Below are 54,103 nucleotides of genomic sequence, written 5' to 3'. Positions count from 1 at the left end.
AATATGCGAGTGTGCTGGAATAGGCAGACAGGCACGTTTGAGGGGCGTGTGTCTTTGACGTACGGGTTCAAGTCCCGTCACTCGCACCATTTTGAGGCAGTTTTTAACTGCCTCTTTTGTTTTGCCAACTTTTCCTAAAATGCCCGAAAATGGCTTAAACACTGGGGTTTCGGCACCTTGGTAAGTGAAGCTCAGAACCCTTGAGAAAAGATAAAATCAGTTGAAAAACAGCCAATTTTACAGTCAACTGCAGTCATGACTGCATTATAAAACCACTTTTTCTTTGAAGAACGGCAAAAACTTTAAGGTCAGCGAGTAAGTATGCACAGAAAGTTGATGGAATATAATTAATCCGCAAGGAAGCCTTGCGAATCAGGTGAAGTAAATATCATTTTTCAATCAGGGAATACCGCTGCAATATCAGCGCAGTAATTTCTTTGCCGCGCACCTTCATGTTGACGGTTTTGAGGATGGATTGCAGGAGCGTTTCGGTGACAGTCGGCAGACTGTTTTTATACTCGGGATGGCTGGTGATGAAGTCATTGAATAAACGAATCAGAATATCATTTTTCGTCGGCGCTTTCGGATATCCTCTCGCGATCAGAGCCATGTTGTGGTCAAACAGCGGCGCTAAACCGAAAAGCTCTCCGCTTTGCGTGTCGCGGAGCAATCCAAAGTTCGCCGTGTGTCTGTCAGGATTGGCGGTGATGGTGTCGAGAAAAATCATCTTGACATAATCCTCTGCCGCCTGCGGACACATCTCCGTCAGTTTATCAAAAACGTCCTCGTAGTCCTCGTTATCACCCATAAAAGTGAAGGCGGGCTCAAAATTTACATTGGCGCCGTCGGTGAAATCGATCGACTTGACACACTTGTCGCCGCGTTCATAGACAGCCATATCCATGCCGAGCTCTTTGCCGAGATGATAAATAAAAAGCTCCGAGAACATCTCGTCGTGGTTGGCGGCTTTATATATCCACCACTTGCCGTCAACCAGCTTCCAACACTTTTCGTAGCTTCCGATATTCGTCAGCTCCGGCGTTTTGCTGTGCTTTGAATTGGCGGCGCGGTTGAAGCTCTGATAGCTTCCTTTGAGGGCAAGACCGGAAAAGTAGTCGTCAGTGAAGCGCACGTCAGCATAAGTCAAGCTGCTGTCGAGAGGTTTGATCCAATAGTTATCGGTGATGGTAGCCGCGTTGACATGAAGAACGGTGCTGATATCATCCTTCTCTTTTAACCGGAGCGCTTTTTTCAACAAGCGGGAATTCGCGCGGTGAGAATCAATGGCGCGGGTTTCAAGCCAGTACTCGGCATTGGCAACACGTTTCAGATACAAAGGCAGCAAACGCTCGTCGAGTACGTCCAGCGTATGGTTCTCCCACTTTGCAACAACAGTATTGCCGGAAAGAATCAAAAAACGATGCTCTGCCATGAAATCAGCTCCCTTCTATGATAGTATCTTAACACAGATTATCATGATTGTAAACTATCATTTCATATTCACGCTTGACAGCTGCTTGGCGTGGTATTCAACCGGGCGACACACCGCAAGGATATTTATATGATCAAACAGAAAACGACCCCGACCGCGGTATTGCGGGCGGGGTCATCATCTTTGCTCAGAATCAATCTGCATTGTTATTCCTCCAATGCTTCAAAAAACTCATTTTCTTTGTCATATTCATACGGTAAGCCTGCGTATACCGCCCGCGGCATAGCCGAAGCGTCGACTTTCGCGGTGGAATCGGGCTTTGTCAATTCGTATTTTTCCAGTATTGCCAGTATTTCGGCGTCGGAAAGATTCATGAGCAGATCAATAGCGTATCTCTTGATTGCAGTCATATTATCACTCCTTATCCGTTATTTACGGTCATGTTGTCAGATGAACAAGCACTCCGCGTCTGCTGCATCCTCAGGCAGCTCGTATGTCTCGCTTACGACCGTTGTGTTAACGAGACTGTCATGCTGTGTTATCTTTTTACTTTCGATGGCTGCCTTTGCGGCTGCTGCTGCGGTTGCCGCTGTTGCGGCGGTGATTGCGATAAATAATAGCTTTAACATAATTCCGGTCTCCTTTTCTTTGTGTATTCAGTGTTTCTCTGACTGTGACATTATTATAACAGACGGAGTATAACAAGACCATAACAAATACTTAGGATTCTCAAAAAAATTTTGTTTTGATATTTTTTTGGTTGCCTGATAAGCGCGACGCTTGTGAAATTAACGGAGAATTTGCAGGAAAAGTAAAAAGTCATGCAAAATATCGGCGAAAACACGAATTAAATTAGCTGATCCTGAGAAAATCTGCAAGCTGAGAAAACTATGCTGCAATATCTCTTGACAAACCCTGAGAATGGGTGTATACTGACAGCATGGCATGGCAAGGGCGCCGGGAGCTAAGGCTCCTTGCGCCTTTTTTGTATTAGTTGTTATTATTGTTAGTTTTTCGGAGGTACATTTTTTATGTGCGGAATTGTTGGTTATGTCGGTCCCCGCGACTGTACGGACGTTCTGGTATCGGCGCTTACAAAGCTTGAATACCGCGGCTACGACTCTGCGGGAATCGCTGTTTTTGAAAACGGAAAAATCGAGGTTGCCAAGACAAAGGGCAGGCTTTCCGACCTCGTCGACAAGATGGAGAAGGAGGGCAAGCCTCACGGTCACGCCGGCATCGGTCACACACGCTGGGCTACTCACGGAGAGCCGTCGGACGTAAACTCGCACCCGCATTCGGGCAGACGTGTCACGATCGTTCACAACGGCATTATCGAGAACTACAAGCAGCTCAAGCAGTTTTTGATCGAAAACGAGCGCACCGAGTTCCTTTCCGATACCGATACCGAGGTTGTGGCTCAGCTCCTTGATTTTTACTATGACGGCAATCCTGTCCGCTGTATCCGCAAGGTGCTGCATGAGCTGCGCGGCTCGTTTGCTCTCGGAATAGTTTTTGCCGACCGCCCTGATACCGTGTACGCGGTTCGCTGCGAAAGTCCGCTTATTGTCGGTCAGGGCGTAGGCGAGGTCTTTGTCGCCTCAGACGTTCCCGCTATAATAAAGTATACAAAGGATTACTATCTTCTGGAGTACGGCGAGATCGCCGTACTTAAAAACGGCTCGGTTCACTTCTGCAGTCTGCACGGCAGAATGATAGAAAAGGAGCTGCATACCGCCGACTGGGACGAGGACAGTGCCGAAAAGGGCGGATATCCTCACTTTATGATCAAGGAGATCCACGAGCAGCCCACGGCGGTAAAGACAACTGTTACTCCCCGGATCGAGAACGGGCTTCCCGATTTGTCGGAGTGCGGAATCACGCCCGATGACCTCAAAAATGTCAACAACATATTCATCGTCGCCTGCGGAACCGCAATGCACGCGGGAATGGTTGGCAAGTATGTCATAGAAAAGCTCGCGCGGGTTTCCGTGACCGTGGATATCGCGAGCGAATTCCGTTACCGCGACCCGCTGCTCGGCAAGGACGATCTGGTCGTGATCATCAGTCAATCGGGCGAGACGGCGGACTCTAAGGCGGTGCTGAGCCTTGCAAAGGAAATGGGCGCAAGGACGCTCGCCGTAGTCAACGTCAAGGGAAGCTCCATAGCGCGCGAAGCCGATATGGTTATTTACACCCACGCCGGCCCCGAAATCGCCGTCGCTTCCACAAAGGCATATATGGTTCAGCTCGCGGTTATGTATTTGTTGGCGTTTGAAATGGCGTTCGCCCGCGGCAGAATCAGCGAGGACAAATGCAGACAGCTTACCTCTGAGCTTATAGCGATGCCCGAGGTTATTGAGGAGACGATTCAAAAGACGCTTGACGTTTGCCAGTATATCTCCACAAAGCTTATCACCGCGGACAGCCTTCTTTACATCGGACGCGGACTTGACTACGCGCTCTCGATGGAGGGCTCGCTCAAGCTCAAGGAGATTTCATATATTCATTCCGAGAGCTACGCGGCAGGCGAGCTCAAGCACGGTACGATTTCGCTGATAACGGAGGGAATGCCCGTTATCGCCGTAGCTACGCAGAATACACTTCTCGAAAAGACGGTTTCAAACATAAAGGAAGTCAAGGCGCGCGGCGCAATGACTATCGTTATCTGCGACGAGCAGGCTGATATTGACCGCGAGGCGACGGATTATCTGCTCCGGGTTCCGCGGATAAGCGAAATGCTCATGCCCATGGTAGCGACGGTACCGATGCAGCTTCTCGCGTATTATACTTCTGTCAACAAGGGCAACGACGTTGACAAGCCGAGAAATCTCGCGAAGTCCGTCACCGTTGAATAATCAGCTATTATCCCATATTCTTTCATATCTTACGCGGCGGCGCGTTTTTCCTCCGGGAGAAGCGCGCCGTTTCGTTTTAAAACAATAAGCAGGCTCGTTTGAGCCTGCTTGAATCATGCGGTTTTGAGATAGTCGAGAAAAATTTGCGGCGGAACCGGTTTTGAGAAGAAAAATCCCTGTTCGTAGTCGCAGCCCATCTCGGCGAGCCGTATTTTCATTTCCTCGGTTTCAACGCCCTCGACAACAATTTTCATATCCGCGTTTCTGAACATGCGGATAAGGTCGGGCAGAATCCTTGATTCCCCGCTGAAGTAGGAGTGGACGACGGACATGTCGAGTTTAACAACGTGAATAGGCAGCTTGAGCAGCTGTGCGATATTCGAGTTGCCGGTGCCGAAATCGTCGAGCGACAGCTCGGCTCCGCTTGCCTGAAGCTGGGTCATTTGTTTCAGGATCGCCTGATGGTCGTCGATGAAGGATTCCGTTATTTCGAAGTCAAACATTTTCATCGGTACGCCGTGGTTAAACGCGATACCCGACAAGTCGGCGGCAAGATCCTCGTCAAGACACTGGGCGGGAGAGAGATTGATGTTGATAAATTCAATGCCGTGTTTTTCGACCTTTTCGCTTGTGACGAATCTGCAAACATGGTCGAAAATCTGTCTGCCGAGCTCAGTTATATCTCCGTTGTGTTCTGCGACGCGTATGAATTCATTCGGCGGAATGAAACCCAGCCGTTCGTCATTCAGGCGTGCGAGAGCCTCCGCGCCGACAACGCGTTTGTTTTCCGTTGAGTAAATCGGCTGAAAATACACTTCAACACGCCGCTGTTCGAGAGCTCTTTTCAGCGCGGTCTCAATATCTCTTTCACGCTGCAGATTGCTGAGCGTCGTTTCGGTTATCGTGAAATTTCCGCGCTGGTTCTCGATATAGCTTTTCGACGCCGAAAAGCGCAGCAAATCGTCGATGCGCTCAAGCTCCTTTTTGAGGATTGTGAAGGGGATAAGCATTACCGTGAACGTCAGCGGAACAGGCTCTTCGCTTGTTTTCAGCTGCCGCTCAAACTGCCGCTTCCATTTGCGTGCGGTCAGTTCGGGCGCGTCAGAGGTTTCGCGGCTCAGCACGATAAAGTTACCGCTGCCGATATAGAAGATATACGACTTTGCGGCAACGCCCATGAGCCGTTTGGTGACAAGCTCCATTTGTCTGCGGATCTGATTGGCGCCGTACAGATGCTTTGCGGTTTCAAGGTTATGAGCGCTTATCATGATCGCGTTTACGGGAATGTTCTTTTCTATGTAGTCGTCACAGATCCTGATGAACGCGTATTTGTTGAAAAGACCGATACGCCGCTCGTAGAACAGGTCTGGGTTTTCGGACGACAGGTAGATAATCATAATAACAATTATGCTGAAATAGCTCGTTACAAGCGTGTTGATAAACAGCTTGCGGAAGATAATGCCGAGCAGAAGCACTGTGTTGCAGGCGACAAGACCTGTGCGGTTGCGGGTGTTGAGCCGTTTCCAGCTGACGATCACCGCAAAGAAGGTCGCGCCGATGTAGAAGTAGGTGCTGACATAAATCGTCTGGTACATCGCGCAGTTGTGGTAGCCGGTCGCGGGGTCGATCGTGAATATTGCCGCAGTCCACGGCGTGGAGAGTGTCAGAATCACGGCGAATGACATGGGAATGAGGGTGAGGATACGGAACCACCGTCCGAGTCTCTGGAACGCTCTGCAAACCTCAGCAGCGTAAGCAAACAGCGCCCAGCCCCTGATTATGAAGGGGAGAAAATACAGGATATTTATAGCGTACATAACCCAAAGCGGAAAGTCATTCCATACCTCATTCATCTCGCAGGATACGATATCTGCTGTGGTCATGACAAAATTAGAAATCATCACAGCAAGAAAGCAGTAACTTTGACGAATGGGAAGGTTGCGCCTGAAGCAGTAAAAAAGCACCAGAAGGAGCTGTACCGGAACCGACGCGAGCGCAAAATCATAGTTGTAATTACTTAGCCAATGGAACATTTCCTCACCTCCTTTTTTTATACTCTGATGTATAATAATAATACACGAAAATCAACTGAAATTCCACAAATAATGTGGAATTAGTTTGTGAATACTTGCCTAAAATAAAAGAGTCCGCATATTCGAAAAAAACTCTTTTCAATGCGGCGCCGATATGGTATAATCATTTCAAATAGATTTTCAGGAGGAAAAGATATGCAAGGAAATGTAAGACCCGAAACAATGGAAAGAATAACCACACCGGAGCTTGCTCAGGCGTTTATCGACGAGCAGATCAAAGAGCTCAGGGAGCAGATCGGAGACAAAAAGGTGCTTCTGGCTCTCTCGGGCGGCGTTGACAGCTCTGTTGTCGCGGCTCTGCTCATCAAGGCTGTCGGACAGCAGCTTGTGTGCGTGCACGTAAACCACGGCCTGCTCAGAAAGGGCGAGCCCGAGCAGGTTGTTGAGGTATTCCGCAACCAGATGAACGCTAATCTGATTTATGTCGACGCGGTTGACCGCTTCCTTGACAAGCTTGCAGGAGTTGCCGAGCCTGAGCGCAAGAGAAAAATCATAGGCGCCGAGTTTATCCGCGTGTTTGAGGAGGAGGCAAGAAAGCTCGACGGCATCGAGTTTTTGGCGCAGGGCACAATTTATCCCGATATTCTCGAGAGCGACGGAGTAAAGGCGCATCACAACGTCGGCGGCCTGCCCGAGGATCTGCAGTTCGAGCTTGTTGAGCCCGTAAAGCTGCTCTTTAAGGATGAGGTCAGAGTTGTCGGCAAGGCTCTCGGTCTGCCCGACAACATGGTATTCCGTCAGCCGTTCCCGGGTCCCGGACTGGGCGTGCGCTGTCTCGGAGCAATCACCCGCGACAGACTTGAGGCTGTAAGGGAGTCGGACGCGATCCTCCGTGAGGAATTTGCGAAAAACGGTCTCGAGGGCAAGGTATGGCAGTATTTCACCGCCGTGCCCGATTTCAAGTCGGTAGGCGTAAAGGACGGCAAGCGCACCTTCGCTTATCCGGTGATCATCCGCGCCGTCAACACAAAGGACGCGATGACCGCGACCGTAGAAAACGTTCCGTTTGAGCTTTTGCAGCACATCACCGCGCGCATCACATCTGAGGTTGAAAACGTTAACCGCGTGCTCTACGACCTGACCCCGAAGCCCTCCGGAACAATCGAGTGGGAATAATTTCCCGCAGCAAAATCAACTGATAAACCCCTCCCGTTTGAACGCATGGTCCATTCGGGAGGGGTTATTGTTTCTGTCATTCAATAAATTCCTTCAGCGCTCTGCTCAGCCTTGCCACAGGAAGTCCTACCACGTTGAAGTAATCGCCCCGGATTCCCTTTATCAGCAGCGAGCCCTTGCCCTGTATACCGTAAGCGCCTGCCTTGTCCGACGGCTCTCCCGTGGCTATGTACTCCTTGATTTCTTCGTTTGAAAGAGGATAGAATTCAACCTCCGTGACCTCAGAAAAACTGAGCTTTTTGCCGCCCTTGTATATCGCGCAGCCCGTGATGACGCGGTGTGTTTTTCCCGACAGCAGCCTTAGCATCTCGAACGCCGACTTTTCTCCGTGCGGCTTGCCGAGCATTTGGTTGCCGATAAATACTCCCGTGTCGCAGCCGATCACAATGTCGTCCGGGTGCTGTTCGCTGACAAACGACGCTTTCTGGTCCGCAAGGTGTTCGGGAACGCTTTCGAGCGTAATGCTCTTGTCAATGCTTTCGTCGATTCCGGCGGGTACAACAAGAAAATCCTCACAAATGAGCTTGAGCAGCTCCTGCCTGCGCGGTGAGGCTGAAGCGAGTATGAGCATAAAATCAGTCCTTTTTTGAATACTGCTTATATTTTACAACGATTTATCAAAAAAGTAAAGGAGAAAACTGACTTATGTTGGAAAATGTGCCGCGGATTATTCCATATTCACTTGACTTTTTGGATAAAAATGAAGTATAATGACTATGTATTAAAATTTTTTGTGAAAGGTGGATGCGCTGTGAAAAAATGTATTTCCATTTTGATGTCCCTGATTCTCGCGTTATCTTCGGTAGCGCTGTTTGCGACAAGCGCGTCGGCGGTTGAGGAATCCCTGACTGTCAACGCGACTTCAAATATTACCCAATTGTTCCCGGGTTCATCCATGAAAATCAGTCCCGATGCGGAAAAGGTTACGGTGACATATTGGTATAATGTGCAGGATTACGCTCTGCTCAACTGTGAGTTTGTTCTGAAGTACGACGAGGAGTATCTTGAGTACGATACGACCGCAGGAGTCAATGAGAAACCGGGAAATAACGGAAATGTTGCACTTTTCATAAAACCCGCGATTGACGATAACGGCGATGTGAGAGGCGTGATTTATAATACAAATCCCACGTCCTACGAGGGCGGCGCGATAAAGGCAAACTACACCGACCTGAACGGCTCGAACGATTGCGAGGGCAAGACGGCGTTTGTTTCCGTGACCTTCAAGGTGTTAAAGAATAGTGGAGAGACCACCGTTAATCTTGACCTGAGAACTCTGGGCTTCCTCGAGTCTGACGGTAATAACATGAAGCCGCATTACCTTGTTTTTCAGAATCAGCTTAAAGAAGATCACCCGGTATATATAACCGACAAGAGCTATTCGGTTGCCTACGAGGGAGATTATGATGAAAACATTGTGCCGAAGGCTAAGGATGAAAATCTGAGAATCGGCATGAATCTTTCTCTTTCGGTAAATCTGACCACGTCTTTTTTCCTGACCGCGGAGTCTGTAGGTGAAATGACAGACCCCACCCTGAATATCAATTATTCCGATAGCTTCAGCACGGTGAATAAGGATTTGACGGGTACCAAGGTAACGATAAACAATGTTGAATATTACAGATTCATTTATGAGGGCATCAACCCTCAGCGTATGCATGATGAGTATACGCTGACCGTTACCGCTTCCGAAAACGGAATAATCCACTATAATACAGATACGAAAAGCGTCAGGAATTATATTTATACTGCGCTGCAAAATCCCCAAAACAGCAAATGGTACAGGATTTTTACCGACCTTCTGTTTTACGGCTCCAATTGCCAGATCTATAAAGGATATTACGCTGACGACCTCATAAAGAGCGGGCTTGAAGAAGAACCGTATGCATGCAATACTGACCTGCGGGCAATTGTAACTGAGGAGAATACCAAGATCAGCAATGATGAAGTAAGCGCTAAAAACTATTATCTGAGGACGGTCAATGACGGAGAGTTCAGCGATGTCGCTACTCCTCAGGCAGAGTACAAGGGAGTTCAGCTTGTACTTGGAAATATCATCACGATGAGATACTACTTCAACATTGACGATCCTGCCGGAAAGAGCGTAAGGGTTGTCCGTTATGCAAATAATAACGGTGAAAAGGGAACCAAGCTTAAAACTACATACATTCCCGCAAATAAGTTTGAGAAATACAGCGATGAATATTATATTTCATTCAAGGAACTGTCTGCTCATCAGATGAGAGATTTTGTGTATTTTACCGTTGTTGACAGTGAGAAAAATCCGATAAGTAATACAACAAGGTTCAGCGTTGAGTCGGAGTTGGCGATCAGAAGAGATTATTATAAAAACTCTACTTTGAGCGAAGCCCAGCGTACTGCTACAAAGAAGCTTATCGACCTAGAAAAGACGATGATTCTTTACGGCGACGCTGTTATTGAGTATTTGAACAACACAAACTAAAAGATTAAGGACGGCTCATTGCCGTCCTTTTTTGTGTTAATTCATCTGTTCGTTTAGGTATTTTTTCAATGCTGCAAAGGTGCTGCTGCTTATGACGTGCTCAATTTTGCAGGCGTCATTTGCGGCGGTTTCCTCATCAACACCGAGCTTTGTGAAAAATTCGGTGAGGACGGTGTGGCGCTCGTAGGTGCGCACAGCGACCTCAAGACCCGCTTCGGTGAGGTGCAGACCTCCGTCGTGTGCAACGGTGATGTAGCCGCCGTCGCGGAGAATGCCGACAGCGCGGCTGACGCTGGGCTTTGAGTAGCCCATCTCCTCGCAAACGTCGATAGAACGCACAAACCCGGTGCGCTGACTGAGAATATATATGGTTTCAAGATACATTTCGCCCGATTCTTTCAGCTGCATCAAATCACTCCTAATTGTTATGTAATTATAATATCATAAAAATGAAATTTTTTCAATGCTTTTTTGTATTTGTGGAAGTATAAAGAAATGTGATTGGTACGAACGAGTCTTATTAACTCATTTTGCGTAAATGTGCTGTATCAGCGGCTATGAATCAATTGGAAGAGAAATGTGATTGGTACGAGTCTGATGAACCCCTCCCGCGAAAACGAAACACAAAAAATTCATAAAACCTTTAGTACGCGAAACAAAAAACTTGATTTTTTGAGAGAATAGGAGTAGAATAGGGGAAGTGTAATTTTTGGAAGATGAAGGAAGTGTCATGATGTTAACACTTGACAAGATTTATCACGCATCATACGTATTGAAGGACGTAATCCGTCAGACGCACATTGTAAAGGCTTCGGCTATCACCGACGACTGCGAGGTTTACCTCAAGCCCGAGAATTTGCAGATCACGGGTTCGTTCAAGGTCAGAGGCTCGGGCTACAAGATTTCCCAGCTCTCAGAGGAGGAAAAGGAGAGAGGCGTTATCGCCTGCTCGGCGGGTAACCACGCTCAGGGCGTTGCGCTTGCCGCGACAAAGTACGGTATCAAGTCGCTCATTTGTCTGCCCGACGGCGCTCCGATTTCAAAGGTCGAGGCTACCAAGGGCTACGGCGCTGAGGTCTGCATGGTCAAGGGCGTGTATGACGACGCGTACAACGAGGCTCTCCGTCTGCGCGACGAGAAGAACCTGACATTTATTCACCCGTTCGATGACGAGAACGTTATCGCCGGTCAGGGTACTATCGGTCTGGAGATACTCAACGAGATGCCCAACGTCGACGCGGTTGTCGCGGCGATAGGCGGCGGCGGTCTGCTCTCGGGAGTCGCGCTCGCGATAAAGAGTCTGAATCCAAATATCAAGGTCTACGGCGTACAGGCTGAGGGCGCACCCTCGATGTACGAGTCCGTTAAGCAGGGCAAGATCGTGTCGCTCGATAAGGTATCCACGATTGCTGACGGCATTCAGGTCAAGGAGCCCGGCGAGCATACGTTTGAATATATCAGCAAGTACGTCGACGATATTGTGACCGTTTCCGACGACGAGATCGCGTCGGCGATTCTCAAGCTGATCGAAACACAGAAGATGATCGCCGAGGGCGCAGGTGCTGCTCCTCTTGCGGCGGTTATGTATAACAAGCTCCCCGTCAAGGGCAAGAAGGTCGTCTGCATCGTTTCAGGCGGCAATATCGACGTGACGATTCTCAACAGAGTCATCAAGCGCGGTCTGATCATGAGCGGCAGACAGCAGACGCTCTGCATTCAGCTCCAGGATAAGCCCGGTCAGCTGCTTGCTGTATCAAAGATCATCGCCGACCACGGCGCGAACGTCATCTCCGTTCACCACGAAAGAGCCGGCGAGGGTACGGACGTAACTGCGGCTTATCTGAGAATTATTCTCGAGACAAGAAACTTTGAGCATGTTAACGAGATTTCCAAGGCGCTCAAGAGCGCCGGCTTCAAGCTCGTTTGATTTATAGGAGGTATTTATCATGGATTATGTTTATACAAAGAACGCTCCCGACGCGATCGGTCCCTATTCACAGGCGGTAAAGGTCAACGGACTTGTGTTCACCTCGGGTCAGATCGCTATCAATCCCGCTACAGGCGCGGTTGAGGCTGAGACTATCGAGGCTCAGACCGAGCAGGTCTGCACCAACCTCAAGAATGTTCTCGAGGCGGCTGGCTCCTCGCTCGACAAGGCGGTCAAGACGGTATGCTTCCTCGCGGATATCAATGACTTCGCGGCGTTCAACGCGGTTTACGGTAAATATTTTACCTCAAAGCCCGCGCGTTCCTGCGTAGCTGTTAAGACCCTGCCCAAAAATGTATTGGTAGAGGTCGAGGTAATCGCGGAGATTTAATTCTGAAAAAGAACAAAAGGCAGGCGAGAGCCTGCTTTTTTTGTGCTTTGATTCAGCCCGCAGTAACCTTCCGCCGGAAAAATCATATGATGAATTATCAGTGATTACGGTTGGTGTTGTGTTATGCAGAATAAAATATTAAGCTTCGGAATAATCGGCGGCGATAAAAGGCAGTTGTTTTTGGCGGATTCGCTTGTCAAGGACGGGTACCGCGTCATGCTCGGAGGGTTCGACAATCTGCAAAGCTTCGGCGGCATCTCGATCGCCGACGTCAGAACGGCGCTGAGCTACAGCGACGCCGTGCTTTTGCCGCTTCCTCCTGTGAGGGCTGACGGAAGTCTGAACGCTCCGTTCGCGCAGAGCACCTTGTATTTTGACGAGGAGGAGCAGGAGCTGCTCAAGCAAAAGCCGGTGTTTACCTCGATGAAAGAGAAACTGATCCGCGCTTACCCGTCGCTCAAGGGCGCGAAGATTTTTGACTACTCCGCAAGGGACGACTTCTCGGTGCTAAACGCTGTTCCTACAGCCGAGGGCGCTGTAGAGTGCGCAATGAGCGCCTACGAGGGAACAATAGCAGGCTCGTCCTGTCTGGTGACGGGCTTCGGCAGGATAGGAAAAATCCTATCCCGTATGCTGAAGGCTCTCGGAGCAAGCGTGACGGTCAGCGCGAGAAGCTCGACCGACAGAGCGTTTATCCGGGCGCTGGGCTATGACTTTGTCAATACGGAGGAGCTGTCTGAGATACGCGGTTACAATATCGTGTTCAACACGGTGCCGAAGATAATATTTGACAGGGAGCTGCTGCAAAACACCGGCCGCGATACACTGCTGATAGATCTGGCGTCCCTGCCCGGAGGAGTGGATTTCGACGCGGCGGCAGCGCTGAGGATAGACGCTCAGAGGGCGCTTTCGCTGCCCGGAAAATGCGCTCCGAAAACGGCGGGAGAAATAATAAAAACAACAGTATACAGAATGATTGAGGAGGTTAACCGGTGACAAAGGCAACCATTGGGTTTGCGATGTGCGGTTCCTTTTGCACCTTTTCAAGGGCGTTTGAGCAGATGCGCGCGCTTGTCGATGACGGATACGACGTGATACCGATAATGTCGGGCAACGCGTCCGGTACAGATACGCGCTTCGGAAAGGCGAGCGAGATGATTGAGCGCGCAGAGATTATCACGGGAAAAAAGGTGCTCACCACGGCAGTTCAGACCGAGCCGATAGGTCCTAAGGAAATGTGCGATCTGCTCGTGATAGCGCCGTGCACGGGCAATACTCTCGCGAAGCTCAGCCTCGGAGTGACGGACACCTCTGTCACGATGGCGGCAAAATCCCACCTGCGCATACTCAGACCCGTGCTGCTTTGCGTGGCGACAAACGACGCGTTAGGCGCTTCCGCTCAGAATATAGGCAGATTGCTGAACACAAAGAACATCTTTTTCGTACCCATGAAGCAGGACGACCCTGTCAAGAAGCCGAATTCGCTCGTTGCGGACTTCAAAAAGCTTAAGCCCTGTATTGAAGCGGCGCTTGAGTACAGACAGGTTCAGCCTGTGTTTGAATAATTTTTACGCGGCAGGTATTGTACCTGCCGCTGTTTTGTGATAAAATGATATTGTATATATTTTTGAAAGGCAGTAAAACGATGAAATATTGTAAAAAGTGCAAGCATATACACGAGGACAAGTTTGATATCTGCACCGAGTGCCGCAAGCCGCAGAAGCTGTATCCGATCGAGGACGAGAACACGCCTGTGTTTTTGCTCTCCGCGTCGGGCTTTGAAGCTCAGCGGGTACAGTCCGCGCTCGAAAGCGGAGATATTCCCAGCAGCCTCGCCGCGAGAAAAAACAATCTCTCAGCGGACGCGGTCACAGGCTCGGATATCAACGATAAGGATATCCTCGTGCCGTACTCAGCCTACGATAAGGCGTACGATATCTGCGTCGGCATAGGCGCGATAAAGCCCGAGGGCGAAGAAATAACGGTAGATATGCAGGACGTCGAGAACACCGCCGGGAGCGAGGAGCAGGTTGAGATGAGCCCTGTAAAGCGCACGACGGTCAAGATTCTCTCGGCGATCCTGATAATTATCCTCTTTTGCCTTGTTATCTGGGGCACAGATTTCCTCACGGGATTTCTGACAGGATTTTTTAAGTAACGCATATTAATCATAAAGGAGTCATACATATGAATATTGAAACAAAATTCCTGCACGCGGGATATGAACCCAAGAACGGCGAACCCCGCCAGCTTCCGATTTACCAGAGCACCACATGGAAGTACGCCTCGAGCGACGACATGGGAAAGCTCTTTGACCTTGAAGCGAGCGGTTATTTCTACACCAGACTGCAGAACCCCACAAACGACATGGTAGCCGCGAAGCTCGCGGCTCTTGAGGGCGGCGTCGCTGCGATGCTCACATCGAGCGGACAGGCAGCGAACTTCTTCGCTCTTTTCAATATTTGCGAGACAGGCAGCCACATCGTCGCTTCCTCGGCGATTTACGGCGGTACCTACAACCTTCTCGGCGTAACGATGAAGAAGATGGGTATCGACGTGACCTTTGTCGATCAGGATCTGCCTGAGGAGGAGCTCGCCAAGGCGTTCCGTCCCAACACTAGGGCGCTGTTCGGCGAGACTATCACAAACCCGACTGTCACCGTTCTCGACATCGAGAAATTCGCGCGTCTTGCGCACTCGCACGGAGTTCCGCTCATCGTCGACAACACCTTTGCGACTCCCGCAAACTGCCGCCCGATCGAGTTCGGCGCGGATATCGTGACCCACTCCACCACAAAATACATGGACGGCCATGCAATCAGCGTAGGCGGCGCTATCATCGACAGCGGCAACTTCGACTGGATGGCTCATGCCGATAAATACCCCGGACTCACCACTCCCGACGAGAGCTATCACGGTCTTGTCTACGCCGAGAAATTCGGTAAGCTCGGCTATATCACAAAGGCTACCTCTCAGCTTATGCGCGATCTCGGTTCGATCCAGTCGCCGCAGAACGCGTTCTATCTCAACAACGGTCTCGAGAGCCTTCACGTCCGCATGAACAGACATTGCGAGAACGCAAAGAAGGTCGCCGAATTCCTCAGTCAGCAGGATAAGGTCGCGTGGATTCATTATCCCGACCTCGAGGACGACAAGTACAAGGCGCTCGCCGAAAAGTACCTGCCCAACGGCTCCTGCGGCGTAATGGCGTTTGCTGTTAAGGGCGGCAGAGACAAGGCTATCAGGTTTATGGACAGCCTCAAGCTTGCGACGATCGCGACTCACGTTGCCGACGCGAGAACCTGTCTGCTTCACCCCGCGAGCCACACCCACCGTCAGCTCTCAGACCAGCAGTTGCTTGAGGCGGGCATCGCTCCCGATCTTATCCGCCTTTCCGTCGGACTTGAGAACGCCGACGACCTTATCGCGGATTTGAAGCAGGCGCTTGAGCAGATTTAAATCTTCGATTTAACAGAGGGGTACGCTATGAAAAACTTTGTTTCCGCGATTATCGTTGCAGCGGGCGGTTCTGTCAGAATGGGAATCGCCGACAGCAAGCAGTTTCTTCCCTTGCTCGGCAGACCCGCGATCGAATACACACTGCAGGCGTTTCAGAAATGTGACCTGATCCGCGAGGTCATTGTCGTCTGCCGCGAGCAGGATATGGAGCGCATCCGTCAGATTGCCGATGAAAACGGCTTTTCTAAGGTAACTCGCCTTGTTCCAGGCGGAGCCAGCAGGGCTGACAGCGTGCGCAACGGCATTTCGTCGGCTGATGAAAACGCAGATTACTACGCAATTCACGACGGTGCGCGTCCCCTTATTACCGTTGAGGAGATCGAGCGCGTCACAGAGGCGGCGTTCGAAACGGGAGCCGCTACGCTCGGCACAGCCGTCACCGACACGATAAAGCTTGTCAACGACTGCAACGTTATTGAGAGCACTCCTGTGCGTTCACAGCTCAGAGCGGTTCAGACTCCGCAGGTTTTTGAGAAGGAGTTATATTCCTTTGCGCTTGAGAACGCGGGAAAAAATCTTGTCGACTTCACAGACGACTGCGCGCTCATTGAGCACATGGGCGGCGAGGTAGAGGTTGTCGAGGGCAGCAAGGAGAATATCAAGCTCACGACTCCGGTCGATGTGATTATCGCTGAGAGCATTCTCAGGGACAGAGCCGAATAGGGCGGAGGAGACAGTTATGCGAATAGGACACGGCTACGACGTTCACCGCTTTGCCGAAAACCGCCGGCTCATTCTTGGAGGAGTTGAGATACCGTTTGAGTACGGACTGCTCGGACATTCCGACGCCGACGTGCTTCTCCACGCGATTTCCGACGCGCTTCTGGGAGCCGCCGCTTTAGGCGATATCGGCAAGTTTTTTCCCGACACGGACGACCGATTTTTGGGAGCAGACAGTCTTTTGCTGCTCGCCGAGGTAGTGCGTGTGCTTGAGAAAAACGGCTACCATATAGTCAATATCGATTCCACCGTGATTGCCCAGAAACCTAAGCTGCGCGGTTACATAGATACCATGCGCCAAAATATCGCCGAAGCGTGCAAAATCGACATTTCTCAGGTGAGCGTCAAGGCGACCACCGAGGAAAAGCTCGGCTTTACAGGCAGACTCGAGGGCATTTCCGCACACTCTGTCTGCCTTATTGATAAATGATAAAGGAGATAATAATATGAAAACATGTCCACAGTGCCACGCGAGCCTTGCCGACGACGCGGCATTCTGCACTAACTGCGGCACGCCCCTGAACGCCGCGCCTCAGCCGGAGCAGAATATTCAGCCTTATCAGCAGCCCGTACAGCAGCAGACTCCGCCTGCCGCACCGGCGGCGCCGGCTGTAAGCCCGTATGACCACACTGACGAATTCAGCGAGGAAGAGGTTCACGACAACAAAATCTTCGCCCTCGCGATTTACGCCCTCAGCTTTATCGGCATAATCATCGCGCTGCTCGCTAAGAGCTCCGACAATTCCGCTTATCTGCGCTTCCACATCAAGCAGATGCTGATGATCCTCATTACCGAAATCCTCGTGGGAGTCGCTGCGGCGGTTCTCAGCTGGACCTGCATCGGTCTGATCGCGGGCTGCGGATTGCTCGCATTCCTCGGCGTTGTTGAAATCATCTGCTTCATCAACGTCTGCCGCAATAAGTCGATAGAGCCGCTGCTCGTAAGAAAACTAACATTCCTTAAGTAATAAAAAACACACCTCGCTCATAGGATAGGGCGAGGTGTTTTACATATGAAAAAAGTGTTTATTTCAATATTGCTCGCCTGTTCGATTTTGATAACGTCGGCCATGCCCGCATTCGCGCTTGACGAAGAGAGCATTTCCGCACCGTCGGCAATATTAATGGAAGCGGGCACAGGCAAAATTCTTTTTGAGAAAAATGCACATGAGCAAAGACCCTGCGCGTCGATTACAAAGGTCATGACGCTGCTGCTCGTTTTTGAGGCGATGGACAGCGGCAGACTGAGCCTTGACGACACTATTACCGCCTCGGCGCACGCCGCTTCAATGGGCGGAAGCGACATTTGGCTCGAGGAGGGCGAGAGCATGAGCGCCGACGATATGATAAAGGCAACGGTCGTCGCTTCGGCAAACGACGCGGCTGTAGCTCTCGCTGAGCACATCAGCGGCAGCGAGGACGCGTTTGTTGAGCAGATGAACGCCCGCGCCAAGGAGCTTGGCATGGACGATACGACCTTCAAAAACTGCAACGGTCTTGACGAGGAAGGTCACCTGACCTCTGCTTACGACGTGGCGCTGATGTCGAGAGAGCTGATGAAGCACGAGAAAATCTATGACTACACGTCGATCTGGCTCGATTATCTCAGAAACGGCGAGACTCAGATCGTCAACACAAACAAGCTGCTCAAGACCTACAAGGGCATTACGGGACTGAAAACCGGCACAACCGACGACGCAGGCTGCTGCATGGCGGCAAGCGCCGTACGCGACGGAATGACTTTGCTCTCCGTTGTACTCGGCTGCGATACGGGCAAGCAGCGCTTTGCCGACTCAGCCGCGCTTCTTGACCACGGTTTTGCTAATTATTCGGTAAAAGAATTAACGCCGCCGGATGATTTGCCGCTTACGCTTTCCGTAAACGGCGGCATGGATAGTTCAGTCGGTATTTCCTGCGATATCCGCGGCAGCATAGTCACCGAAAAGGCGAGCGCGGACGAGGCGGAGTGCGAGGTATCTCTGCCCGAAGCCGCCGAAGCGCCCGTCGAGGAGGGAGAGGTCGTCGGAAAAATCACCTATACCCTCGGCGATGAAACTCAGACCTATGAGATAATCGCGGAAAATGCTGTTGACAAGACCTCGTTTGGCAGGATTTTTGCTTATCTTTTTAATTCTATAACTGCATTATAAATTTTGGTGAAAACGCCTTGCAAAATACCCGCTTTTATTGTATAATAAATGAATAAAGGTATTTGGAGGAGTTTGTACTATGGCTACTAAATTAACTGACAAGTATTTAAATGGATTTATCAGAGATCATGAGTATGAGGGTATCGCGGGTGAAGTCAAGGCGGCACACAAGGCTCTGCACGACGGCACCTGCCTCGGCAACGACTTTATCGGCTGGCTGAACCTTCCCACAGATTATGACAAAGAGGAGTTTGCGCGCATCAAAGCGGCGGCTGAAAAGATCAAGAAGGATACCGACGTGTTTGTTGTTATCGGCATCGGCGGTTCCTATCTCGGCGCACGCGCGGCGATCGAATTCCTCACCTCACAGAACTACAACCTCACCTGCAAGGACACCCCGCAGATTTTCTTCACGGGCAATTCCATCAGCTCCTCGGCGCTTGCTGAGCTCATGGAGCTTTGCGAGGGCAAGGATGTTTCTGTAAATATGATTTCAAAGTCCGGCACTACCACCGAGCCCGCTATCGCTTTCCGCGTTTTCCGCGAGATGCTCGAGAAGAAGTACGGCAAGGATGGCGCGCGAGAGCGCATCTACTGCACCACCGACAAGGCGAGAGGAACCCTCAAGGAGCTCGCCGACAAGGAAGGCTACGAGACATTTGTTGTACCCGACGATGTAGGCGGACGTTTCTCTGTTCTCACCGCTGTAGGTCTGCTTCCTATCGCTGTTTCCGGCGCTGATATCGACGCTCTTATGCAGGGCGCTCAGACCGCTCAGAAGGAGCTCGACAACGACGACCTGTTCACCAACGACTGCTACAAGTACGCCGCTATCCGCAATCTGCTTTACCGCAAGGGCAAGACTATGGAGATCATGGTTGCCTACGAGCCCGCCTACACGATGATGGCTGAGTGGTTCAAGCAGCTTTACGGCGAGAGCGAGGGCAAGGACAACAAGGGCATCTATCCCTCCAGCGTTGTTTTCTCAACCGACCTTCACTCCCTCGGTCAGTACATTCAGGACGGCAGACGCACCATGTTTGAGACAGTCGTTCTCTTCGACAAGTGCAAGCAGGAGATCACTCTCGGCACCGACCCGACAAACGTTGACGGACTCAACTTCCTCAGCGGCAAGACCATGGGCTTTGTTAACCGCAAGGCGTTTGAGGGCACCGTTCTCGCGCACAACGACGGCGGCGTTCCAAACATCGTGCTCAACGTTCCCGAGATGAACGAGACCGAGCTCGGTTATCTCATCTACTTCTTCGAGAAGGCATGCGCTATTTCCGGCGCTATGCTCGGAGTCAATCCCTTCAACCAGCCCGGCGTTGAGAGCTACAAGAAGAACATGTTCGCTCTTCTCGGCAAGCCCGGTTACACAGAATTAAAGGCTGAGCTCGAGGCAAGACTCGGCTGATCGATACGTAAGAAAACAGTTTTAAAATACAGGAGGTTTTTACAATGGTTAAATTATTAATCGGTAAAAAAGGCACAGGAAAAACAAAGAAGCTCATCGCGCTCGCTAACGAGGCGGTAGCGGCTTCCTCAGGCAACGTTGTTGTAATTGAAAAGGGCTCCAAGCTCACCTACGACGTTACCCACAAGGCAAGACTTATTGACACCGAGCAGTACACAATCTACGGCTACGATATGCTTTACGGCTTCCTCAGCGGCATCTGCGCGGGCAACTACGACGTGACCGATATTCTCGTTGACTCCACCTTCAAGATCGCTCCCGAGGCTATTGCGGGTCTTGAGTCCTTCACAAAGAAGCTGCAGGAGCTCTCCGAGACCACTTCCACCAACATCACGCTCCTTATCTCCGCTGACAGCGCGGACATTCCCGAGTCGATCAACGCGGTTTGCGAGGCTGTCTGATTACCGAAAATTGAATGAATCATACGCTCCCGGGGCATTCCGGGAGCGTTTTTTCTCGCAATAGCACAGCATTATTCCAATACAGAAAATACCTCTGTGCTATGCGCCGAAAAAGCGGTAAAAATTGAAAAATCTCGTTTTTTTCGGTTGACAAAGCCCCAATCATTTTGTATAATATAAGACAGCGTTTTAATATGCGTTTATGCGGTTTGGGGTGTGTCAATGCTTTTTGAACTGAAATCCGTCTTTTTAAGCGACGGTGAAACAAAGAAATGTTCCTACGAGCTTGATATTACAAAACTCGACATCGACGGGATTTTTCCATTCACTTCTCCCGTTTCGGTCAATGCTGAGGCAACGAACCGGGCGAGTCTTGTTACCCTGACTCTCAGCTGCAAGTACGGCTTCTGCCGTCCCTGCGACCGCTGCGGCACTCCCGTTGAGGACGTTGCAGAGGTAAGCTTCTCACACCCGCTGGTGCGCGAGCTTGTTGACGAGCGCAACGACGATTATATTGAAACTCCGGATTTCACCCTCGAGCTTGACGAGGTCGTTATCTCGGACATTATCCTAAACTATCCTCAGAAATTTCTCTGTAAGGATGATTGCAAAGGCTTGTGTCCGGAGTGCGGCAAGAACCTCAACGACGGCGACTGCGGCTGCAGCAAAACGCAGGTCGATCCGAGGCTTGAGATCCTCAAACAGTTTATGGAAGATGAATAATATACAAGGAGGTCTTTGAAATGGCAGTACCTACAAGAAAAACATCACACGCAAGAAAGAGCTCAAGACGTTCAACAGTATGGAAGCTCAACGCGCCCACACTCACAACTTGCCCTAACTGCGGCGAGCTGATGGCTGCGCACAGAGCTTGCGGCAACTGCGGTATGTACAACGGCAGACAGGTTATCGTTAAGAAGGAAGCATAATCCTTTATTGAAAACGACGGGCGGCAGGAGCAATACTTCTGCTCGCCCTTTTGTCTTATACGTAGGAGTTGATAAACATGAACAAGCCTGTGATTGCAATCGTGGGCAGACCGAATGTCGGAAAATCAACGCTTTTCAATAAACTCATCGGACAGCGCGTCTCAATTGTTGACGATACCCCCGGAGTTACCCGCGACCGCATCTACGGCGAGGTCGAATGGTGCGGCAAGACTGCCATGGTAATCGACACCGGAGGCATCGAGCCCAAGAGTGACGACGTTATCTTAGAGCAGATGCGCCGTCAGGCTGAGCTCGCTATCGACACGGCGAACGCGATCATCCTTGTTACCGACTGCAAGAGCGGCATGGTCGCCACCGACGCCGATGTCGCCCAGATGCTTCAGAAGTCGGGCAAGCCTGTAGTTCTCTGCGTCAATAAATGCGACACCGTCGGCGAGCCTGATATGTCGTTCTACGAGTTCTACAACCTTGGTCTGGGCGATCCCGTTCAGGTTTCCGCGGTTCACGGCCACGGCACCGGCGATCTGCTCGACGCGGTGTATGAGCACCTGACCTTCTCCGATGAAGAGGAGGAAGGCGAGGACGCGGTAAACGTCGCGGTAATCGGCAAGCCGAACGCGGGCAAGTCCTCGCTTATCAACAAAATCACCTCGTCCGAGAGGTGCATCGTGTCCGATATCGCAGGCACTACCCGCGACTCTATCGACACGCTGATCGAGAACAGCTACGGCAGGTTCAATTTCACCGACACGGCGGGTCTGCGCAGACAGAGCCGCATTTACGACGACATCGAGAAATACAGCATTCTCCGCGCGAAGATGGCTATTGAGCGCAGCGACGTCTGCGTTATAATGATTGACGCTACGGAGGGAATCACCGAGCAGGACACCAAGGTTGCCGGACTCGCTCACGAGGCGGGCAAGGCGTGTATTCTCGCAGTCAACAAGTGGGACGCGGTCGAGAAGAACGACAAGACCATGTCCGAGTTCCAGAAGAAGCTCGACGCCGATTTTGCTTTCATGTCCTACGCTCCGCAGGTGTTTATCTCTGCAAAGACAGGACAGCGCATTGACAGGCTGTTCGAGGCTATCGTCGCGGCGAACGAAAACGCGAGTCTCAGGATCCGCACGGGTATGCTCAACGAGCTGCTCGCTCAGGCTACTACGCGCGTTCAGCCGCCGTCCGACAAGGGCAAGCGGCTCAAGATCTACTACATGACCCAGACGAGCGTAAAGCCGCCGACATTCGTGTTCTTCTGCAATAACGCGGAGCTTTTCCACTTTTCATATCAGCGTTATCTCGAAAACCGCATACGCGAGGCGTTCGGGCTTGAGGGAACGCCTGTCCGCATGATTATCCGTGAAAGGGGCGACAAGTAATGGATCCTGTCATAGAAGTTATCCAATCAACCTTCGGCGCGTACTGGTGGGTGTGGCTGCTCACCGCAGTTATCGCGTATCTTATCGGCAGCGTCAACCCCGCAGTCATCGTTACAAAAATCTGGACTAAGGGCAAGAAGGATATCCGCGATATGGGCAGCGGCAACGCGGGCTTTACGAACGTGCTGCGATCGGTCGGCAAGGTTCCCGCGATCATCACGATCGTCTGCGACGCGCTCAAATGCGTTATCGCAGTGCTTCTCGGCGGACTTCTGTTTACACTTATCGCGGGCGACAGCTCTGTTTCGCCGCAGGTAATAAACGTCGGCAAGTACCTCGCGGGAATATTCTGTATTCTCGGACACTCATTTCCGTTGTACTTCCACTTCAAGGGCGGCAAGGGCGTCGTTTCGGCGGCGGCACTTATGCTGACTGAGGATTGGCGCGTTTTCCTGATGGTTCTCGGTACGTTCCTGATTCTGTTTTTGATTTCGAAGATAATATCGCTCGGCAGCATCGCCGGAGCGGTTCTCTACGGACCCTATACATTTATCGCCACATTCGTGCTCGACAGGCTTGTCTACGGCGACAATTTGCCGAGCATCGCCTACGTGGTGATTTCCACTGTCGCCGCGCTGATCATCGGCATCTTTGTCACGATCAAGCACAAGGACAATATCGGCAGACTTATCCGCGGCGAGGAAAAGAAAATCAAAGCCAAAAAGTGATTTCAGTGATCGGCGGTCGGCTTAAACCGGCTGCCGATCATTTTTTCTCTTGATTTTTCGCTCAAATAGTAGTAAAATAATCAGTGATGTGTTAAACACTTTTATAAATAATTACAATAGGGGCGAACAAAATGAACGACTGCATTTTCTGTAAAATAATCGACGGTTCGATTCCGTCAAAAAAAGCATACGAGGACGACAAGATCCTCGCGTTCCACGACGTAAATCCGCAGGCGCCTGTGCATGTGCTCGTTGTACCTAAGGAGCATATCTGCTGTGCCGACGCGATCACCGCGGAGAATGTTGACGTTGTGGCGCATATCTTCACAAAGATTCCCGAAATCACAAAGTCGCTCGGACTTACAAACGGCTACCGCATTGTTAACAACTGCGGCGACGACGGCTGCCAGACCGTTAAGCACCTGCATTTCCACATTCTCGGCGGCAAGCAGCTCAACGGCGAAATGGCGTAAGGGGTGGATGATATGGATAAGTACAAGATGACGATAGCGGGAGTTGAACGCGAGCTCAATATGTTTCCCGTAAACGAGAAGCTCGATATCGCGGCTTTTATCATGTTCGGCGACGTCGAGGTGACAGAGAAGGCTGCCGCGGAGCTGCTCAAAATCTGTCCCGGGCACGATGTTGTTGTTTCCGCCGAGGCAAAGGGCATTCCGCTCTGTTACGAAATGGCTCGTCAGGGCTGCCGTGAATACGTTATCGCGCGCAAGAGCATCAAGGTTTATATGCGCAACTGCACCCATGTTACCGTAAACTCTATCACCACCGAGAACGCCCAGACGCTTTATCTCGGCGAGGACGACGTGAACTTCCTCAGAGGAAAGCGTGTGCTCATCGTCGACGATGTTATTTCCACCGGCGAGAGTCTTGCGGCGCTCGAACAGCTTATGGAAGCCTGCGACGTTGAGGTCGTCGGCAAGGCGTGCGTGCTTGCCGAGGGCGACGCGAAGAACAGAGACGATATCATCTTCCTCGAGCCGCTTCCGCTGTTTTTTAAGGACTGATATAACAAACTGGGGTTTGGTTCTTCCAAACCCTTGATTTTTGACGGAGAAAGGAGTGAGCGTATGCCGAATATCACCGAAGCGGACTTGAAGAAGCAAATCAAATCGCGCGATTTTTCGCCCGTGTACCTGATTTACGGAGCGGAGCAGATGTATGTGCGCAGCTACACCGAAAAGCTCGTCAAATCTATCGCGGGAAAGGCTCCGTCGGATTTCAATTTCCACCGATTTTCCGGAGAGGTCAATCTCACCGAGCTCGCGGCGGCTACATATGTCACGCCGTTTATGAGCGAGTACAACCTCGTCCTTGTCAGCGACGCGTTTTTTGACATGATGACAAAGACGGAGCTGGATACCTTCCTCGAAATCTGCACAAAGCCGGTCGAGGGCACGATTCTCGTGATTTCCATGCCGTCGAACACTCCAAAGGACAAGACTCTCTCCGCTATCGTAAAGGCTGCCGGCAAAAAGGGCGCTGTTTGCGAATTCAAGAAGCCGAACGCGATCACGCTCGAAAAATTCATCGCAAAATGGGCAAACGCGAACGGCAAGCTGATCTCACGCGCGGCGGCAAACAAGCTCGTTTCGCTCTGCGGCGACGACCTGACGCGCCTGAAAAACGAGGTCGACAAGATTTGCTCCTACTCAAGCGGCGAAGAAGTCAGCCTTGAGGATATCAGCAAGCTCGCGACCGTCAATCTCGAGAGCCGAATCTTCGACCTTTCCGACGCTGTTCTCGCGGGCAACGGAGATAAGGCGTTCCGCGTACTTGACCTCCTGTTTTATCAGAAGGAGGAGCCTATCGCGATGCTCTACACGCTCTCAAACGCATACATCGACGCCTACCGGGCGCGTGTCGCTTCGGAATGCGCCGTGATGAACAGCGAGCTCGCCAAGGATTTCGGCTACGGCAAACGCACCTTTGTCCTTGACCGGGTCAAGCGTTCCACGAACCGCGTCAGCACGGAAGCGCTGAGAAAGAGTCTCGATCTGCTTATGGACGCGGATCTGAAGCTCAAGTCCGTCCGTCTTAACGAAAGGATGTATCTCGAGCAGCTGATCGCGCAGCTTTTGCTGACCGCGAGGGAGGGAAGACGATGATCTCGCTCAGGGAAGCGGTGATCGTAGAGGGACGGTACGATAAAATCAAGCTCAGCGGCATCATCGACTCTCCGATCATCGAAACCAACGGCTTCCGAGTGTTCAAGGATTCCGAAAAGCTCAGCCTTATCCGCAGGATTGCCGCTGTCCGTGGAATCCTCATTTTTACCGACAGCGACGGCGCCGGATTTGTGATACGCAATTTTTTGAACGGAGCCGTGCCAAAGGAACAGGTGAAGCACTGCTATATTCCTCAGCTCGCGGGCAAGGAGAAGCGCAAGGCTCAGCCCGGCAAGGAAGGCTTGCTCGGAGTAGAAGGTGTGAGCGACGAGGTGATTATCGACGCCATACGCAAAAGCGGCGCCGTAATAATCGGCGAGGAACGAAATGCCCACCGTGAGATCACCAAGGCTGATTTGTACTCTCTCGGACTGACGGGAGCGGAAAACTCTGCCAAGCTGCGTCAGGCTCTGCTGAAAAATCTCGGTATGCCGTCATATCTTTCGACCAACGCGATGCTCACCGCACTGAATTGTTTATATTCTTTTGAAGAATTAAATGAACTGGTTAAAAGTATAGGGTAGCCACGGCTGCCCTTATTATTTTAGATTCGAGCTGGTGTCGTATCGCTTTTTCAGCTTTTTGAGCGCCTTTGTCTCGATTCTGCTGACGTATGAGCGCGAGATATTCATCACCGCGGCGACCTTTTTCTGAGTCATAGGTTCCCTGCCGCCGAGTCCGTAGCGCATGATTATGATCTGCCGTTCACGCCCGGTAAGCTCCTCGCGGATAAACTGCCCGAGCTTGCGGCTGTTGAGCTTTTTGTCAAGCTCGTCGAGAATGTTGTCGTCGACCGCCATAATATCCATCAGCGTCAGCGGATTACCGTCCTTGTCGGTGTCGATAGTCTCGTTGAGCGATATGTCCTGTGCGGTCTTTTTCGCGCTGCGGAAGTGCATCAGTATCTCGTTCTCAATACATCTGCTCGCGTATGAGCTCAGGCGTATGTTTTTATCGGGCTTGAAGGTGTCTATCGCCTTTATCAGCCCTATCGTGCCGATTGACACCAAATCGTCCTGCTCCGTCTGAACGCCGTAGTATTTTTTTATAATGTGCGCAACAAGCCGCAGATTGTGTTCAACGAGCTTGTTGCGCGCGTTGATGTCGCCGCCGTGCATTTTTTGAAGGTATTCGCGTTCCTGTTTTTCACTGAGCGGTTTGGGAAACGAGCCGCCGCCGCAGACATGTAAAATAAAAAAGCATACGTACTGACCGAGCATCGCGATAATATCAAACACATAACCACCTCAATAAAAAGTATTCGGACAGCTTGCGAAAAATTCTGATTTGCGGTATACTTATAGCAGACAGGGAGGATAAGGTTATGAAAAAACTGATTTCATGGAACGTAAACGGACTTCGCGCCTGTGTGACAAAGGGCTTTGAGGACTATTTTAAGGAGATTGACGCGGATATTTTCTGTCTGCAGGAAACAAAGCTGCAGGAGGGTCAGATCGATTTCGCGCCCGAGGGCTATCACTGTTACTGGAACTATGCCGAAAAGAAGGGCTATTCGGGCACGGCAATGTTCACAAAGGAGGAGCCGCTTTCGGTTCGTTACGGCATCGGAATCGAGGAGCACGACCATGAGGGCAGGGTGATTACCGCCGAATTCGCGGACTTTTTCGCCGTTACCTGCTACACTCCGAATTCTCAGAACGAGCTTCGCCGCCTTGACTACCGCATGGAGTGGGAGGACGCTTTTCTCGCATATTTAAAGGAGCTCGAAAAGACAAAGCCCGTGATTCTCTGCGGCGACCTCAACGTCGCGCATAAGGAAATCGACCTCAAAAATCCAAAGACAAACCGCAAAAACGCCGGCTTTACCGACGAGGAGCGCGAAAAGATGACCGTGCTTCTGGGCAGCGGTTTTACGGATACATACCGCTATTTCAACCCCGACAAGGAAGGAATTTACTCGTGGTGGTCGTACCGCTTCAAGGCTCGCGAGAAGAACGCGGGCTGGCGCATAGATTATTTTATTACATCTGAATCTCTCAACGACAAGCTCGTCAGCGCTGATATCCACACCGAGATATTCGGCTCCGACCATTGCCCGGTTGAACTCGTAATTGATTTATAATAAAAAACTAAAAGGGACAGCGTGTGTGCTGTCCCTGAGTTATTTCTTGCTTTTATCTGTCCTTTGTTCTCTGCGGATTTGACGGTTTTCCTTTGTCAGCGGATTGATGTCGGTGATATTTCCGCCCGCGGTTTTCAGAAAGCTCAGCAGTCTTGCGCCGATCATCGAGCGCGTCTCTGAGTCGAGCTTCGTGAAGGTTTTCAGCATGATCGGAATATCCTTAACCAGCTTGTCCGCCATGTCGTCAAAGGTATATTCCTCTGTGCTTTTCATAATATTGAATATAGCTTCGGTGAAGCCGCGGCGTTCCTGAGGCGTCATTTTCGCGGCGAACTGAGTCAGAGTGTGGTCAAAAAACGCGCTGGTTCCGTTTCTTCGGCTGAGCTCGACAAGGCTGTCGCGCTTTATTTCCCACGAGTACACGTCGTGCTGTAAAAATCCCTTCTGATTGCTCTTGATTACGGTGTAGCTTTCCTCGTGCTCAAAGAGCATTCCGAAAATCGACGACTGCGGAACGTAGGTGCGGATTTTGCCCGCGATCCTGTCAAAGCCGCTGCCTTCAAGGTGTTCAAGCTCAAACCCGGGACCGTCCATGCTGTAAATCGCCGTTATTCTGTCCTGAACCGCCTGAGATGAAAACGCCGAGACGTATACCGCAAGATTGCCGCCCTTTGAGTGACCGCCCAGACAGAATTTTCCGTCAAAGCGTTCCGTTACCCGCTCAAAATACCTCTGAGCCTCGATCTGAGATTCGACAGGGAAGGTGAAGAACATATTGAAGTCCTCCTGCCAGCCGACGAGCGTGTTGTCGGTGCCGCGGAAGGATATGAAGCGCAGACCGTTGCCGATTTCGATCACCATCGCCGAAAACTGCATCTGCCGCTCGTCGTCCACATCATTAACGTAGCCGCAGAGTTTGAGGTCTCGGTAACGCCCGCTCTCTGCGAGAGCGCTGAGCAGCCTGTCGTCTCCGTCCCAGAGAAAGGCGGGATTGCCGCCTGAAAATACACGGTCAGCCGCCTGACTGACCGTGGTGAAGGTATCAAACTTTTCGCTGACAGCGCCGTCAAACGGCAGATACGAAAGGCGCGAGAGGATAACCGCGTCAGCGTCGCAGATTCCTGTCTGTTCAAATGTCAGGTCGCCGCGCCATTCGAGATAGTCAAAAATATTATACATCGTCGTCCTCTATACTCGCCGCTTCCGCTTCGGCGGCGATATCGCTGAGCACTGATTTGTTGATTTCGGAGGTCTTTTTCTTTCCCTTTGTGTAGTACGAGAAGGGAGCTGTAAGCAGCATAGCGCCGTAGTAGGTGATGAAGCGCCATAAAAGAATAGCGGGCTTTATCTTGTTCACGCCGCCGAGCACAAAATACGCGCCGAAGTACATTGAAAACGCGAGCTCTGCGCCGCCGGACGCGCCGGGAAGCGGCACGAGGTTTGACGTAAAGAGCACAAAGCTCTGAATACACAAAAAGTCAAACAGGCTAGCGACGGGCATGTGGTGTTCAACGGCGATATTCGGCATATCGAAGGCGATATAGATGAAATACGGCACCGACATAATGCAGATGATTTGAATGAACACCAGCAGGAATATGATCAGCAGGCGTTTTTTGTTTCTCATCAGCATGCGGTTCGCGGTGTGGAACATCTTGAATTCGCGGGTCAGGCTGCGCACCTTTTTCAGCGGATCCTTGACAAAGGGCAGCGCCTTCATGATTTTATAGACAAGCCGGATGATTTTCTTTGTGAAGCTCTCGGCGAAGCAGACGATAAGGAACATCGCCGTGACCGCGAGCTGCACGACAAAGCCGACTATGATGAACGCGGACGACCAGAAGTTGGTGAAGGCGGTCTGGAAGTATCCGAACCGCACGATGACCGCGAATATGCTGAACGAGGTCGTGACGAGCTGATAGACGATGAATTTCTGCGTCAGACACGCCGAGCCGTAGCCTATGCGGATGTTTTTCTGCGAGAGGAAGTACAGCTGCATGGGCTGACCGCCTGTGTTTGAGGGCGTCACGGCGCCGAAGAACACGCCGATAAACGCGGTTTTAAGAGAATCGAGAAAGCGGAACTGCGGATACTCCGCGCGCAGATAAATCTGTGTGACAATGCCGTCAATAATCATGTTGCAGTCAAAAACAACAAGCCCCACGATCACCCAGCCCCACTTGAAGCTGTCTGGACGCTTGAGCAAATCTATCAGACCGTTCTCGGTGCAGACGAAGTTGATTATCAGCCAGATCGAAATGACGACGACCGCGACGTTGAAAATCAGTGTGCCGCTGATTTTGAAGCGTTTCTTTTTCTTGGGAATGTCGGACAAGACAATCTCTCCTAAATGCTTTGTATACTAATAATATTACAATTTTTAGCTCCGAATTGCAACAACAATCTTGTAACCATTTGGAAATTTTCTATACAATCGTATCATATACTTGTATTATTTTATAATGTATGATACAATAGGGCTAAGGTTAGGTGAACTCAATGAGCTTTTTTGATGTGGTCAATCTTTGGGGACTGCTTTTTGCGGCGGTTCTTGTCGCTCCGCATATTGTCTATGCCCGCACGCATAAGGTAAGTACGGCGGACTACTCAAACCGCGCAATGGTTTATATCGCACGCACGGGCAGATTTTTCAGCGCGTTCCTGCTGGCGTTCAACATAGGCGTGCTCGAGCGCGGCTTTCCCGAGCCGAAGGCGCTTATGGAGCGGTTCTGGCTTATTACCGCAGGCTCGCTGCTTGTTGTGTATGTTCTGCTGTGGCTGCTGTTTTTCAAAACGGGCAGCAAGGGACTCGCTCTCGCGATCGTAATAGTAACGGCGGTAACAGTGATTTTCAGCGGCATAGTCCAGGTCAAGACCCTGCTTATGACAGCCGGGATCGTATATCTCATCGGAGAGCTCTATCTGTTTTCTCAGTTTTTCAAAAAGAGGTAATCATGAATGTCTTAATGCTTCTCAAGCCAAAGGAAACCGTAAAATACATCTACGACGACAACACCCTGCGACAGGGTATGGAGAAGATGCGCGCGCACAGCTACACCGCGATCCCGGTGATCTCCGAGAGCGGGAAATACGTCGGAACAGTCAGCGAGGGCGATTTTCTCTACTATATTCTCGACAGGCGTGAACACTCGGTTCTCACAGAAGGCAAGCACTTTATCCGCGATATTATCCGTCCCGACTTTAATCCCGCCGTGAGGGTAGACGTCAGCATGGATACGCTCTTTGAGCGCGCTGAGAACCAAAACTTTGTGCCCGTGGTTGACGACTGGGGCACCTTCATCGGAATTGTCACCAGACAGGACATAATCAAATATTTTATTAATAAATAAAAAATCGGCTCCTGAAAGCCGATTTTTTTCTGTTATATACCGTTTAGTATCTTTTGCATTTCTTCCTCGGACTTGAGACCGATTGACTGGACAACCGCTCTGCCGCCCTTGAAAATCACAACCGTCGGTATAGAAAATACATTGTATTTCACCGCGAGGTCGTGACACTCATCCACGTTTACCTTGAAGAATTCAAAGTCGTCGTTCTTGCTCTCGAGTTCTTCAAGAATCGGCGAGAGCATGTGGCACGGACCGCACCAGTCGGCGTAGAAATCAACTACGACAGGGTGCTCCGCGCTGAGAACTCGTTCCTCAAAATCCTCCTCATACAATTTTTCCATTTCAAAACTCCTGTTATTTTTCAACTGCCTCCGACAGCTTCCTGTAGTACTCCGGGTATGCGCGGCGCAGTGACATCGGCTTGAAATTGCCGCGGACAAAGCAGTGCATGGTATGTCCTTCAGCGGCGGTTTCGCCGTTTTTGTTTTTAGCGGTGTAGGTGTACTCCATCTTGGTTCCGTTGAAGTAGCTCAGACGGATTTCGATGTCTATTTCCTCGCTGAACCGCACGGGAATATAGTAGCGCGCGTAGGCGTCCACATTCGGAATGATGATCCCGTCGCGCTCCATCTGCATCACGTCGCAGCCTATGCTGTGCATAAACGCGATCCTCGCTTCCTCAAAGTAGCGGATATGGTTGGAGTGGTGGACGATGCCCATCATGTCGGTTTCGTAGTAGTTCGCTTTTCTTGTATAAATAAAACTCATGCCGGCGCCTTACTTTCTGAGCAGGAGACCGTTTTTGAGATCCTCACGCGCCTGCTTCTTGATCAGATAGTGCTGCTTTTTGCCTGTCGCGGTGTGCGGAAGCTCGGTGACAAAGCGGTAGTAGCGCGGAACCTGATACTTTGAGAGGTTCGGAGACTGTGAGCAGAACTCGAGCAGCTCGGCGACGGTCAGGCTGTCGTCCGATTTGATAACGTAAGCCGCAAGACTCTCGCCGCGGGTGCTGTCGGGAACGCCGGTTACGATGCACTCGCTAACCTTCGGGTTTAGGTTGATGACCTCCTCGATTCTCGCGGGGTAGATGTTCTCGCCCTTTGAGATTATCATATCGTCCTTTCTGCCCGCTATGCTGATGTACTGCTTCTCGTCCCATGTGCCGATATCGCCTGTGTACATCCAGCCCTTGTAGAACTTTTCCTTTGTAGCCTGCTCGTTGTCAACATAGCAGTAGGTTGTCTTTGCGGGACACTTGATGATGACCTCGCCTTCCTCAACGTTGTCTGTCGCGGCAAGGTCGTCGGGCTCAGCCTTTCTGTCCTCGTAAACCTTAACGACGCGAACCTCGTCGTCGGTGCAGGAGCGGCCGGCTGTGCCGGACATCTCAGGCAAATCGAAGGGTCTGAGGAAGGTGTTCCAGAAGGTTTCGGTCGTGCCGTAGCCGTTAAAGAGGTTGTGCGAGAGAACGTTCTGGAAGCGGATGCAGGCTTCCTTCTCGAGCGGGCTGCCCATGGTGATGATGCCCTTTAGCGAGGAGATATCCTTGGGATGCTTCTCCTGCTTTGTCGCGAGCAGCGTAAGAACAGACGGTACGCCGGTAATGAAGGTGATTTTGTAGTTTTCGATATAGCGCAGCGTGACCTTGGGGTTGAAGGTACGCATGATCACGACAGCCGCGCCTGCGTAAAGGGTAGGCGTGGGGCCACCGGAATGCAGACCGCCGCGGTGGAACCACGGAGTCATATTCATCGTGATATCCGTGGGGTTGAGCGGAAAGTGCATGATAACGTCGTGAGCGGAAAGCACCTCGTTGATGTTGTTGAGCGGCACGCCCTTGGGAGTGCCTGTGGTGCCTGAGGTCTGCAGGCGCACGATCTCGTCGTAAATATGCGGAGCAAAGTCAACGGGCGGATCGGTTTCAGGGCTGTCCTTTACATAGTCCTCGTAAAGAATGTGACCCTCGGGAACGGTAAATTCTTTTACAGAATTATTAACCGCAATGACGACCTCGGGCTTGTGCTTGCTCAGCTTGAGCGCTCTGACGGCTGTCTGCGCGATTTCCGCGTCATAGAGGTAAACCTTCGGCTTGTTGTGGCTGATGATTTCGGCAGTCTCGCCGGGTGAGAAGTTGAAGTTCGCGGGGTTGCTTATCGCGCCGATTTTCTGGGACGCGATGTATGTGAATAGAAATTCGGGCGAGTTGAAAAGCTGCATGAAAATCACGTCGCTTTTATTAACGCCGTCATTTTTCAGAGCGTTCGCGAAGCGGTTCGCTTCAATGTTGAGCTGCTCGTAATTCCACTCTCTCTTGCCTGCGGGGTCGATTGCCGCGGTACGGTAACCGAAGCGGCGAACGTTGCGCATAAAGCCGTTGAGCCATGTGAACTCGCTCTCAAAGGTTTCCCGGAACATCGAAATATCGTATGTATAAGCCATAATTACCTCCATAGTTTTCGCCGGAGAATGGGGCTGTTTATCCCTCGTATTTTCCGACAATAATACTTGAATTCTGACCGCCGAAGCCGAAGGCGTTGGACATCGCGTAACGGATATCGGCTTTCTTTGCGGTGTTGGGAACGAAGTCGATTCCCTCGCATTCGGGGTCGATTTCGTTCAAGTTTATAGTGGGCGGAATAACGCCCGTCTCAATCGCCTTGACGCAGGCGATGGTCTCTGTAATGCCGCCGGCACCCATCATGTGACCTGTCGCGCCCTTGGTGGAGCTGACATAGGGGAGCTTGTCGCCGAAAACGCTCTTTATAGCGCCTGTCTCAACGGTGTCGCCCTTGTTTGTGGCGGTGCCGTGAGCGTTGACGTAGCCGATTTCGGAAGCGTCGATTTCCGCGTCGGCGAGAGCCTGCTTCATGCACGCGATGGCTCCTCTGCCCTCGGGGTGAGGTGCGGTTACGTGGTGAGCGTCGCAGGTGTTGCCGCAGCCCTTGATCTCGCCGTAAATTTTGGCTCCTCTCGCGAGGGCGTGTTCCTCTGTTTCGAGAACGAGAGCGCCGCCGCCTTCGCCGATAACAAAGCCGTCGCGGGTAACGTCAAACGGTCTGCTCGCGGTCTTTGGGTCGTCATTTCTGCGTGAGAGCGCCTTGGCGTTCGCGAGGGAGTAGATAACGAGGGGGCAGAGCACGCTCTCGGCTCCGACTGCGAGCATAACGTCAGCCTTGCCTGCCTGCATGCACATACATGCGGTGTTGATAGCGTCGCCGCCCGACGAGCAGGCGGTGCTCACTGTGAAGCTCGGTCCCTGAATGTTGTAATCGATCGCGATATTAGCCGCGGCGATGTTGCCGAGGATCTTCGGGATAAAGCGGGGACCTACCTTCTTGTGTGAGGCGCCGGAAAGCGCGTCCTGCGTGAAGGCGGTGGTCGCTACGCCGCTCATGGCGGTGCCCATAATGATGCCTGTTCTCTCAGGCTCAATCTCTATGCCGCTCTGCTTGATCGCTTCCTCGGCGGCGACGTAAGCGTACTGCATAAAGGGGTCGGTTTTTCTGATCAAATCCTTGGCGAGATAATCGGACGGGTTGAAGTTCTTGACCTCGCCCGCGATCTGTACCGCCAGCTCGGAGGGGTCGAAGGTCTTGATTGTGTCAATACCCGACTTGCCCTCGGTGATATTCTTCCAATACTCGTCGACGCCGATACCCACGGGTGTTACGGCGCCCATGCCTGTGATCACAATTTTTTTCATATCAATCATAACTCCTTACAAACCGGACAACGGGGTGAATTCGGTCCCGTTGTCAAAAAATAGCTATTTACTTTTTGCATGCCGTTATGCTATATTAAGATTATAGCAGACATTTTCTGTTTGCACAACCGTCCCGACAATGCAAAATAATTATTTTTCGAATAATGTTATGCGGAAACTGCATAATAGAATCATAGGAAGGTTTTTATGGATATCAATCAGCTTGTATATTTTATTTCAGTCGCACAGACGCTCAATTTTTCCGAGGCGGCAAGGCGCAATTATGTCTCACAGTCAACGGTGAGCCGCCACGTCAGCGATCTGGAAAAGGAGCTGGGCGTACAGCTTTTCTCGCGCACACGCCGCGAGGTATTTATCACTAACGAAGGAAAAACGCTTCTTCCTTACGCGATAGAAATGGTCAGCACCTTCAACAAGGCGCGCACGGTCATAAAGGAGATGCACGACGGCGGCAAGGGCAAAATCACTATCGGCTGCGACGTCACATCAATGAGCTTTCCGTCGAAATGCCTGTCTGACTTCGGCAAGCGCTACCCGGGTATAAGCATAGAGCTGTGCAGGCTAGACGCGTCCGACAGGGCACAGGCGATTACGGGCGGCGGCTATGATTTCTGCTTCATGCCGCGCGACATGGTGCCAGAGAGCTCTGGAATCGAAACCGTGATCACCCACCGCGAGCCGCTTGTGATTGTCGCTCCTCACAAGAACCGGTTCAGAGGAAAAAGTATAAGCCTGTCCGAGCTAGCCGACGAGAGGCTTGTGCTGCTCTCGGAATCCTCCGCGCCGATATTGTTTATGGAGGTAATGGATCTGCTGCGAACCTTCCACCTCTCGCCCCGAACCGACAGCTCATACGACGACCTCGCTTCATTGTATATGGCGGTCTCCGCCGGAATGGGTTTGTCGGTGCTGCCGAAGTCGCTCTCGGAATTTGCTTCATCAGCGCAGACCTCGGTCTACTCGGTCGAGGACGCCGACACCGCCGTAGCTTACGTCATGGCATGGGCAAGAGATATATCAAACCCGGTAGCGCGGCTGTTTATCGATACCGTCCGCAAGTATGCCGAGGGTGAGGACGATATATATGACTTGTAATTATTTAAAATGCTGTTCTCCGCGCCGACGGAGGGCGGCATTTTTCATAACCGTATCTGTCCGTGCTTTTTGCCAGTTTAAATGCATAAAAACAGCCGAGGTTTATTTAAGACCGAAAAAAAGAAATAATTATTGCGAAACACAATCCTTTGTGGTATAATGTATTGGAATGTAATCTATAATGTGTCATTATGCCATTTTATCGGAGGTAATATTTTGGTTGTTTTCGGAATCGACCCGGGGTACGCGATCATCGGCTGGGGCGCTATCAGCTTTCAGTCCAACACATACCGCGCAATCGGCTACGGCTCTGTTGAAACCGAGGCGCATACCGACTTCAACGCGAGGCTCGAGTATATTTACGACGAGCTGTACTCAATTCTGAGCCGCTGCCGTCCCGACGCGCTCTCGATCGAGCGGCTTTATTTCCAGACCAACCAAAAGACCGCGATAAAGGTCGCGCAGGCGAGAGGAGTAACGCTGCTCGCGGCTCAGAAGCTGAAGATACCGATTTTTGAGTACACTCCGCTTCAGGTCAAGACCGCAGTCACAGGCTACGGAAAGGCTCAGAAGCCGCAGGTCATGGAGATGACAAGACGCCTTCTGAACCTCGACGAAATGCCAAAGCCCGACGATACCGCCGACGCTCTGGCGATCGCTATCTGCCACGCTCAGGCGGCGGGTTCGGAGCTGAGAAGGGCGATGTATCAGCGCGGAACCCATTACCAATAAACCGCGCCCGGAAGGAAGATAAATATGATATATTCAGTCAGAGGAAAGCTGGTTCACACCACGCCGTCGGGTGCAGTCGTAGAGTGCGCGGGCGTGGGGTATTATTGCCAGACGACTGTTAATACATTAAAACAGATAAAAATCGGCGCTGAGGTCACGCTCTACACCTACCTCAACGTGCGCGAGGACACCATGGAGCTTTTCGGCTTCGCGACGGTTACGGAGCTTGAGACCTTCAAGACTCTCATAAGCGTCAGCGGCGTAGGACCCAAGGCGGGACTTGCGATACTTTCGGTTCTCAGCCCCGAGCAGGTCGCGATGGCGATTGCGACCGACGACGTAAAGACAATAACTCTCGCGCCGGGCATAGGCAAAAAAATCGCCCAGCGCATTATACTTGAATTGAAGGACAAGCTCGCTAAGGCGGCTGTTTCCGGCCCGGACTTTTCAGCCGTTACAGGCGGCGCGGCGGCAGCTGCTTCGGGCAACGTGCCGAAGGCGTTGGAAGCTCTCGGCGTTCTGGGATATTCTCCCGCCGAGGTATCGCCTGTTCTCGCGACCTTCGACAGCTCGCTCCCGGTCGAGCAGCTGATAGCCATGACGTTAAGACAGATGGGAAGACAGTAAATGAGCAACACGCATTTTTCTGATGATTTCGATTTTGAAAACAGAATAATGGAGCCGACGGAGCTTCCCGAGGACGCCGCCGAGGGCGACAATCCTCTCCGTCCGAAAAATCTCGATGAGTACATCGGTCAGGAGAAGGCAAAGGAAAACCTCCGCGTATATATCGAGGCGGCGAAAATCCGCCATGAAACCCTCGACCACGTACTCCTTTACGGCCCTCCGGGACTGGGTAAAACCACTCTCGCAGGAATTATCGCAAACGAGCTGGGCGTGAATATCCGCATCACCTCGGGTCCCGCGATCGAAAAGCCGGGAGATCTCGCGGCGCTGCTGACAAATCTCAACGAGGGCGACGTGCTCTTTATCGACGAGATACACCGCCTGAGCCGCGCGGTCGAGGAGATTCTTTACCCGTCAATGGAGGACTTCGCGATCGATATCATCACGGGCAAGGGTCAGATGGCGGCTTCGTATCATCTGCCGCTGCCGCGGTTTACTCTTGTCGGCGCGACAACGAGAGCGGGTCAGCTTACGGCTCCGCTCAGAGACCGATTCGGCGTCTTGCTCCGGCTTGAGCTGTACACCCCCGAGGAGCTTGCCCAAATCGTAATGAGAAGCGCGGGTATCCTCGGCATCAAGACAGACTACGAGGGCGCGATCGAAATCGCCTCGCGTTCACGCGGCACACCGCGAATCGCCAACAGGATGCTCAAGCGCGTCCGCGATTTCGCTCAGGTCATGTCGGACGGAATTATCACCCTTGACACGGCGCGCACCGCTCTTGACAGGCTCGAGATCGATGAGCTCGGACTTGACCGCAATGACAGGCGCATGCTCGAGGCGATTATCCGTTTTTACAACGGAGGTCCCGTCGGCGTCGAAACCCTCGCCGCTGCGATAGGCGAGGAGGCAGTCACTATAGAGGACGTCTACGAGCCGTACCTGATGCAGATCGGATTTCTGAGCCGTACTCCGCGCGGACGGTGCATCACCGCGGAGGGCTGCCGTCACCTCGGCTACGACTTCCCCAAGGGAGCCGTGCAGGGAGCTGTCACGCAGCCGAGCCTGTTTGATAACAACAATTAAGGAGAGCTTATGCGATTATCCGATAACTGGAAGGATTACGAGCTTATTGATACCTCCGACGGAGAGCGCCTTGAGCGCTGGGGCGATATCATTCTTATCCGTCCCGACCCGCAGATAATCTGGTCTACGGGCAGGAAGAACCCGCTCTGGAGAAACGCCCACGCGCGTTACCACCGCTCGAATAAGGGCGGAGGTCACTGGGAAACCTACCGTAAGGTGCCCGACCGCTGGACGATAAACTACGATCAGCTCGTTTTCAATATAAAGCCCATGGGCTTCAAGCATACGGGAGTATTTCCCGAACAGGCGGTGAACTGGGATTTTGCCGCCGGAAAAATACGGAATGAAAACAGACCGCTCAAGGTGCTCAACCTTTTCGGTTACACGGGTTGCGCCACTCTGTCCTGCATGAAGGCGGGAGCTATGGTGTGCCACGTAGACGCCTCAAAGGGAATGGTGCAGTGGGCGAGGGAAAACGCCCAATCGAGCGGCATCGCGGACTTGCCGGTGCGTTGGCTGGTTGACGACTGCGTAAAGTTTGTGCAGCGTGAAATCCGCCGCGGCAACCGCTATGACGGAATAATCATGGATCCGCCGTCCTACGGACGAGGACCCGGCGGCGAGGTATGGAAGCTCGAGGAACAGCTTTTTCCGCTTGTCGATCTGTGCCGTCAGGTATTGAGCGACGACCCCGTATTTTTCATTCTCAATTCCTACACAACAGGACTGTCGCCCGCCGTAATGGAATACCTCCTCGGCGTTCAGCTCAGACAGAGCTTCGGCGGCAGCGTTTCAAGCGACGAAATCGGACTAAGGGTGACCGACACGGGACTTGTATTACCGTGCGGTTCAACCGCTATCTGGGAGAAATAATATGTTCATATCAATCGAAAACGTGTTTTTCTCATATGACAGCGTCGAGGACGGCAAGCCCGTCAAAAACGCCGTGGACGGCGTATCTCTCACCGTTGAACAGGGTGAGTTCGTGGCTGTCATAGGACACAACGGCTGCGGCAAGTCAACACTTGCCAAGCATCTCAACGCAATGCTATTGCCGGACAGCGGCAAGGTGTATGTCGACGGAGACGATACAGCCGACGAGAACAAGACATGGGATATCCGCGGAAAGGTCGGATTGGTGCTCCAGAATCCCGATAATCAGCTCGTAGCGAGCATTGTCGAGGAGGACGTGGCGTTCGGTCCCGAAAATCTCGGAGTCCCGCCAAAGGAAATCCGCGAGAGGGTGGACAACGCGCTCAAGGCGGTCGGTATGTACGAGTACCGTATGCACGCGCCGTACAAGCTCTCGGGCGGACAGAAGCAGCGTGTCGCTATCGCGGGCATTCTGGCTATCCAGCCGCAGTGTATTGTGCTCGACGAGCCGACAGCAATGCTCGACCCGAGCGGCAGGGAAGAGGTAATGTCTACCCTTGTCCGTCTCAACAAAGAGCTGGGCATCACCGTTGTGCTTATCACGCACTACATGGACGAGGCCGTCCGCGCAGGCAGGGTCGTCGTTATGGACAGCGGCAGGGTGCTCACTCAGGGAACCCCCGGAGAGGTTTTCTCGCAGGTTGAGCTGCTTAAAAAACACAGACTTGACGTGCCGCAGGCGGCGGAGCTCGCGTTCCGCTTAAAGGGCTGCGGCGTTGATATAGAGCACATTCCCCTCGACGAGGAGGAGTGCGCGAAGATGCTCCTGGAGGTGATGAAATGAGTCACATTCTTGAGCTTAAAAACCTGAGCTTTGTCTACGGTCAGGGTACTCCCTTTGAAAAAAAGGCGGTGGACGATCTCAGCGCGACTATAGAAAAGGGCGAATTCATCGGAATCATCGGCCACACCGGCTCGGGCAAATCCACACTTGTGCAGATGCTCAACGGTCTGATGAAGCCCACAGGCGGACAGGTTCTGCTCGACGGCAGAGATATCTGGAGCGAGCCGAAGAAAATCCGCGAAATCCGCTTCCGCGTAGGAATGGTCTTTCAGTATCCGGAGTACCAGCTTTTTGAGGACACGGTGTACAAGGACATAGCCTTCGGCGCGAAGAACAAGGGTCTTGAGGGCGACGCTCTCGACAAGGCAGTCCGCAAAGCCGCGGAGTTTACCGGACTCAAGGCGGAGCTGCTCGACAAGTCGCCGTTTGATTTATCCGGCGGTGAGAAGCGCAGAGCCGCGATAGCGGGCGTAATGGCTATGGAGCCGGAGGTGCTTATCCTCGACGAGCCCACCGCGGGACTAGACCCGATGGGCAGGGAAATACTGCTCAGTCAGATAGTAAATTACCACAGAGAGAGGGGTATCACCGTACTGCTTGTTTCGCACAGCATGGAGGATATCGCCCGTGTAGCCGACAGGATAATGGTGATGAGCCACGGCTCTCTGCATGATTTTGACAAGACAAAGAATGTGTTCGCCAAGGGCGATGAGCTGAGCAGGATAGGGCTCAAGGTGCCGCAGATCACGCGTATCATGCAGCTTTTACGTGAGAGCGGAGCTGATGTTCCCGACGGCGTTCTCACTGTTGACGAAGCCCTCGAGGTGCTTTCCTCACTTCTGAAAAAGGAGGGTAAGCTATGGTAAGAGACGTTGCCTTCGGACAGTATTTTCCGGGAAAAAGTCTTATGCACAGGCTTGACCCGCGGGCAAAGCTTATTTGCTTTATCGCGTTCGTAGTATTGATTTTCTTCACCTTCAACTACGCAGCGCTCGGCTTAGTCGCCGCGTTCACCGTATTTATGATATCGATGAGCGGCGTATCGCCGAAATTTTACTTCAAGAGTCTCAAGGTGATTCTTTTCGTGGTGCTCATCACCTCGGTGCTGAACCTCTTTTACGGCTCAGGCGACCCGATATGGCAGTGGTGGATCCTGCGCGTGACGTGGAACGGCATACACCGTGCGGTGTTTGTCACGGTGAGGATCATCTGTCTGATTCTCGCGAGCTCCTGCCTGACGTTCACGACCTCGCCAACTGAGCTGACTGACGCCATGGAGCGGCTGATGAAGCCGCTTTCCAAGATTCATTTTCCGGTACACGAGATCGCGATGATGATGTCGCTGGCGCTGAGATTTGTGCCGACCCTTCTCGAGGAGACCGACAAAATCATGCAGGCGCAGAAGGCGAGAGGCGCAGATCTGGAGTCCGGCGGATTTTTCAAGCGCGTTAAGGCGCTGATCCCGATTCTGATTCCGCTCTTTGTGTCGGCGTTCAGACGAGCCTACGACATCGCGACCGCAATGGAGTGCCGCTGTTACCGCGGCGGAAGCGGACGCACAAGAATGAAGATCCTGCGCATGCGCGCCAAGGATATACTTTCAATGATAACTACCGCAGCCTTGATCGGCGGAGTGATTGTATGCAACATTTTTCTGACGAGCGTGATTTAAGAAATCTGCTTCTCACAATTTCATACGACGGCAGGCAGTTCCACGGCTGGCAGATACAGCAGAACGCCTACACGGTTCAGGAGGCGTTCCAGACGGCGCTGACAAAGATCATCGGCGAAGGCTTCGACCTAAAGGGCTGCAGCCGCACCGATACGGGCGTCCACGCAAATATGTACTGCATAAGCCTGAAAACTGCGCATCCGATTCCTCCCGAACGGCTCAAGGCGGCTCTGAACCGTTGGCTTCCTCTGTCGGTAGCGGTGAACGATTGCCGCGAGGTCGACGATGATTTTCACGCGAGATACAGCTGCAAAAGCAAGGAATACATCTACAAGATATGGAACAGCGAGGTGCGTTCTCCGTTTCTTGAGGGCTACGCGCTTCACTACCGCTATCATCTCGATGAAAAGCTTCTCAACGAGGCGGCTCAGGCGTATGTCGGAAAGCACGACTTCACCTCGTTCTGTACCCTCGACAACCGCGAGCAGGGCGATCTGACCCGCACGGTCAAGTCCTTCTCAGTTACCCGGGAGGGCGATATGGTAATAATGAGGGTCGAAGCCGACGGCTTCCTCTACAATATGGTAAGAATAATGGTGGGAACGCTGCTCAGGGTAGCGCAGGGAAAAATCCCGCCCGGCAATATTCCCGAAATAATAGAAAGCCGCAGCCGATCCTGTGCGGGACCTACCGCTCAGGCGTGCGGACTGTATTTGAATAAGGTCAATTATTGACAGGAGTTCAATATGTTCAATAAAAGAAAAGGACGGTACGCGGAAACAAAGCCGAATAAGGAACGCACCGTCATCAGCTATGAGGATATGCCTCTCGAGGATTACGAGCAGGAACGCACGAATATTTCCCCGAAGGCAGTCAAAAAAATAATCATCGCTGTGGCTGTCGCGCTTGTGGCGGGACTTCTTGTCCTCGCCTTCGCGAACCGCGACAAGCTTTCTCCAGAAAATCTCTCCATGTGGTGGAGCTACGAGGTTCTCGGCAACGGCGGCAAGGGCTATCCGGTAGAGCTTGTCGGCTCCGAGGTGAAAAAGGGCAATTATGCCGTTAACCAGAGCAGAGTCGCCTACGCTTCCGATACCTCGTTTGTCACTCTCAATTCATCGGGCAAGGAAATAGCCAACGTTCAGCTTCGCTACTCAAAGCCTGTCATGAAGAGCGGCGAGAACCGCTTCCTCACCTACGGACTGGGCGATACGGGCTACCAGATACTCACCTACGACAAGGAGCTCTACGCGGGTACAGCCGACGGAGCTATTTTTACGGGCGACATCGCCCCGAACGGAAACTTCTGTCTTGTAACCGAGGGCAACGGCTTCCTCAGCGAGCTTTACGCCTTTGACAAGAATAACAACAGGATATATAAATATTCTTTTTCAGAATATTACATCAACTCTGTCGCCATAAACAGCGACGGCAGCGGCTGCGTAGCCTGCGGCATCACAAGTAACAACGGCGCGATAAGCACCGGAGTTTATGTGCTCGACTTCTCTAAGGAGGAGCCTTTGGGCAAGTATAAGATCGACGACGACTCGATTCTCGACAGCGCATATATCAGCGGCAGGAGAGTGGCGCTTGTGGGCGAGAAATACTCCTATGTCGTCAAGATAGGCGAGGAGGATTACGTCTCCGTCAAATACGAGGGAAAGCTGACAAATTACTGTTTCAGCCCGTCTACAAGGAGCTACGCCATAGCTCTTTCAAAAAGCGGTGACGGCAGAAGCTGTACGCTCATAAGATATAACGATAACGGCGAAGTTCAGACCGAGATAGAATCCGGCAAGGGCGCCGAGTCGTTCTCGGTGTTCAAGGGCACTATGGCAGTCCTCGACGGCAACACGGTTTACACCTTCAATTCGCAGGGAAATATCACAAACACCTGCGACGCGGGTACAGGCGCCAAGGCGGTGACCCTGACCTCGGATTCCACCGCCTACGTTCTAAGCATCAACCAGATGCGTTATTTCGACCTCGCAAAGGTGACGGCTGAAATGGAGCGTCAGCAGCGCGAGCAGGAAAAGCTTGAGCAGGAGCAGCAAAGCGAGGCGGACGAATGATATCCGATCTGATTATCATAGCGGTATTCATCGGCTTTATAGTTATCGGAGCAGTGCGTGGATTCGCGCGGACTCTGCTCAATTTCGCCGGACTGGTGCTCGATCTGATGCTCTCGCACTTTCTCTCGGGTGTTATTTCGGGCTGGATATACACAACCTTTATTCAGAAGGTAATTCTCTCGAACCTCGAGGCTGAAATCGCGAAGAACGGCTTTTCAGAGGCGGTCGCAAATTCGATGCAGTCGGCTCCGAATTGGGTCACCGTGATGCTCAACACTTTTTTCGCTCCTCTGGGAGTGAACACGGGCAATCTGCAAAAGGGTATTATTATCGACGGCGCCCAGGCTCAGCAGCTTGCCAAGACAATTGAACAGCCTATGAGCGAGATTATCATAGCTGTGCTCAATATCATAGTAATGACAGCGCTGTTCTTTATTTTCATGATTGTGATCAAGCTTATTATCAGGGCGATCCTCAAGGCCTTCAAGGTTCCGGTGCTAAGCGGAATCAATCACATCTTCGGCGGAATTTTCGGCTGTATTGAAGGAATTGTGTTTGTTTGCCTTGCAATTAATATTTTTTATGTTATAATGACATACGCAAGCCCGGCGATGACGGACAACCAACAGTATTTCGGAACGCTTTTCAGGGCGCTGTGCGTATATTTATAGGATATACAGGGTGATATTTATGGATAATGAAAGCTGGAGTTTTAAGATCTCCGATTTATGGACGGTTCCGAACCTATTGACATATCTGAGATTTTTGCTTGTCGTGCCGTTTATGTACTTTTTCCTGCATCAAAATTACATTGCCGCGGCGGTGTGCATAGGATTTTCGGGACTGACCGATTGTTTTGACGGCATGCTCGCGCGCAAGCTCAACCAGGTGACTTCTCTGGGAAAGATACTCGACCCGATTGCCGACAAGCTGACTCTGTTCTCGGTGGCGCTGTGCATGATAATCTACTATCCGGCGATCCTTCCGCTTTTGGGGCTGTTGATGTTCAAGGAAATCACAATGCTGTTCTGCGGACTGATACTGCTGATAAAGCGCATAACTCCGCCGGCGGCGCGCTGGTACGGCAAATTCGCGACCGTCGTGTTCTATTTCTCGGTGGTGACGATAATCTTTTTGAAGGCGGTCTTTTCCTACGAGAGCCTTACGCTTGTGACCGTACTGTTTATTTTGACCGCTCTCGTGATGCTTTTCGCACTTCTTAATTACTCAAGAATGTTTCTTCTTCTTATTAAAGAAAACAACGCGAAAAAAAATCAGTGACGCTTTTGTGAACAGACTTGCTATTTGTCACGATTTATTATACAATAATAACCTATAGGAACCTAACCAACAGATAATATGAGGTACAGACTATGATTTGCAGCAGATGCGGAAAACGACCGGCAGTCGTTTTCGTTACAAATAACAACTCTAAGGACGCGCCGACAGTCGGCTACTGTCTCAGCTGCGCCAAGGAACTGAAAATCAAGCCCGTCGAGGATCTGATAAGCAAGATGGGCATTTCCGACGAGGAGCTCGAGAACGTTCAGGATCAGATGAATTCGCTCATGCAGGGCGGCGATCTGAACAGCCTGATGGAGCAGCTTGGCGCGGGTAATCTCGCCGAGCAGATGGAGGATTTCGCGGCGGAGCAGCCGGGCAGCGACGACGATGATTTTTCTCACGGAGCGCCCGCGTTCCCGAATTTCTTCAACAATATCTTCGGCGGTCAGAAGAATGATTCCCAGCAGGGAACAGGCAAGAAGCCCGAGAAGAAGGAAAAAAAGAGAAAGCACATCAGCCTTTACTGTGAGGATCTGACCCGAAAGGCGAGAGACGGCAAGATCGACCGCATCGTCGGCAGAGACACCGAAATCGCGCGTGTTATCCAGATCCTTTCCCGCCGCACAAAGAACAATCCCTGTCTTATCGGCGAACCGGGCGTAGGTAAAACCGCCATAGCCGAGGGTCTCGCTCTCAGAATCGCCTCGGGCGACGTTCCTCAGCGTCTTAAGAACAAGGAGATCCAGCTCCTTGATCTGACCTCTCTCGTTGCGGGCACTCAGTTCCGCGGTCAGTTTGAGAGCCGCATCAAGGGACTTGTCTCCGAAATCAAGGAAAGCGGAAATATTATCCTCTTTATCGACGAGGTGCACAGTCTTGTCGGCACAGGCGACAGCGAGGGCACAATGAACGCCGCCAATATCCTCAAGCCCGCACTTTCGCGCGGCGAGGTGCAGGTAATCGGCGCCACGACCTTCAACGAATACAGAAAATACATAGAAAAGGACTCCGCTCTCGAGAGACGTTTCCAGCCCGTGAAGGTGGGAGAGCCCACGATCGCGCAGTCTATCGAGGTAATCGCAGGCGTCAAGGAATACTACGAGAACCACCACCGCGTTATCGTGGACGACGATATTGTCCGCAAGACCGTAGTTCTTTCCGAGCGCTACATCACCGACCGCTTCCTGCCCGACAAGGCGATCGACCTTCTTGACGAGAGCTGTGCATGCGCGGCTCTGAGAAATAAGGATCTCGAGCGCAGCGACAGACTCAACGAGCAGAAGCAAAAGCTTGCGCTGCTTAAGGAGGAGCTGACAACGGCTGATAACGTCGATTACGAGAAGCTCGCAGAGGTCAACACCGACCTCGCAAAAATTGATTCCGAGTTGTCGCAGATCAATCCCGATAACCTGATTTCACGCGTTACCGAGGAAGACATCGCCAAGGTTATCGAGCTGTGGACGGGTATACCCGCTTCACGTATCCGCGAGAACGAGCTGTCCAAGCTCGCCGACCTTGAGGATGAGCTCAAGAAAAAAATCATCGGTCAGGACGAGGCTGTTGAGGCTCTCGCCTCAGCGATAAAGCGCAGCCGCTGCCAGATCTCACCGCGCCGCAGACCCGCGTCCTTCATCTTTGTGGGACCGACAGGCGTCGGAAAGACCGAGCTTGTAAAGGTGCTCAGCCAGCAGCTTTTTGATACACCCGAAACTCTTATCCGTCTTGATATGTCCGAGTTCATGGAGAAGCACTCGGTGTCCAAAATCATCGGATCGCCGCCCGGATATGTCGGCTACGACGAGGCGGGACAGGTGACCGAGAAGGTTCGACGCCGTCCGTATTCCGTACTCCTTTTTGACGAGATCGAGAAGGCTCATCCCGACGTGCTCAATATCCTGCTCCAGATTCTCGACGAGGGCAAGGTGACTGACGCCCACGGCAGAGCGGTAAACTTCGAGAACACGGTTATCATCATGACCTCGAACGCCGGCTCAGGCACAAAGGAAAGCGCCCTCGGCTTCGGCAAAACCGTTGAGGACGCTGCAAAGGAGAAGGTTATGAAGGCGCTGTCCGATTTTCTCCGTCCCGAGTTTATCGCAAGAGTCGACGAGGTCATCGTGTTCAATAACCTTAAGTCCGAGGATTACGTAAAAATCGCGGGTCTTATGCTCAGCGAGTACGTTCCCACCCTCGAGGAAAAACATATCGCTTTTACATATGACGACAAGGCATGCGAATACCTTGCAAAGAAGTCCTGCGACGGCAAAAGCGGAGCGCGCGATTTGAGAAACACGATCCGCCGCGAGGTAGAGGAGAAGATAGCCGAGGCGATGATTTCCTCGGAAAACGGAAATCTGTCCGCAATTCATGTCACCTCCGACGGCGAGGGACTGACGGTTCAGTCGCTGTAAATAATTTCAAAAGTATTAAAAGAGCCGACACACGCCGGCTCTTTTTTCGTGAACACAAAGGCTCGCCTTCAAGTCCGGTCACCTGCTTGCTATAAGACAGAATTGCCGGTGACCTGTTGTGTGCGGTGTTTTGACGTTCATCTCGCTTGTGAGGTTCAGCGAAGGGGGAAAGGTTTCATAATCTCTCTCGCTAAAAACGTGCCCCCGCACGTTTTCTTAACGCTCGCCTTCAAGTCCGGTCACCACGCGAAGGTAAAAAACAACAGCACATACCCAAGTGGGTATGTGCTGTTGTTGGTGCCGGTGACCGGACTTGAACCGGTACGGATTTTACTCCGAGGGATTTTAAGTCCCTTGTGTCTGCCTATTCCACCACACCGGCGAAGGATATGAATTGCGCCCCTCACAAAAGTAAGGGGCGCAATGGTGACCCGGACGAGAATCGAACTCGTGTTACCGCCGTGAAAGGGCGGTGTCTTAACCGCTTGACCACCGGGCCGTTGGTAGCGGAAATAGGATTCGAACCTACGACACTTCGGGTATGAACCGAATGCTCTAGCCAACTGAGCTATTCCGCCATCTGTGCTGAAATTCAGCCTTATTATTATACGATAAAAAATGATATTTGTCAATAGAAAAATAAAAAATTTGAAAAAATATATTCAGAGAAATATCTTTGAATAAATTAAAAAAGGGGTTGACAAAAGTCGCGATTTGTGGTATATTATTTAAGCACTTGAGAGAACAGTACACACGCTGGTGTAGCTCAGTTGGTAGAGCAGCTGATTTGTAATCAGCAGGTCGGGGGTTCAAGTCCGTCCACCAGCTCCAACAAAGGTCTACGTCGAGTATCTATTATTGACAATCAAGTGAGTAGACCTAATATATTTGGGAGAATTCCCGAGTGGCCAAAGGGGGCAGACTGTAAATCTGTTGCGTCATGCTTCGGTGGTTCGAATCCACCTTCTCCCACCAAACTCAAATAATCCGAACTTTTTGCTGATTGGCGAAACGTTCGGATTTTTGGTTTTGTGTAGCTATTTGAAAGAGCAATGAATAATTGTCATATTCTGATAAATTATCAATTGTTTAGAAGTTGCTTTTTGACTTTATCCGCAAACGAACATGAATTTGTGAGCATATAATAGTATTTTTCATTTTAATTCTACAATATGTTTTGTTGATTTATATTGATTCCTGTAGTATAATATATGTAAATAATCTGACAATTTTTCCAAATTAAGAGATAGAGCTATTATGAAGTTGCTTTCGTATACTCTCAAGATTTTTGGTAAGAATTAAACAGTTTTATGACATGGTATGCAAAACCAACACAATCGAAGTTTTCTCTTTATTATTTTCTTTTGAAGGAAACAAAAACAATACATAGTAATCAAGGAGCTATTGTATGGGAAAAATACAAATAAAAGATTTTATACTTGGAAAAACCGATGCCTACAATGAGTTTTTATCTTTTGGAAAAGACATATGTAAACATCTATTCTTTGAATTTCCCAATATTGATATTAACAGCTTGTTAGAAGGAAAGGTATATTACATTTGCGGAGAGAAAGGTTCCGGTAAAACAATGTTGTTAAAATACATTGAGACCATTTTACACGATAAAGAGGAGCCAGTTTTCACCTCGTTCATCAGATTTAAAAAAGATGTGGATGATGAGCAAAGAAATATTATTAAACGGACAGGTACAACAATCGACAATGAAGGAACCAGTTCCGAAGAAACGATCGATAGGGTTCTCCCTGTAGATAGTAGCATTAACTGCATTCGAGCATGGCAATTATACCTTATAAAAAATATAGTATTCAACTTAGAAAAAACTGAATATGGAGTTTTTGAAAGAAACGCTACATGGAATAATTTATGTGCGCTATTGCATGCAACATATGGAAACAATCATAGCAAAAGAACTACGCACACTATTATTCCAAAAATTAAACGTGGTAATGTTGAACTAAATATTGCTAGTATCGCAAAAATATCTTTTGATTTGGAGTGGTCTGACCCGGAAAAAAAATGTATTTCTTTTAAATCACTTGCTGATACTGTAATACAATTTTTTTCTGAATTATCCCCCATTGAGGATTCCATTTATGTGTTCGTCGATGAATTAGAGTTATCTTTGAAAAAGTGCAAGCAATATGAGAGAGACATAATTCTTATTCGAGATTTAGTATTTGCAATTCAGTATTTATCTGAAACATGCATTGAAAAAGGCTTCAATGTGTATTTTATAGCTGCAATTCGAAATGAAGTATACAAAGCAGTTCAGTCAATGGGTACTGAAATTAATAAACCGATTCATGATTTTGGCATCCAGATATCTTGGTTACAAAAAGGGGGAGATATTAGAGATAATCCTCTTTTGCAAATGTTAAAAAAACGAATAGCAGTTAGCGAACAAAATAAAAATGTTGAATCCAGTAAAGATATCTGGAAGACATACTTTGCACAGGAAATATCAAATAAGAAGATATATAATTATATCATTAATCAAACTTGGAATAAGCCTAGAGATATTATTCGTCTTTTTTCAATAATTCAAAAACAGTTTGGAGAGGAAAGCTTTATTGATCAGCGTGTTTTTGATGCTGTTAAGCAACAGTACTCTTCTGAATCATGGGAAGAACTTGTTGAAGCATTAAATGCAAACTATACTGATAAAGAAATTGAAGGAATTCGGCATGTGTTAACTGGAATAAGTCTACCATTTTCATCAAAAGAATTTGAGGATAGAATAGAAAAAATGAGTGATTCATTTTTTGAGGTTGAATGCTTAAAGAAGAGAAAGGCATCACATATTATAAGAGATCTTTATGATGTCGGCGTGATTGGTAATTACGGTCGTTTTCCTAGATTTGTTTTCTTTGGTGACAGAGATATTGATCCTTTAACAAAAGTTACTATTCACTACCCTTTAATTAATTTTTTCCGTGCATCAATGAATTATTCAAGAAGCAAATAATAAGCCACATTAAAGCTTATCATTCTGATACCGTAGAATCGTATTTGAAAATATAATTTTTTGAATTTTTGCAGGGCGCATCAATTAACATGCGCCCTGCAACTTATTATTCTTTTCCTTCTCTTTGCCGTTTCCATTCCTCGAATTCTTTTTTGCCCTCTTCTGTTTCAAAGAAAGCTATAATTTCAGGAAGGAATGTTTTTGCAAGTATATCAATTTCGTGCTTTGGAATTTCTGTTTTCTTCGATGCCATAAGGCATCACGGCATTATCTTTTTCCTTTCAACCTCCTTACATACTCATATTGAAGCCGCCTGACTGCGTATTCTTTTTGTTCTTCTGCGGCTGATTCATTGTGGTGCAGTCTTCGGTGTGGCTGTCGTTGTCCAGAATATTCATCACATCGGCAGCCAGATATGCCGAATCAATTCCCAGATGATCAGCAGGATAGTCGGGATAAGCGAAGCCAAAATCAGCTTCTTCAAACTCCGCTTCACCGTCTGTTCCTCCGATGAGAGTTGCTGCGAGAAACTCTCGTTCGCCTTCCCAACCTGTGATTGGAAACTCTCCATCGAGGTCGAGGTCGCCGCTTGAATCTGCTCCGCTTGCTCCCGAAGCGTCTCCTGAAACGCTGTCAGGGTCTGCTCCGTCTGCTTCGCGTGAGCTGTCAGCTGCGCCAGCTGTTCCTCCTGCATATCCGAGAGGTCGCTCCATGTCGCCAGCGTTTTCGTCTGCTCCAAGAGCATATTCAGCATCTCGAATTGGTTTTTCTGCGTCTGAATCAACGCTGTCCAAGCCTTCTCCGGCACCGCGATAAAGGGCGCCGTCTGCGCCGCTCTTTCCAAATTCATCTTCGCTTGTGCTTTCAATGTCTCTGATGATTTTCTCTCTGATTCTGAATTCATCTTCCATATTCTCCTTCAAATATTTTTCTTCATGCAGTTTGTTGTCTCTGCACGGCTTACCGTTCGGGCAGGTGTAGGTGATATATTTGTGCGTATCTTTCCACTTGACCTCATAACCGTCCATCTCCATCAGCTCAATAAAATGCTCTTTGCTGACGGCGTAGCGCATCGCTTCGTCGATTGCCATCGCCAAATCCAACTTCCAGCTCTGACCTTTTTCTGCGACATGATACTCGGCAGTGGACATGCCCTTGACCTTTTTGCTCTTGGGAACGACCACCGAAAAGCCATATTCTATGCAGAGTCTGTCTGAGGCGTCGCGCAGTCGCTGGATTTCATGGTTGTCGGAATGGAACATCAAACCTGTTTCCGCGTTCACGGAATTGACGACGAAATGCGAATGTATGTGGTGACGGTCGACATGAGTGGCGACCAACACCTCGTAGCCGGGGAAGTTTTCCTCAGCGAAACGCAGAGCGATTTCGTGCGCCGTCTCGGGCGAGATCGGCTCGTCCGGATGGAAGGATTGCATGATGTGGTAGTACTGTCTGCCGCCCGGCTTGCGGTATTGCAGCTTGGTATTTATCATTTCATTGAACGCCGACTGCGCCACACAGTTGACTCCGGTGACGAGCTTTCGTCCGTTGTACATGGTTTTCTTGTCCTGCATACAGTAGTGAAGCAGTCCCCATAACCCCTGACGGGTCTGCGTTTTCTTTCGCGCAATGATCGTAACTACCGCTATGCCGACCACCTCTTTCTGTCTAACAGCTCCGTGAGAGTCTTGTTAAGTGAGGCGTATTCCTCTGTCAACCGTTCAAGATTAACGCTTGAAATCTTCCCCATGTTGCTGAGAACAGTCAGCCGGTTGAGGTTTCTGCCAATGGCTTTCTGCTGACGGAGCACTTCGTCCAAGCCGTCAATCACGAAGATTTGTTTTCCGAGAGCGCACTGCGTAACGTACTCGGTCAGGGTTATTTTTGCCTGCTCCGCTTTGTAGTGGACGATGTTCAAATCCTCCTCTGAGATGCGGATACTCATTTTTTTATCTTTCATTTGGTTCCTTTCTGCCGTAAAACGGGTGGCGGGTGTCCCGCCCCAGCTGCATCGGCGGTCGCTGCGCGACCAGTCGAATGCGATGCTGGCCGCAGACGAGTCTGCGCTAAACCCGCGTATGAAACCCGTTTTAAGCCTGTTTTTGATACTTGGTTTTGCTTGCTTCTGATACCCGCGCAAAAGAACGCGTTTTTTTATCTTGTTTTGATTAGCGGCGACAACACGCCCACGTTTGCCCAAATCCGCGCGTGTTTCGCTGTCGGCTTGTTTCTCAGCCTTCTGTGGAAAATCTCACACAGGGGTACACACGGTGTGGTAACGCTGTTGGACGTTTCGGACAGCAAGGACGGCAAGGACAGTAAAACCCCCCGCGGGTATTTGCCGTACCTGCCGTACTTGCCGTACTTTTCAGCGATTGTCAGCCGGTGGGTCGTAGCAGATATCGATACAGCGGTCGTTGTTGCGTTTGCAGTCCTCAAAGGTGACGCCGTTTCCCTCAAGCTCCGACCGGTGCTTTTTCATCATCTTTTTCATGACGTTGGTATGGATTTCGATTCCCGTGTAGCTTTTGAACTCTTCCATGAATTCAGCGTTGCTGCCCGAGAACGCGGATTTATCTTTCATCATCTCAACCAGCTTTTGCATAGGTCTCGGGAGCAGCGTTTCCGGATTCTCCGCACTGTCGGAAATGAAACTCCACGTACAGGTTTCCTTCTCGAAGCGAACATCGAGTTCCCGATACTCGATATCACGCCCCGTGCAGAAGAGAGTAGCGTCCGCGGAAGAGCGTTTGCTCTTTTTCAAAACAAACAGCGTATCGGCGCAGCCTGCCAAGCCGTTGCTGCCCGACATCATATTGAACGGGTCTTCGTCCTCTTTCTTCCGCACATGGTGTACAAGGAGAATCGCGATACCCAATTCACCCGCCAGCGATTTCAAAACCTCTGTTTCGGCATAATCTACGCCGTAGTTGATTTCGGTTGTCGTGCGTATCTTTTGGAAGATATCGATTGCGACCAAAACCGTGTCGGGGTGCTCCGCAACGAAATTGCGTATCTGCTCCTCCAAGCCGTTACCGATTGACAGGCAGTTGATAGAAAAATGCACGTTAGGCGGTACGTCCTCCGTGACCGACAGCAGACGATCCTGCAACCGCGTATTGGAATCCTCCAAACTGAGATAGAGGGTTGTGCCTTTTGTGGTCGGAAAATTCCAGATGTTCTCACCCTTCGCTATCCTGACGCACCAGTCCAGTACCATCCACGATTTGCCGATCTTCATGGAGCCGTTCAGCATCGCAAGCCCCTGTGGGAGCAGGTCTTTGATAACATACCTGATCGGCGGCAAGTCCATCTCTGCCAGTGTTACTCCATCGAGGGTTTGAAGCACCTTTGGCATTGAATCTAAATCCAAGCAATAATTTTCACACATGATTTTTACCTTCTTTCTGTTT

General features: G+C 50.8%; 57 protein-coding genes and 6 tRNA genes. 43 read left to right on the top strand and 20 right to left on the bottom strand.

The features are described 5' to 3' along the window. The first annotated feature begins 5 nt into the window (after positions 1–5). A tRNA-Leu gene (locus KQI64_RS00980) sits at positions 6–89 on the top strand. 299 nt (positions 90–388) lie between these two features. Here the strand turns inward: KQI64_RS00980 and KQI64_RS00975 are convergent. The 3 genes from KQI64_RS00975 to KQI64_RS00965 form a co-directional block, all read right to left on the bottom strand. Continuing rightward, positions 389–1,432 carry a HipA domain-containing protein gene (locus KQI64_RS00975; RefSeq protein ID WP_216522908.1) on the bottom strand — a complete coding sequence of 348 codons (1,044 nt, stop codon included), beginning with the start codon at positions 1,430–1,432 and terminating at the stop codon, positions 389–391. 206 nt (positions 1,433–1,638) lie between these two features. Further along, positions 1,639–1,842 (bottom strand): hypothetical protein, encoded by a 204-nt coding sequence (locus KQI64_RS00970; RefSeq protein ID WP_216522907.1) that lies wholly within the window; start codon positions 1,840–1,842, stop codon positions 1,639–1,641. Positions 1,843–1,878: 36 nt separating this feature from the next. Next, the gene (locus tag KQI64_RS00965; protein WP_216522906.1) at positions 1,879–2,061 is read right to left on the bottom strand and encodes a hypothetical protein; all 183 of its coding nucleotides are present in this window, start codon (positions 2,059–2,061) and stop codon (positions 1,879–1,881) included. 402 nt (positions 2,062–2,463) lie between these two features. Here KQI64_RS00965 and glmS point away from each other — a divergent pair, with 402 nt between their 5' ends. Continuing rightward, positions 2,464–4,290, top strand: a complete 1,827-nt coding sequence (glmS, locus tag KQI64_RS00960; RefSeq protein WP_216522905.1) for a glutamine--fructose-6-phosphate transaminase (isomerizing) — start codon at positions 2,464–2,466, stop codon at positions 4,288–4,290. 113 nt (positions 4,291–4,403) lie between these two features. On the opposite strand, the gene KQI64_RS00955 is transcribed toward glmS, so the two are convergent. Further along, positions 4,404–6,323 (bottom strand): EAL domain-containing protein, encoded by a 1,920-nt coding sequence (locus KQI64_RS00955; protein ID WP_216522904.1) that lies wholly within the window; start codon positions 6,321–6,323, stop codon positions 4,404–4,406. A gap of 222 nt (positions 6,324–6,545) precedes the next feature. On the opposite strand from KQI64_RS00955, the gene guaA reads away from it, so the two are divergent. Beyond that, entirely contained in the window at positions 6,546–7,499 is a 954-nt protein-coding gene (gene guaA / locus KQI64_RS00950; RefSeq protein ID WP_334299526.1) for a glutamine-hydrolyzing GMP synthase, read from the top strand. Between the two features lie 76 nt (positions 7,500–7,575). Here the strand turns inward: guaA and KQI64_RS00945 are convergent, their stop codons facing one another. After that, positions 7,576–8,130 (bottom strand): Maf family protein, encoded by a 555-nt coding sequence (locus KQI64_RS00945; protein WP_216522902.1) that lies wholly within the window; start codon positions 8,128–8,130, stop codon positions 7,576–7,578. A 180-nt stretch (positions 8,131–8,310) separates the two neighbouring features. Here KQI64_RS00945 and KQI64_RS00940 point away from each other — a divergent pair, with 180 nt between their 5' ends. After that, a complete protein-coding gene (locus KQI64_RS00940; RefSeq protein WP_216522901.1) occupies positions 8,311–10,023 on the top strand; it encodes a cohesin domain-containing protein in 1,713 nt (570 codons plus the stop codon). 36 nt (positions 10,024–10,059) lie between these two features. Here KQI64_RS00940 and KQI64_RS00935 read toward each other — a convergent pair whose 3' ends face one another. After that, positions 10,060–10,431 carry a metal-dependent transcriptional regulator gene (locus KQI64_RS00935; protein ID WP_216522900.1) on the bottom strand — a complete coding sequence of 124 codons (372 nt, stop codon included), beginning with the start codon at positions 10,429–10,431 and terminating at the stop codon, positions 10,060–10,062. Between the two features lie 322 nt (positions 10,432–10,753). Between KQI64_RS00935 and ilvA the strand changes: the two genes are divergently transcribed. The 20 genes from ilvA to KQI64_RS00835 all read left to right on the top strand — a co-directional run bounded on the left by ilvA (position 10,754) and on the right by KQI64_RS00835 (position 26,375). Next, a complete protein-coding gene (gene ilvA, locus KQI64_RS00930) occupies positions 10,754–11,950 on the top strand; it encodes a threonine ammonia-lyase (protein WP_330622906.1) in 1,197 nt (398 codons plus the stop codon). Between the two features lie 19 nt (positions 11,951–11,969). Next, positions 11,970–12,341, top strand: coding sequence for a RidA family protein (locus tag KQI64_RS00925; protein WP_253289132.1), 372 nt, complete (start codon positions 11,970–11,972; stop codon positions 12,339–12,341). 123 nt (positions 12,342–12,464) lie between these two features. Then, the gene (gene dpsA / locus KQI64_RS00920) at positions 12,465–13,337 is read left to right on the top strand and encodes a dipicolinate synthase subunit DpsA (protein WP_216522899.1); all 873 of its coding nucleotides are present in this window, start codon (positions 12,465–12,467) and stop codon (positions 13,335–13,337) included. Next, positions 13,334–13,906, top strand: coding sequence for a dipicolinate synthase subunit B (locus tag KQI64_RS00915; RefSeq protein WP_216522898.1), 573 nt, complete (start codon positions 13,334–13,336; stop codon positions 13,904–13,906). The genes dpsA and KQI64_RS00915 overlap by 4 nt, the downstream gene beginning before the upstream one ends. Before the next feature lie 80 nt (positions 13,907–13,986). Further along, positions 13,987–14,499 (top strand): hypothetical protein, encoded by a 513-nt coding sequence (locus KQI64_RS00910; RefSeq protein ID WP_216522897.1) that lies wholly within the window; start codon positions 13,987–13,989, stop codon positions 14,497–14,499. 29 nt (positions 14,500–14,528) lie between these two features. After that, on the top strand, positions 14,529–15,800 hold the full coding sequence (locus KQI64_RS00905; RefSeq protein WP_216522896.1) for an O-acetylhomoserine aminocarboxypropyltransferase/cysteine synthase family protein: 1,272 nt from the start codon (positions 14,529–14,531) through the stop codon (positions 15,798–15,800). Between the two features lie 27 nt (positions 15,801–15,827). Beyond that, entirely contained in the window at positions 15,828–16,523 is a 696-nt protein-coding gene (gene ispD, locus KQI64_RS00900; protein WP_216522895.1) for a 2-C-methyl-D-erythritol 4-phosphate cytidylyltransferase, read from the top strand. Between the two features lie 16 nt (positions 16,524–16,539). Then, a complete protein-coding gene (gene ispF / locus KQI64_RS00895) occupies positions 16,540–17,010 on the top strand; it encodes a 2-C-methyl-D-erythritol 2,4-cyclodiphosphate synthase (protein WP_216522894.1) in 471 nt (156 codons plus the stop codon). 16 nt (positions 17,011–17,026) lie between these two features. Further along, positions 17,027–17,548, top strand: a complete 522-nt coding sequence (locus KQI64_RS00890) for a zinc-ribbon domain-containing protein (RefSeq protein ID WP_216522893.1) — start codon at positions 17,027–17,029, stop codon at positions 17,546–17,548. 45 nt (positions 17,549–17,593) lie between these two features. Beyond that, positions 17,594–18,730, top strand: coding sequence for a D-alanyl-D-alanine carboxypeptidase family protein (locus KQI64_RS00885; protein ID WP_216522892.1), 1,137 nt, complete (start codon positions 17,594–17,596; stop codon positions 18,728–18,730). A gap of 79 nt (positions 18,731–18,809) precedes the next feature. Further along, entirely contained in the window at positions 18,810–20,147 is a 1,338-nt protein-coding gene (locus tag KQI64_RS00880; RefSeq protein ID WP_216522891.1) for a glucose-6-phosphate isomerase, read from the top strand. Between the two features lie 44 nt (positions 20,148–20,191). Next, positions 20,192–20,608 (top strand): hypothetical protein, encoded by a 417-nt coding sequence (locus KQI64_RS00875; RefSeq protein WP_216522890.1) that lies wholly within the window; start codon positions 20,192–20,194, stop codon positions 20,606–20,608. Between the two features lie 222 nt (positions 20,609–20,830). Then, complete coding sequence (locus tag KQI64_RS00870) at positions 20,831–21,331, top strand: YceD family protein (protein WP_216522889.1); 501 nt, start codon at positions 20,831–20,833, stop codon at positions 21,329–21,331. A 20-nt stretch (positions 21,332–21,351) separates the two neighbouring features. Continuing rightward, the gene (rpmF, locus tag KQI64_RS00865) at positions 21,352–21,537 is read left to right on the top strand and encodes a 50S ribosomal protein L32 (protein ID WP_216522888.1); all 186 of its coding nucleotides are present in this window, start codon (positions 21,352–21,354) and stop codon (positions 21,535–21,537) included. A 77-nt stretch (positions 21,538–21,614) separates the two neighbouring features. After that, positions 21,615–22,937 (top strand): ribosome biogenesis GTPase Der, encoded by a 1,323-nt coding sequence (der, locus tag KQI64_RS00860; protein ID WP_216522887.1) that lies wholly within the window; start codon positions 21,615–21,617, stop codon positions 22,935–22,937. Continuing rightward, positions 22,937–23,665, top strand: coding sequence for a glycerol-3-phosphate 1-O-acyltransferase PlsY (gene plsY, locus KQI64_RS00855; protein WP_216522886.1), 729 nt, complete (start codon positions 22,937–22,939; stop codon positions 23,663–23,665). The genes der and plsY overlap by 1 nt, the downstream gene beginning before the upstream one ends. Before the next feature lie 131 nt (positions 23,666–23,796). Then, positions 23,797–24,138, top strand: coding sequence for a histidine triad nucleotide-binding protein (locus tag KQI64_RS00850; protein WP_216522885.1), 342 nt, complete (start codon positions 23,797–23,799; stop codon positions 24,136–24,138). A gap of 12 nt (positions 24,139–24,150) precedes the next feature. Then, entirely contained in the window at positions 24,151–24,690 is a 540-nt protein-coding gene (locus KQI64_RS00845; protein ID WP_216522884.1) for a phosphoribosyltransferase family protein, read from the top strand. Positions 24,691–24,753: 63 nt separating this feature from the next. Continuing rightward, the gene (holA, locus tag KQI64_RS00840; RefSeq protein ID WP_216522883.1) at positions 24,754–25,791 is read left to right on the top strand and encodes a DNA polymerase III subunit delta; all 1,038 of its coding nucleotides are present in this window, start codon (positions 24,754–24,756) and stop codon (positions 25,789–25,791) included. Then, positions 25,788–26,375 (top strand): toprim domain-containing protein, encoded by a 588-nt coding sequence (locus tag KQI64_RS00835; protein ID WP_216522882.1) that lies wholly within the window; start codon positions 25,788–25,790, stop codon positions 26,373–26,375. The genes holA and KQI64_RS00835 overlap by 4 nt, the downstream gene beginning before the upstream one ends. Positions 26,376–26,390: 15 nt before the next feature. Here KQI64_RS00835 and sigK read toward each other — a convergent pair whose 3' ends face one another. Next, a complete protein-coding gene (gene sigK, locus KQI64_RS00830; protein WP_330622905.1) occupies positions 26,391–27,089 on the bottom strand; it encodes an RNA polymerase sporulation sigma factor SigK in 699 nt (232 codons plus the stop codon). Positions 27,090–27,175: 86 nt separating this feature from the next. Between sigK and KQI64_RS00825 the strand changes: the two genes are divergently transcribed. Next, entirely contained in the window at positions 27,176–27,934 is a 759-nt protein-coding gene (locus KQI64_RS00825) for an exodeoxyribonuclease III (protein WP_216522881.1), read from the top strand. A gap of 39 nt (positions 27,935–27,973) precedes the next feature. Here the strand turns inward: KQI64_RS00825 and KQI64_RS00820 are convergent, their stop codons facing one another. Next, complete coding sequence (locus KQI64_RS00820) at positions 27,974–29,113, bottom strand: DUF2974 domain-containing protein (protein WP_216522880.1); 1,140 nt, start codon at positions 29,111–29,113, stop codon at positions 27,974–27,976. Then, entirely contained in the window at positions 29,106–30,269 is a 1,164-nt protein-coding gene (locus KQI64_RS00815) for a lysylphosphatidylglycerol synthase transmembrane domain-containing protein (RefSeq protein WP_216522879.1), read from the bottom strand. Before KQI64_RS00815 ends, KQI64_RS00820 begins: the two co-directional genes overlap by 8 nt. Before the next feature lie 164 nt (positions 30,270–30,433). Here KQI64_RS00815 and KQI64_RS00810 point away from each other — a divergent pair, with 164 nt between their 5' ends. Both KQI64_RS00810 and KQI64_RS00805 read left to right on the top strand, forming a co-directional pair. Beyond that, entirely contained in the window at positions 30,434–30,886 is a 453-nt protein-coding gene (locus KQI64_RS00810; protein ID WP_216522878.1) for a hypothetical protein, read from the top strand. Positions 30,887–30,888: 2 nt separating this feature from the next. Next, positions 30,889–31,284, top strand: a complete 396-nt coding sequence (locus tag KQI64_RS00805) for a CBS domain-containing protein (RefSeq protein ID WP_216522877.1) — start codon at positions 30,889–30,891, stop codon at positions 31,282–31,284. 32 nt (positions 31,285–31,316) lie between these two features. Here KQI64_RS00805 and trxA read toward each other — a convergent pair whose 3' ends face one another. From trxA to fabF, 4 genes are read right to left on the bottom strand one after another with little or no spacing between them, the layout of a single operon-like run. Further along, a complete protein-coding gene (trxA, locus tag KQI64_RS00800; protein ID WP_216522876.1) occupies positions 31,317–31,625 on the bottom strand; it encodes a thioredoxin in 309 nt (102 codons plus the stop codon). Positions 31,626–31,638: 13 nt separating this feature from the next. Then, positions 31,639–32,052: an acyl-CoA thioesterase gene (locus tag KQI64_RS00795; protein WP_216522875.1), complete on the bottom strand. Its 414-nt coding sequence runs from the start codon at positions 32,050–32,052 to the stop codon at positions 31,639–31,641. A 9-nt stretch (positions 32,053–32,061) separates the two neighbouring features. After that, positions 32,062–33,723, bottom strand: coding sequence for a class I adenylate-forming enzyme family protein (locus KQI64_RS00790; RefSeq protein ID WP_216522874.1), 1,662 nt, complete (start codon positions 33,721–33,723; stop codon positions 32,062–32,064). Between the two features lie 37 nt (positions 33,724–33,760). Then, on the bottom strand, positions 33,761–34,987 hold the full coding sequence (gene fabF, locus KQI64_RS00785) for a beta-ketoacyl-ACP synthase II (RefSeq protein WP_216522873.1): 1,227 nt from the start codon (positions 34,985–34,987) through the stop codon (positions 33,761–33,763). Positions 34,988–35,194: 207 nt separating this feature from the next. Between fabF and KQI64_RS00780 the strand changes: the two genes are divergently transcribed. The 13 genes from KQI64_RS00780 to KQI64_RS00720 all read left to right on the top strand — a co-directional run bounded on the left by KQI64_RS00780 (position 35,195) and on the right by KQI64_RS00720 (position 47,704). Further along, positions 35,195–36,103: a LysR family transcriptional regulator gene (locus KQI64_RS00780; RefSeq protein ID WP_216522872.1), complete on the top strand. Its 909-nt coding sequence runs from the start codon at positions 35,195–35,197 to the stop codon at positions 36,101–36,103. Positions 36,104–36,319: 216 nt separating this feature from the next. Beyond that, positions 36,320–36,835: a crossover junction endodeoxyribonuclease RuvC gene (gene ruvC, locus KQI64_RS00775; protein ID WP_216522871.1), complete on the top strand. Its 516-nt coding sequence runs from the start codon at positions 36,320–36,322 to the stop codon at positions 36,833–36,835. Between the two features lie 24 nt (positions 36,836–36,859). Further along, positions 36,860–37,462 carry a Holliday junction branch migration protein RuvA gene (ruvA, locus tag KQI64_RS00770; protein WP_216522870.1) on the top strand — a complete coding sequence of 201 codons (603 nt, stop codon included), beginning with the start codon at positions 36,860–36,862 and terminating at the stop codon, positions 37,460–37,462. Continuing rightward, complete coding sequence (ruvB, locus tag KQI64_RS00765; RefSeq protein ID WP_216522869.1) at positions 37,463–38,548, top strand: Holliday junction branch migration DNA helicase RuvB; 1,086 nt, start codon at positions 37,463–37,465, stop codon at positions 38,546–38,548. A 9-nt stretch (positions 38,549–38,557) separates the two neighbouring features. Next, positions 38,558–39,421 carry a class I SAM-dependent methyltransferase gene (locus KQI64_RS00760; protein WP_216522868.1) on the top strand — a complete coding sequence of 288 codons (864 nt, stop codon included), beginning with the start codon at positions 38,558–38,560 and terminating at the stop codon, positions 39,419–39,421. A 1-nt stretch (position 39,422) separates the two neighbouring features. Beyond that, positions 39,423–40,265, top strand: a complete 843-nt coding sequence (locus KQI64_RS00755; protein ID WP_216522867.1) for an energy-coupling factor transporter ATPase — start codon at positions 39,423–39,425, stop codon at positions 40,263–40,265. Beyond that, positions 40,262–41,131, top strand: coding sequence for an energy-coupling factor transporter ATPase (locus KQI64_RS00750; protein WP_216522866.1), 870 nt, complete (start codon positions 40,262–40,264; stop codon positions 41,129–41,131). Before KQI64_RS00755 ends, KQI64_RS00750 begins: the two co-directional genes overlap by 4 nt. Further along, positions 41,125–41,937 carry an energy-coupling factor transporter transmembrane component T family protein gene (locus KQI64_RS00745; protein WP_216522865.1) on the top strand — a complete coding sequence of 271 codons (813 nt, stop codon included), beginning with the start codon at positions 41,125–41,127 and terminating at the stop codon, positions 41,935–41,937. Before KQI64_RS00750 ends, KQI64_RS00745 begins: the two co-directional genes overlap by 7 nt. Next, positions 41,907–42,671, top strand: coding sequence for a tRNA pseudouridine(38-40) synthase TruA (truA, locus tag KQI64_RS00740; RefSeq protein WP_216522864.1), 765 nt, complete (start codon positions 41,907–41,909; stop codon positions 42,669–42,671). The genes KQI64_RS00745 and truA overlap by 31 nt, the downstream gene beginning before the upstream one ends. Before the next feature lie 12 nt (positions 42,672–42,683). Continuing rightward, positions 42,684–44,009 carry a DUF5711 family protein gene (locus KQI64_RS00735; RefSeq protein ID WP_216522863.1) on the top strand — a complete coding sequence of 442 codons (1,326 nt, stop codon included), beginning with the start codon at positions 42,684–42,686 and terminating at the stop codon, positions 44,007–44,009. Then, a complete protein-coding gene (locus KQI64_RS00730) occupies positions 44,006–44,680 on the top strand; it encodes a CvpA family protein (protein WP_216522862.1) in 675 nt (224 codons plus the stop codon). The genes KQI64_RS00735 and KQI64_RS00730 overlap by 4 nt, the downstream gene beginning before the upstream one ends. Positions 44,681–44,699: 19 nt before the next feature. After that, positions 44,700–45,290: a CDP-alcohol phosphatidyltransferase family protein gene (locus KQI64_RS00725; RefSeq protein WP_216522861.1), complete on the top strand. Its 591-nt coding sequence runs from the start codon at positions 44,700–44,702 to the stop codon at positions 45,288–45,290. Positions 45,291–45,382: 92 nt separating this feature from the next. Beyond that, positions 45,383–47,704, top strand: coding sequence for an ATP-dependent Clp protease ATP-binding subunit (locus KQI64_RS00720; RefSeq protein WP_216522860.1), 2,322 nt, complete (start codon positions 45,383–45,385; stop codon positions 47,702–47,704). Between the two features lie 295 nt (positions 47,705–47,999). On the opposite strand, the gene KQI64_RS00715 is transcribed toward KQI64_RS00720, so the two are convergent. The 3 genes from KQI64_RS00715 to KQI64_RS00705 all read right to left on the bottom strand — a co-directional run bounded on the left by KQI64_RS00715 (position 48,000) and on the right by KQI64_RS00705 (position 48,282). Next, positions 48,000–48,086 (bottom strand) — tRNA-Leu (locus tag KQI64_RS00715). Positions 48,087–48,128: 42 nt separating this feature from the next. Beyond that, positions 48,129–48,203, bottom strand: a tRNA-Glu gene (locus KQI64_RS00710). Between the two features lie 2 nt (positions 48,204–48,205). Further along, positions 48,206–48,282, bottom strand: a tRNA-Met gene (locus tag KQI64_RS00705). Positions 48,283–48,459: 177 nt separating this feature from the next. On the opposite strand from KQI64_RS00705, the gene KQI64_RS00700 reads away from it, so the two are divergent. The 3 genes from KQI64_RS00700 to KQI64_RS00690 all read left to right on the top strand — a co-directional run bounded on the left by KQI64_RS00700 (position 48,460) and on the right by KQI64_RS00690 (position 50,690). Then, positions 48,460–48,535, top strand: a tRNA-Thr gene (locus KQI64_RS00700). Positions 48,536–48,594: 59 nt separating this feature from the next. Further along, a tRNA-Tyr gene (locus KQI64_RS00695) sits at positions 48,595–48,679 on the top strand. A gap of 433 nt (positions 48,680–49,112) precedes the next feature. Beyond that, positions 49,113–50,690: a P-loop ATPase, Sll1717 family gene (locus KQI64_RS00690; protein ID WP_216522859.1), complete on the top strand. Its 1,578-nt coding sequence runs from the start codon at positions 49,113–49,115 to the stop codon at positions 50,688–50,690. Positions 50,691–50,796: 106 nt separating this feature from the next. On the opposite strand, the gene KQI64_RS00685 is transcribed toward KQI64_RS00690, so the two are convergent. From KQI64_RS00685 to KQI64_RS00670, 4 genes are all read right to left on the bottom strand, one after another. Beyond that, on the bottom strand, positions 50,797–50,943 hold the full coding sequence (locus tag KQI64_RS00685; RefSeq protein WP_216522858.1) for a hypothetical protein: 147 nt from the start codon (positions 50,941–50,943) through the stop codon (positions 50,797–50,799). Between the two features lie 37 nt (positions 50,944–50,980). Continuing rightward, positions 50,981–52,348, bottom strand: coding sequence for a relaxase/mobilization nuclease domain-containing protein (locus tag KQI64_RS00680; protein ID WP_216522857.1), 1,368 nt, complete (start codon positions 52,346–52,348; stop codon positions 50,981–50,983). Next, entirely contained in the window at positions 52,336–52,650 is a 315-nt protein-coding gene (locus KQI64_RS00675) for a plasmid mobilization protein (protein ID WP_216522856.1), read from the bottom strand. The genes KQI64_RS00680 and KQI64_RS00675 overlap by 13 nt, the downstream gene beginning before the upstream one ends. A gap of 408 nt (positions 52,651–53,058) precedes the next feature. After that, positions 53,059–54,103 (bottom strand): AAA family ATPase (locus KQI64_RS00670; protein ID WP_216522855.1); only part of this gene is annotated, 1,045 nt, incomplete at its 5' end.

The sequence above is a fragment of the Lachnoclostridium sp. MSJ-17 genome (assembly GCF_018918205.1).
Classification (GTDB): domain Bacteria; phylum Bacillota; class Clostridia; order Oscillospirales; family Acutalibacteraceae; genus Ruminococcoides.
The sequence above is the reverse complement of the archived record's forward strand: the minus strand, read 5'-3'. Positions and strand labels throughout refer to the sequence as shown.

Coding starts and splice junctions, on each gene's coding strand:
- KQI64_RS00975 (WP_216522908.1), bottom strand. CDS start 1,432: ATGGCAGAGCATCGTTTTTTGATTCTTTCCGGCAATACTGTTGTTGCA.
- KQI64_RS00970 (WP_216522907.1), bottom strand. CDS start 1,842: ATGACTGCAATCAAGAGATACGCTATTGATCTGCTCATGAATCTTTCC.
- KQI64_RS00965 (WP_216522906.1), bottom strand. CDS start 2,061: ATGTTAAAGCTATTATTTATCGCAATCACCGCCGCAACAGCGGCAACC.
- glmS (WP_216522905.1), top strand. CDS start 2,464: ATGTGCGGAATTGTTGGTTATGTCGGTCCCCGCGACTGTACGGACGTT.
- KQI64_RS00955 (WP_216522904.1), bottom strand. CDS start 6,323: ATGTTCCATTGGCTAAGTAATTACAACTATGATTTTGCGCTCGCGTCG.
- guaA (WP_334299526.1), top strand. CDS start 6,546: ATGGAAAGAATAACCACACCGGAGCTTGCTCAGGCGTTTATCGACGAG.
- KQI64_RS00945 (WP_216522902.1), bottom strand. CDS start 8,130: ATGCTCATACTCGCTTCAGCCTCACCGCGCAGGCAGGAGCTGCTCAAG.
- KQI64_RS00935 (WP_216522900.1), bottom strand. CDS start 10,431: ATGCAGCTGAAAGAATCGGGCGAAATGTATCTTGAAACCATATATATT.
- ilvA (WP_330622906.1), top strand. CDS start 10,754: ATGATGTTAACACTTGACAAGATTTATCACGCATCATACGTATTGAAG.
- KQI64_RS00925 (WP_253289132.1), top strand. CDS start 11,970: ATGGATTATGTTTATACAAAGAACGCTCCCGACGCGATCGGTCCCTAT.
- dpsA (WP_216522899.1), top strand. CDS start 12,465: ATGCAGAATAAAATATTAAGCTTCGGAATAATCGGCGGCGATAAAAGG.
- KQI64_RS00910 (WP_216522897.1), top strand. CDS start 13,987: ATGAAATATTGTAAAAAGTGCAAGCATATACACGAGGACAAGTTTGAT.
- KQI64_RS00905 (WP_216522896.1), top strand. CDS start 14,529: ATGAATATTGAAACAAAATTCCTGCACGCGGGATATGAACCCAAGAAC.
- ispD (WP_216522895.1), top strand. CDS start 15,828: ATGAAAAACTTTGTTTCCGCGATTATCGTTGCAGCGGGCGGTTCTGTC.
- ispF (WP_216522894.1), top strand. CDS start 16,540: ATGCGAATAGGACACGGCTACGACGTTCACCGCTTTGCCGAAAACCGC.
- KQI64_RS00890 (WP_216522893.1), top strand. CDS start 17,027: ATGAAAACATGTCCACAGTGCCACGCGAGCCTTGCCGACGACGCGGCA.
- KQI64_RS00885 (WP_216522892.1), top strand. CDS start 17,594: ATGAAAAAAGTGTTTATTTCAATATTGCTCGCCTGTTCGATTTTGATA.
- KQI64_RS00880 (WP_216522891.1), top strand. CDS start 18,810: ATGGCTACTAAATTAACTGACAAGTATTTAAATGGATTTATCAGAGAT.
- KQI64_RS00875 (WP_216522890.1), top strand. CDS start 20,192: ATGGTTAAATTATTAATCGGTAAAAAAGGCACAGGAAAAACAAAGAAG.
- KQI64_RS00870 (WP_216522889.1), top strand. CDS start 20,831: ATGCTTTTTGAACTGAAATCCGTCTTTTTAAGCGACGGTGAAACAAAG.
- rpmF (WP_216522888.1), top strand. CDS start 21,352: ATGGCAGTACCTACAAGAAAAACATCACACGCAAGAAAGAGCTCAAGA.
- der (WP_216522887.1), top strand. CDS start 21,615: ATGAACAAGCCTGTGATTGCAATCGTGGGCAGACCGAATGTCGGAAAA.
- plsY (WP_216522886.1), top strand. CDS start 22,937: ATGGATCCTGTCATAGAAGTTATCCAATCAACCTTCGGCGCGTACTGG.
- KQI64_RS00850 (WP_216522885.1), top strand. CDS start 23,797: ATGAACGACTGCATTTTCTGTAAAATAATCGACGGTTCGATTCCGTCA.
- KQI64_RS00845 (WP_216522884.1), top strand. CDS start 24,151: ATGGATAAGTACAAGATGACGATAGCGGGAGTTGAACGCGAGCTCAAT.
- holA (WP_216522883.1), top strand. CDS start 24,754: ATGCCGAATATCACCGAAGCGGACTTGAAGAAGCAAATCAAATCGCGC.
- KQI64_RS00835 (WP_216522882.1), top strand. CDS start 25,788: ATGATCTCGCTCAGGGAAGCGGTGATCGTAGAGGGACGGTACGATAAA.
- KQI64_RS00825 (WP_216522881.1), top strand. CDS start 27,176: ATGAAAAAACTGATTTCATGGAACGTAAACGGACTTCGCGCCTGTGTG.
- KQI64_RS00820 (WP_216522880.1), bottom strand. CDS start 29,113: ATGTATAATATTTTTGACTATCTCGAATGGCGCGGCGACCTGACATTT.
- KQI64_RS00810 (WP_216522878.1), top strand. CDS start 30,434: ATGAGCTTTTTTGATGTGGTCAATCTTTGGGGACTGCTTTTTGCGGCG.
- KQI64_RS00805 (WP_216522877.1), top strand. CDS start 30,889: ATGAATGTCTTAATGCTTCTCAAGCCAAAGGAAACCGTAAAATACATC.
- trxA (WP_216522876.1), bottom strand. CDS start 31,625: ATGGAAAAATTGTATGAGGAGGATTTTGAGGAACGAGTTCTCAGCGCG.
- KQI64_RS00795 (WP_216522875.1), bottom strand. CDS start 32,052: ATGAGTTTTATTTATACAAGAAAAGCGAACTACTACGAAACCGACATG.
- KQI64_RS00790 (WP_216522874.1), bottom strand. CDS start 33,723: ATGGCTTATACATACGATATTTCGATGTTCCGGGAAACCTTTGAGAGC.
- fabF (WP_216522873.1), bottom strand. CDS start 34,987: ATGAAAAAAATTGTGATCACAGGCATGGGCGCCGTAACACCCGTGGGT.
- KQI64_RS00780 (WP_216522872.1), top strand. CDS start 35,195: ATGGATATCAATCAGCTTGTATATTTTATTTCAGTCGCACAGACGCTC.
- ruvA (WP_216522870.1), top strand. CDS start 36,860: ATGATATATTCAGTCAGAGGAAAGCTGGTTCACACCACGCCGTCGGGT.
- ruvB (WP_216522869.1), top strand. CDS start 37,463: ATGAGCAACACGCATTTTTCTGATGATTTCGATTTTGAAAACAGAATA.
- KQI64_RS00760 (WP_216522868.1), top strand. CDS start 38,558: ATGCGATTATCCGATAACTGGAAGGATTACGAGCTTATTGATACCTCC.
- KQI64_RS00755 (WP_216522867.1), top strand. CDS start 39,423: ATGTTCATATCAATCGAAAACGTGTTTTTCTCATATGACAGCGTCGAG.
- KQI64_RS00750 (WP_216522866.1), top strand. CDS start 40,262: ATGAGTCACATTCTTGAGCTTAAAAACCTGAGCTTTGTCTACGGTCAG.
- KQI64_RS00745 (WP_216522865.1), top strand. CDS start 41,125: ATGGTAAGAGACGTTGCCTTCGGACAGTATTTTCCGGGAAAAAGTCTT.
- truA (WP_216522864.1), top strand. CDS start 41,907: ATGCAACATTTTTCTGACGAGCGTGATTTAAGAAATCTGCTTCTCACA.
- KQI64_RS00735 (WP_216522863.1), top strand. CDS start 42,684: ATGTTCAATAAAAGAAAAGGACGGTACGCGGAAACAAAGCCGAATAAG.
- KQI64_RS00730 (WP_216522862.1), top strand. CDS start 44,006: ATGATATCCGATCTGATTATCATAGCGGTATTCATCGGCTTTATAGTT.
- KQI64_RS00725 (WP_216522861.1), top strand. CDS start 44,700: ATGGATAATGAAAGCTGGAGTTTTAAGATCTCCGATTTATGGACGGTT.
- KQI64_RS00720 (WP_216522860.1), top strand. CDS start 45,383: ATGATTTGCAGCAGATGCGGAAAACGACCGGCAGTCGTTTTCGTTACA.
- KQI64_RS00690 (WP_216522859.1), top strand. CDS start 49,113: ATGGGAAAAATACAAATAAAAGATTTTATACTTGGAAAAACCGATGCC.
- KQI64_RS00685 (WP_216522858.1), bottom strand. CDS start 50,943: ATGGCATCGAAGAAAACAGAAATTCCAAAGCACGAAATTGATATACTT.
- KQI64_RS00675 (WP_216522856.1), bottom strand. CDS start 52,650: ATGAAAGATAAAAAAATGAGTATCCGCATCTCAGAGGAGGATTTGAAC.